At 61.3% G+C, this 57671-nt stretch carries 47 protein-coding genes and 2 pseudogenes (1 of these 49 running past the window's edge); 30 read left to right on the top strand and 19 right to left on the bottom strand.

Going from position 1 to position 57671, the window contains the following annotated elements:
• Nucleotides 1-73, top strand: the final stretch of a protein-coding gene (locus BMZ10_RS08930; protein ID WP_093460335.1) for a GNAT family N-acetyltransferase. The gene continues 494 nt to the left of window position 1, outside the view; the window shows 73 of its 567 coding nt (coding positions 495-567); the start codon falls outside the window, past its left edge; its stop codon occupies nucleotides 71-73.
• Nucleotides 74-127: 54 nt separating this feature from the next.
• Here the strand turns inward: BMZ10_RS08930 and BMZ10_RS08925 are convergent, their stop codons facing one another.
• The gene (locus BMZ10_RS08925; protein ID WP_093462469.1) at nucleotides 128-340 is read right to left on the bottom strand and encodes a hypothetical protein; all 213 of its coding nucleotides are present in this window, start codon (nucleotides 338-340) and stop codon (nucleotides 128-130) included.
• Nucleotides 341-655: 315 nt separating this feature from the next.
• On the opposite strand from BMZ10_RS08925, the gene BMZ10_RS08920 reads away from it, so the two are divergent.
• Nucleotides 656-1222: an NADPH-dependent FMN reductase gene (locus BMZ10_RS08920; RefSeq protein WP_093460333.1), complete on the top strand. Its 567-nt coding sequence runs from the start codon at nucleotides 656-658 to the stop codon at nucleotides 1220-1222.
• Nucleotides 1223-1610: 388 nt separating this feature from the next.
• Nucleotides 1611-6944: a dermonecrotic toxin domain-containing protein gene (locus BMZ10_RS08915; protein WP_093460330.1), complete on the top strand. Its 5334-nt coding sequence runs from the start codon at nucleotides 1611-1613 to the stop codon at nucleotides 6942-6944.
• On the opposite strand, the gene BMZ10_RS08910 is transcribed toward BMZ10_RS08915, so the two are convergent.
• From BMZ10_RS08910 to BMZ10_RS08885, 5 genes are all read right to left on the bottom strand, one after another.
• Nucleotides 6932-8083, bottom strand: a complete 1152-nt coding sequence (locus BMZ10_RS08910) for an acyl-CoA dehydrogenase family protein (protein ID WP_093460328.1) — start codon at nucleotides 8081-8083, stop codon at nucleotides 6932-6934. The genes BMZ10_RS08915 and BMZ10_RS08910 overlap by 13 nt on opposite strands.
• A 3-nt stretch (nucleotides 8084-8086) precedes the next feature.
• On the bottom strand, nucleotides 8087-9181 hold the full coding sequence (locus tag BMZ10_RS08905; RefSeq protein WP_093460325.1) for an enoyl-CoA hydratase/isomerase family protein: 1095 nt from the start codon (nucleotides 9179-9181) through the stop codon (nucleotides 8087-8089).
• A 224-nt stretch (nucleotides 9182-9405) separates the two neighbouring features.
• Nucleotides 9406-9954, bottom strand: a complete 549-nt coding sequence (locus BMZ10_RS08895; protein WP_177182092.1) for a TetR/AcrR family transcriptional regulator — start codon at nucleotides 9952-9954, stop codon at nucleotides 9406-9408.
• 256 nt (nucleotides 9955-10210) lie between these two features.
• Nucleotides 10211-12358: an ergothioneine biosynthesis protein EgtB gene (egtB, locus tag BMZ10_RS08890; protein WP_093460317.1), complete on the bottom strand. Its 2148-nt coding sequence runs from the start codon at nucleotides 12356-12358 to the stop codon at nucleotides 10211-10213.
• A 168-nt stretch (nucleotides 12359-12526) separates the two neighbouring features.
• Nucleotides 12527-12883 (bottom strand): DUF427 domain-containing protein, encoded by a 357-nt coding sequence (locus BMZ10_RS08885; protein ID WP_093460314.1) that lies wholly within the window; start codon nucleotides 12881-12883, stop codon nucleotides 12527-12529.
• Nucleotides 12884-13261: 378 nt separating this feature from the next.
• Between BMZ10_RS08885 and BMZ10_RS08880 the strand changes: the two genes are divergently transcribed.
• From BMZ10_RS08880 to BMZ10_RS08870, 3 genes are all read left to right on the top strand, one after another.
• Nucleotides 13262-14437, top strand: a complete 1176-nt coding sequence (locus BMZ10_RS08880) for an XdhC family protein (protein WP_093460311.1) — start codon at nucleotides 13262-13264, stop codon at nucleotides 14435-14437.
• A 272-nt stretch (nucleotides 14438-14709) separates the two neighbouring features.
• Entirely contained in the window at nucleotides 14710-16389 is a 1680-nt protein-coding gene (locus BMZ10_RS08875) for an MFS transporter (protein WP_177182091.1), read from the top strand.
• A gap of 92 nt (nucleotides 16390-16481) precedes the next feature.
• Nucleotides 16482-17591: an HlyD family secretion protein gene (locus BMZ10_RS08870; protein ID WP_371265963.1), complete on the top strand. Its 1110-nt coding sequence runs from the start codon at nucleotides 16482-16484 to the stop codon at nucleotides 17589-17591.
• Between the two features lie 18 nt (nucleotides 17592-17609).
• Here the strand turns inward: BMZ10_RS08870 and BMZ10_RS08865 are convergent, their stop codons facing one another.
• A complete protein-coding gene (locus BMZ10_RS08865; RefSeq protein ID WP_371265962.1) occupies nucleotides 17610-18092 on the bottom strand; it encodes a cytochrome b in 483 nt (160 codons plus the stop codon).
• A 731-nt stretch (nucleotides 18093-18823) separates the two neighbouring features.
• Here BMZ10_RS08865 and BMZ10_RS08860 point away from each other — a divergent pair.
• From BMZ10_RS08860 to BMZ10_RS08835, 6 genes are all read left to right on the top strand, one after another.
• Entirely contained in the window at nucleotides 18824-19570 is a 747-nt protein-coding gene (locus BMZ10_RS08860; RefSeq protein WP_177182090.1) for an SDR family oxidoreductase, read from the top strand.
• Between the two features lie 42 nt (nucleotides 19571-19612).
• Nucleotides 19613-20800, top strand: a complete 1188-nt coding sequence (locus BMZ10_RS08855; protein WP_177182089.1) for a hypothetical protein — start codon at nucleotides 19613-19615, stop codon at nucleotides 20798-20800.
• A gap of 139 nt (nucleotides 20801-20939) precedes the next feature.
• Nucleotides 20940-21857, top strand: coding sequence for a DUF72 domain-containing protein (locus BMZ10_RS08850; RefSeq protein ID WP_093460298.1), 918 nt, complete (start codon nucleotides 20940-20942; stop codon nucleotides 21855-21857).
• Entirely contained in the window at nucleotides 21854-22648 is a 795-nt protein-coding gene (locus BMZ10_RS08845; protein WP_371265956.1) for an endonuclease/exonuclease/phosphatase family protein, read from the top strand. Before BMZ10_RS08850 ends, BMZ10_RS08845 begins: the two co-directional genes overlap by 4 nt.
• Complete coding sequence (gene clsB, locus BMZ10_RS08840; protein ID WP_256214450.1) at nucleotides 22645-23895, top strand: cardiolipin synthase ClsB; 1251 nt, start codon at nucleotides 22645-22647, stop codon at nucleotides 23893-23895. The genes BMZ10_RS08845 and clsB overlap by 4 nt, the downstream gene beginning before the upstream one ends.
• A gap of 86 nt (nucleotides 23896-23981) precedes the next feature.
• Entirely contained in the window at nucleotides 23982-24899 is a 918-nt protein-coding gene (locus BMZ10_RS08835; RefSeq protein WP_256214489.1) for a lysylphosphatidylglycerol synthase domain-containing protein, read from the top strand.
• Nucleotides 24900-25109: 210 nt separating this feature from the next.
• Here BMZ10_RS08835 and BMZ10_RS28270 read toward each other — a convergent pair.
• The 3 genes and pseudogenes from BMZ10_RS28270 to BMZ10_RS08825 form a co-directional block, all read right to left on the bottom strand.
• Nucleotides 25110-25541: pseudogene (locus BMZ10_RS28270) on the bottom strand (methyl-accepting chemotaxis protein); the annotation flags it as partial.
• Nucleotides 25542-25646: 105 nt separating this feature from the next.
• A pseudogene (locus tag BMZ10_RS28265) lies at nucleotides 25647-26330 on the bottom strand (PAS domain-containing protein); the annotation flags it as partial.
• 317 nt (nucleotides 26331-26647) lie between these two features.
• A complete protein-coding gene (locus BMZ10_RS08825) occupies nucleotides 26648-27571 on the bottom strand; it encodes a MurR/RpiR family transcriptional regulator (RefSeq protein WP_093460289.1) in 924 nt (307 codons plus the stop codon).
• A gap of 233 nt (nucleotides 27572-27804) precedes the next feature.
• Between BMZ10_RS08825 and iolC the strand changes: the two genes are divergently transcribed.
• From iolC to BMZ10_RS08755, 14 genes are all read left to right on the top strand, one after another.
• Nucleotides 27805-29742, top strand: coding sequence for a bifunctional 5-dehydro-2-deoxygluconokinase/5-dehydro-2-deoxyphosphogluconate aldolase (gene iolC, locus BMZ10_RS08820; RefSeq protein WP_093460286.1), 1938 nt, complete (start codon nucleotides 27805-27807; stop codon nucleotides 29740-29742).
• 52 nt (nucleotides 29743-29794) lie between these two features.
• Nucleotides 29795-30715: a myo-inosose-2 dehydratase gene (gene iolE / locus BMZ10_RS08815; protein WP_093462455.1), complete on the top strand. Its 921-nt coding sequence runs from the start codon at nucleotides 29795-29797 to the stop codon at nucleotides 30713-30715.
• A 2-nt stretch (nucleotides 30716-30717) separates the two neighbouring features.
• Nucleotides 30718-31527, top strand: a complete 810-nt coding sequence (gene iolB / locus BMZ10_RS08810; protein WP_093460283.1) for a 5-deoxy-glucuronate isomerase — start codon at nucleotides 30718-30720, stop codon at nucleotides 31525-31527.
• Between the two features lie 22 nt (nucleotides 31528-31549).
• A complete protein-coding gene (locus tag BMZ10_RS08805) occupies nucleotides 31550-33049 on the top strand; it encodes a CoA-acylating methylmalonate-semialdehyde dehydrogenase (RefSeq protein ID WP_093460280.1) in 1500 nt (499 codons plus the stop codon).
• Between the two features lie 174 nt (nucleotides 33050-33223).
• The gene (gene iolD, locus BMZ10_RS08800; protein WP_093460277.1) at nucleotides 33224-35155 is read left to right on the top strand and encodes a 3D-(3,5/4)-trihydroxycyclohexane-1,2-dione acylhydrolase (decyclizing); all 1932 of its coding nucleotides are present in this window, start codon (nucleotides 33224-33226) and stop codon (nucleotides 35153-35155) included.
• Nucleotides 35156-35316: 161 nt separating this feature from the next.
• Nucleotides 35317-36336, top strand: coding sequence for a Gfo/Idh/MocA family protein (locus BMZ10_RS08795; protein ID WP_093460274.1), 1020 nt, complete (start codon nucleotides 35317-35319; stop codon nucleotides 36334-36336).
• A gap of 254 nt (nucleotides 36337-36590) precedes the next feature.
• Entirely contained in the window at nucleotides 36591-36830 is a 240-nt protein-coding gene (locus BMZ10_RS08790) for a hypothetical protein (RefSeq protein ID WP_093460271.1), read from the top strand.
• A 58-nt stretch (nucleotides 36831-36888) separates the two neighbouring features.
• Entirely contained in the window at nucleotides 36889-37818 is a 930-nt protein-coding gene (locus tag BMZ10_RS08785; protein WP_093460268.1) for a sugar ABC transporter substrate-binding protein, read from the top strand.
• Nucleotides 37819-37900: 82 nt separating this feature from the next.
• A complete protein-coding gene (locus tag BMZ10_RS08780; protein ID WP_093460265.1) occupies nucleotides 37901-39469 on the top strand; it encodes a sugar ABC transporter ATP-binding protein in 1569 nt (522 codons plus the stop codon).
• Nucleotides 39470-39536: 67 nt separating this feature from the next.
• Nucleotides 39537-40559 carry an ABC transporter permease gene (locus BMZ10_RS08775; RefSeq protein ID WP_093462452.1) on the top strand — a complete coding sequence of 341 codons (1023 nt, stop codon included), beginning with the start codon at nucleotides 39537-39539 and terminating at the stop codon, nucleotides 40557-40559.
• 319 nt (nucleotides 40560-40878) lie between these two features.
• Entirely contained in the window at nucleotides 40879-41283 is a 405-nt protein-coding gene (locus BMZ10_RS08770) for a TraR/DksA family transcriptional regulator (protein WP_093460262.1), read from the top strand.
• Nucleotides 41284-41441: 158 nt separating this feature from the next.
• Nucleotides 41442-43064 (top strand): methyl-accepting chemotaxis protein, encoded by a 1623-nt coding sequence (locus BMZ10_RS08765; RefSeq protein ID WP_093460259.1) that lies wholly within the window; start codon nucleotides 41442-41444, stop codon nucleotides 43062-43064.
• 269 nt (nucleotides 43065-43333) lie between these two features.
• Nucleotides 43334-44803: a T6SS phospholipase effector Tle1-like catalytic domain-containing protein gene (locus tag BMZ10_RS08760; RefSeq protein WP_093460256.1), complete on the top strand. Its 1470-nt coding sequence runs from the start codon at nucleotides 43334-43336 to the stop codon at nucleotides 44801-44803.
• A gap of 120 nt (nucleotides 44804-44923) precedes the next feature.
• Nucleotides 44924-45112: a hypothetical protein gene (locus BMZ10_RS08755; protein ID WP_093460253.1), complete on the top strand. Its 189-nt coding sequence runs from the start codon at nucleotides 44924-44926 to the stop codon at nucleotides 45110-45112.
• Between the two features lie 27 nt (nucleotides 45113-45139).
• Here BMZ10_RS08755 and BMZ10_RS08750 read toward each other — a convergent pair whose 3' ends face one another.
• A complete protein-coding gene (locus BMZ10_RS08750) occupies nucleotides 45140-45376 on the bottom strand; it encodes a DUF2789 domain-containing protein (protein ID WP_093462449.1) in 237 nt (78 codons plus the stop codon).
• A 348-nt stretch (nucleotides 45377-45724) separates the two neighbouring features.
• Here BMZ10_RS08750 and BMZ10_RS08745 point away from each other — a divergent pair, with 348 nt between their 5' ends.
• Complete coding sequence (locus BMZ10_RS08745) at nucleotides 45725-46192, top strand: hypothetical protein (protein ID WP_093460250.1); 468 nt, start codon at nucleotides 45725-45727, stop codon at nucleotides 46190-46192.
• 64 nt (nucleotides 46193-46256) lie between these two features.
• On the opposite strand, the gene BMZ10_RS08740 is transcribed toward BMZ10_RS08745, so the two are convergent.
• The 6 genes from BMZ10_RS08740 to BMZ10_RS08715 are packed head-to-tail and all read right to left on the bottom strand — an operon-like array spanning nucleotide 46257 to nucleotide 52344.
• The gene (locus tag BMZ10_RS08740; protein ID WP_093460247.1) at nucleotides 46257-46625 is read right to left on the bottom strand and encodes a Na+/H+ antiporter subunit G; all 369 of its coding nucleotides are present in this window, start codon (nucleotides 46623-46625) and stop codon (nucleotides 46257-46259) included.
• A complete protein-coding gene (locus BMZ10_RS08735; RefSeq protein ID WP_093460244.1) occupies nucleotides 46622-46900 on the bottom strand; it encodes a K+/H+ antiporter subunit F in 279 nt (92 codons plus the stop codon). Before BMZ10_RS08735 ends, BMZ10_RS08740 begins: the two co-directional genes overlap by 4 nt.
• Nucleotides 46897-47385, bottom strand: a complete 489-nt coding sequence (locus BMZ10_RS08730; RefSeq protein WP_093460241.1) for a Na+/H+ antiporter subunit E — start codon at nucleotides 47383-47385, stop codon at nucleotides 46897-46899. Before BMZ10_RS08730 ends, BMZ10_RS08735 begins: the two co-directional genes overlap by 4 nt.
• Entirely contained in the window at nucleotides 47382-49061 is a 1680-nt protein-coding gene (locus BMZ10_RS08725; protein ID WP_093460238.1) for a monovalent cation/H+ antiporter subunit D, read from the bottom strand. Before BMZ10_RS08725 ends, BMZ10_RS08730 begins: the two co-directional genes overlap by 4 nt.
• Complete coding sequence (locus tag BMZ10_RS08720; RefSeq protein WP_081568723.1) at nucleotides 49058-49402, bottom strand: Na+/H+ antiporter subunit C; 345 nt, start codon at nucleotides 49400-49402, stop codon at nucleotides 49058-49060. The genes BMZ10_RS08725 and BMZ10_RS08720 overlap by 4 nt, the downstream gene beginning before the upstream one ends.
• The gene (locus BMZ10_RS08715; RefSeq protein ID WP_093460235.1) at nucleotides 49402-52344 is read right to left on the bottom strand and encodes a monovalent cation/H+ antiporter subunit A; all 2943 of its coding nucleotides are present in this window, start codon (nucleotides 52342-52344) and stop codon (nucleotides 49402-49404) included. The genes BMZ10_RS08720 and BMZ10_RS08715 overlap by 1 nt, the downstream gene beginning before the upstream one ends.
• Before the next feature lie 206 nt (nucleotides 52345-52550).
• Here BMZ10_RS08715 and tusA point away from each other — a divergent pair, with 206 nt between their 5' ends.
• Both tusA and pdxB read left to right on the top strand, forming a co-directional pair.
• Complete coding sequence (gene tusA, locus BMZ10_RS08710; RefSeq protein WP_093460232.1) at nucleotides 52551-52805, top strand: sulfurtransferase TusA; 255 nt, start codon at nucleotides 52551-52553, stop codon at nucleotides 52803-52805.
• A gap of 75 nt (nucleotides 52806-52880) precedes the next feature.
• Nucleotides 52881-54029 carry a 4-phosphoerythronate dehydrogenase PdxB gene (gene pdxB, locus BMZ10_RS08705; protein WP_093460229.1) on the top strand — a complete coding sequence of 383 codons (1149 nt, stop codon included), beginning with the start codon at nucleotides 52881-52883 and terminating at the stop codon, nucleotides 54027-54029.
• Nucleotides 54030-54032: 3 nt separating this feature from the next.
• Here pdxB and BMZ10_RS08700 read toward each other — a convergent pair whose 3' ends face one another.
• Nucleotides 54033-55010, bottom strand: coding sequence for a zeta toxin family protein (locus BMZ10_RS08700; protein WP_093460226.1), 978 nt, complete (start codon nucleotides 55008-55010; stop codon nucleotides 54033-54035).
• A 174-nt stretch (nucleotides 55011-55184) separates the two neighbouring features.
• Nucleotides 55185-55358 (bottom strand): PA1571 family protein, encoded by a 174-nt coding sequence (locus BMZ10_RS27705; protein ID WP_177182088.1) that lies wholly within the window; start codon nucleotides 55356-55358, stop codon nucleotides 55185-55187.
• 323 nt (nucleotides 55359-55681) lie between these two features.
• On the opposite strand from BMZ10_RS27705, the gene BMZ10_RS08695 reads away from it, so the two are divergent.
• Nucleotides 55682-57460 carry an ABC transporter transmembrane domain-containing protein gene (locus tag BMZ10_RS08695; RefSeq protein WP_093460223.1) on the top strand — a complete coding sequence of 593 codons (1779 nt, stop codon included), beginning with the start codon at nucleotides 55682-55684 and terminating at the stop codon, nucleotides 57458-57460.
• Nucleotides 57461-57671 lie beyond the last annotated feature (211 nt).

The raw sequence follows: 57671 nt of genomic DNA, 5'->3' as shown, positions 1-57671 counted from the left end.
TGCCATTGATCCGACGACCGAAGAAGCGGCGATTTTCTGGTACCTGATGCTGGGCGACGAGGTCACCGGTTGAAAGCTGCAAGCCTTACGTCGTGCGCGGCAATGTGTGGCGGCTTGCAGCGGCGGTTCAGCTGACCCGGGTCAGTTTGATTCCTGATTGCAACAGTTCGAATTCATCGCCGCCCAAATGGTTGACGCGGTCGCCAATGGCCAGGCGATAGGTGGAAACGGGCTCCTTGCCGTCAGCCTCATCGGGCTGTGATTCACGGAATTCATGCACCGGGTAGATACGGCCTTCCGCATCTCTGGCATGAAACTGCCCAACTAGAACTGAAGCCATTTGCTTTGTAACCTCTGGAAATAACTGCTCGTTTTCGCTCGCATCGTAACACTGCAAGCCGATGATCCGCGTCCGCTTGTAAGGTAATTCTGTCAGGCGGGTCGGCACCTTCGTCGCTCAAGGCTCTCAGACCGCCGTTTTGAAGGGTAGTTTTCGGCCGCCGAAAAAATAGTCGCGACCAACGGTATGAGGGCCGCAAGCGCCAACAGGGAGAACATCGACTGATTCGATGATTCGCAACTGAAAAACAGCGGGGAATGTTTCGCGTCTTTCATCTATAACTGTGCATTCCTACAACAGAAGAAGGTCAGCTTCATGAGCCAGGTTCATTCGATCGCAGTGATTGTCGGCAGCTTGCGCAAAGACTCCCTCAACCGCAAAGTGGCCCGCTCACTCGCCGAGCTCGCACCGCCCAGCCTGAAACTGAGCATCGTCGAAATCGGCGATTTGCCGCTGTACAACGAAGACATCGACCTTGACTCCCCACCGGCCGCCTACACCGCGTTCCGTCAGGCCCTGCAAAGTGCAGACGGCTTTCTGTTCGTGACTCCCGAATACAACCGTTCAGTGCCAGGCGCGTTGAAGAACGCCATCGACGTGGGCTCGCGCCCGTATGGCAAGAGTTCGTGGGGCAAGGCCAAGCCTGCCGCCGTGGTCAGCGTCTCGCCCGGTGCAATCGGCGGGTTCGGCGCCAACCAGCACCTGCGTCAGAGCTTCGTGTTCCTCGACGTGCTTTGTATGCAGCAGCCCGAGGCGTACCTGGGCAACGCCGGCACGTTCTTCGACGAGCAGGGCAAACTGAGTGAAAAGACCCGGCCGTTCTTGCAAGGCATCATCGACGCTTTTGCCGCGCACGTGGCGCGTACCGTCAAGGCCGAATAACCCGGCTGTGGGCTGTCTGGGGGGCGTGCGATTGGTCGGCTGCGAGCCGGACCCGCACGCTGTCCGGCCAGCGCGCCTGCTCATCAGCCAGCCGGCGGTGACCGGCACGTCAAGGCGCTGGGAGATCATCACCGGATCAGGCTGTTCCAGCGCACGGCGCGTCGAATTGGCCGAAGACGGCACCCGGCGGCGATCAGTCAGGCGTTCTTCGAGCTCACCGTCGTATGAGCGCGCCAAATGGCCGTAACGGCCCTTCCAGTCAAACCTAAATAGCCGTGCTTTTGTGCAGCGTTATGTAACGCAGCCAGCGGTGGATTTCTCCTTACGCTCCTTGCCTTTCTTGCCCCAACCGGTTGCCGGGTGGGGCGTTTGTGCATGAGGAGCTGTAATGTCCACCGCAATTGCCGATTACTTTCACACCACGGCGCTCAGGCAGCGCTTCACCGATGACGTGGAAGCAGCGCTTCTCGCCGGCGCGCTGAATGCTGACGAGCGACAGTGGCTGCTGTCGCTGAGCCACCCCCCATCCCCCAACACGTCTGACCCTGTGCGGGTCGACCGCCTGCTGTTCGATGACGGTCGCGCTGCGCCTTTCGATATGTCCAGCGCAAGGATCTTCAGTCATACGACCCCCACCAAACAGTGCGTATACCTGCACAGCCTGGCGTCCGGTCTGGAATGCTTCACCGATCGTCGTGCGCTGCTGGCCGCCCTGACGGCGCGTTTTGCCGAGGGCGACGCAAACGCTCCGTTCGAATACGAGCGAATCGACGCTGATCCGTTTCAGTCGCAAATGTTCGCCATTCTCGATGCCCAGGCCGAGGCAGTGAGTCGGTTGACCGGGCAACTCAAAGACATGCCGTTTTTGTTCAACGCCACCACCGCCGCACTTGAACGAACCTTGCCCGATACTTTGCCGCGCCTCAAGCAGGCTCCGGCAAAGCTTCTTTTGCAGCTCGTTCAGACTGCGTCCGGCGACAACCCGGAGCAGGTGCTGGCGACGCAGTCTTTGGCCCAGTGCGCATTCGATGAGTACTGCAAGACCGGCCTGATGGAAGGCGTCGAGCGACGTTTTCTGGATGCCGATGGGCGCGTCGCGGATGCAGAAGAGGCGGCGCAGTTGGAGCAGGCAGTGAGCGATGCTGTCGCGAACGTCGCCGAGCGCTTTGGCGAATTGCTCGACTCATTCTGGCATGACCCAAAAGAAGGCGCGCCGAGTCGGCGCGACCTGGCCGTCGCGAACTTCGCCAATAGCTTTGTTCACGCGCTCTACCGGTGTCAGCAGAGCGGCCAACTCAAGCCCGACGAACTCAAGGCGCTGCGACCGCTTTTACAATCACTCGCTGGCACGCTGCCCACCGGGGCTGACGTGCGCTGTCAACGTCTGTCGATCAGCGTGGGCAATGGCGCGCACCAGGCGCTGGCGGGCACTTTCGTTTTGCGCCTCGGGTTGCCGGGCGACAGCGCGGTCTGGTGGTTCACGCCATCGCACAGCCTGCGCCGCTTCAATGACGCCGCGTCTCTGGGTGCGCACCTGAGCAGCGCGCCCGGGCGTGAGCAGCTGCGTGGGGCGCTGGCCCTCGAAAAGCAGGCGCTGCTGACGGGCACCGATGCGTTGAATGTCACCCTGCAAGACATCTCGCGGGCGGTGTCTGGTGACCGTGTCGACTCGATCATCGCCGTGCAGCGAGCGAACCTTGCTTATGCAGCGAGCCTGTCGAGCGCCCCGGATGCGATGTCATCGATGTTCGACGATGCACTTGACGTGCGCGCCTTGCTTGACCCGCGCCTGTTGCAGTTCGGCAGCGGTCGCTGGCGCCAGGTGGCGCCATTCGATTTTTCCGCGATCTGGCAGTTCGATGCCGAGGGCCGGGCGGTGGTCTGCGCCTCGTCGCCGGACGAGGAGGACGGGCTCGCCGACCTGGCAGACGACATCTCGAAAGCTTCTGCGCGGGCGATTTTTACACCTTCCTGGCGTGAGCAAACGCGGATCGCCGATTGGCTGGCCGGCGAACTGCACGAGCAGAGTCAGGGCTTGTACGAGTACGCCGAGCTGGCGCTGCAGCGCCGTCTGTGCGCGCTGACGCCGTCAGCGGTCAGGGCCGGAGAGGTCAGCGTGCAATGGCGGGAAGCAACGGCCGAGGCCGATACGCCGCAGGGCCCGTCCATCGCCACGGCGACGGCAACGCGTAAGTCGGATCTGCTGTCGTTGCTGCTGGAGCGCGTCACCGGACTGCGTCCGACCACGGTTGGCCTGTCGGGCTTGACGTATTCGCCTGCGGCAGCCGCGTGCGCACTGTCCGGCGAAGGTGTGCTTGAGCATGTGCTCGAGCGCGCCGCACAGGACTTCACCGCGTCGTATGTGGATTATTTCAAGCAATGTCGGCTCACAATGGCCCGGACTGACGACAGGCATTGGCAGCCGGTCATCGTGGCGACCAATTTGCGCCACGACACGGCGCGTATCGACCTTGCGCTGGCCCTGCGCCTGGCCAGCGTGGCCGCGACAGGCGCGGACATGGCGCGGCAAGTGCTTGACCTTCCGCTGCGCGCGCAGCGCATCGGCAACGCAGGCCCTGCCACCGAGGTGTTTTCCGTTTCGCTGATGTTCGGCAGTCATGCCGTGGTTCAGCTCAGTGAGGCGATGGTCGTCTCGCAACCGGCACGGCCCGGCGTCGGGCTAATGCTCTGGAGCAGCCTGCACGGATGGCGGCATTATCGTTCCCTCGAACATCTGCAGACCCACCTGCAAGCGCATTTTCACGGCCGCTACAGCGAGTTATGGCTGGCGCTGGTGGGCGAAACCCAGCGTACGTCGCTGCGGGAGCATGTACGCAAGGCGGTCGACAACCAACTGCGCGTGCGCCTCGATCGGGTGGACGGACACGCCTTCGAGGCGTTGCAGGGCGGCGTCCTGCGCAGGCAGCAGCAGAATCTTCAAGCGCTGTGCGAACGTGCGATTCGCTGCCGGTTTGATGCGCCGTTGTTCCTGGGCCTGGCCAGCGCCGCGCAGTTGGACGAACAACTGGACAGCATGCTGGACGGCCTGTCCCTGGCCATCAGCCGCACCTTGTTCGAGGCCATGCTGCCGCCCTGGCTGACCGCTGCCTCGCCCGAGCAGCTGTTTGTTTACGTGGAACTCTGGCGCCGGTTGTATCGGGCGAGCGAAGGCGGGGAGGATTTTCTCTTTGGCATTCCCTCGTTGTCCGAGTACACCCACGAGCGATTGGTCGCCCAGCTCAAACTGGATTTCATCGACCAGACGCTTGATCCCGACCTGATCACGGTGACCGCCCGGCACTTCGTTGCCGCGCCTGCGTTGACGGGGCAAATCCCGTCAGGGGTTCCGGCCGCGACCGTCATTCGCAAAGAATCGCTGACTGATTATGCGGCCAACCGCTTCATTGAACTGCAGGACGCTGTGCTCAGCATCGAATCGGCCGAACAGGGCGAAGCGGTCAAGCTGCTGACCCCGGACTACATCCGCAAGCTGGTCAGAAAGCTGGACGTGGGCGCAGGCTTCATGACCCTGCTGCGTAACGGCCTGAGTCAGGACGGCGCCGATTATGCGCGTCGCAAGCGACTGTTCATCAATCAGTTGCCCACGATGATGCAGGTCGTGGCCTATCAACTGAAACTGGAAAAGTCCCTGAGCGACACCGCGTTTCAATTCATCGCTCAGGTCGGCAACATGCCTGACGGCATCGCCCGGGAACCGGTGGGCGACGCCCGCGTCATCATCAGCCCGTTGCAACTGGTCGCCGACGCGGGGATGAGCCCCGACCGGTGCCTGGGCCTCTACCTCATCGGGCCGGCGAATGCGCAGGCGGGGCCGGTAATTCTGTACGCGTTGCAAAATGCCGGCTTTACCTTTCGCGAATTCGACAGCCGCGATGCCGTCATCCAGGCCATCCGTGCGGAGTCCGCGCTTCAGGCGCTGCTGCTGGCGCGCGTGGATCCCGACGTGCGCAAGCGTTACGACAATGGCGGGTTCAACGAGCCGCATTTGCCGTTCTACGCAGCGAGCATCGGTGATGTGCCGCTGCGTAAACCTGGCCCCGTGACCCTGGCCGTGGAGGAGGTGCGCGGCAATGCGTTGCTGATGCTGTTCACGGACGTGTGTGAGTTGGTCCTGGACATCGGCAAGAGCAATTCGGTGACGACGCTTGAAGCCGACGCGGCGTCCAGACGCTTTCTCATGACGCTGGGCATGGAGCAGGCACTGAGCCTGCTGCCTGGCAAACTCGCGGCCTTGGTGTCGCTATGGCAGAGCCACTCGCTGGTGAAGGCGTCGCTGGACTCGGCGTCCGGAAAGCGTTGGGGCGAAGCACTCTCGGAGTTTTCTGCGGCACTGGGCGTTATGGCGGCTGCCCGCACCCAGGCGCTGGATGAGCAGGTCAGGGAGGATCTGGCCTCCGACCGGCCGCATCCGGTGCGGGTCACCGAAGAGGAAAAGGCGGCGACCGACTTCGGCTGGTCGGGCCCGAACCTTTCCGGCGAGCAATTGCGGCAGTTACAGGCACTGGAGGTGAAAAACGTAGCACTCAGCGATTTCCGGCGCGATGACCTGTTGAGCATCTATCGTGACCCGCAAAGCGATGCCACCTATGCCGCCGTCAACGGACGGATTTATCGGATTGCACGCAATGACAGGGAAGGCGGCTGGCGGATCATCGGCAGCGATGGCTCACCCGGCCCCCGACTGACCCTCGACGACGACCAGCGCTGGCAGATGGATCTGAGCCTCGGCCTCAAGGGAGGCGGAGGCTTCGTCAGCCGGCTTCGCGAACGCTATAACACCGTCGATGCAAGCGACGTGATGGTCGTCGAAGCCGAGGGCATGCCGCAGATTCGCGCACTGTTTCGTGACAGGGCGCGGCGCATCGGTCAGGCCCATTTGCACGCAAAGCGCTACCTTGAAACCTGCCTGGACAATCTCAATGTGCATCAGCGCGCAGAACCGCTGGACCCGCGCGTGGCGGCGATTCTCACTGAGTTCTACGGCACCCGCACGCTCGACCAGCCGTTGCTGGACCGAACCGAGCAGGCCATCAAGGCACTGTTCAACGCCCTCATGGACGCTTCGCTCGCGCCATTCTCGTCGTCGCGTTTCGTCGTGGGCACCAATCGACCCGGTGCCCAGACCACCATCGGTTTTGTCTACAAGACTGACCCGCAGAAGCGAATCTTTCTGACCGAGTGCTTTTTCCAGGTGCCGGCGTATCGGCTCAATGCACGCGCTGCCGCCGAAGGGTTTGACCTGGGACCGCATTACCGCGCAGCGACCTTGCTCCATGAACTGTCCCACCTGGCGCTGAACACTCATGACATCGCCTATCTGGAGAGCTCGTCGCCATACCCTGATCTGATCGTTGAGGACGATGCCAGCAATGTCCGGCTGAAGGCCGATATCGAGCGTTTTCAGACACGCGAACTGTCAGGCCTGAGTGATCGTCGGGCGCTGTTTCTGATGCTCGACGGCGGCCAATGGCGCGACATCGGACCGGGCGACAACCGGGGTTACGATACGATATTGCAGCTGACCGAATCAGGGACTCTGGATGAGGCCCGACAGGTGTTTCTGACGGATGTGGCTAAACGCAGCCAGGTCATGCTCAGCAATGCCGACTCGCTGACGCTGCTGATTTTGCGCCTGGGGCGGCGCAATTTTGCGGTGCCGCCGCCTGGGGCTTCGACACCACAGCCCGGTCAGAGCGCGTAATGGCGCAGCTCGCGGGCGATGAGCAGGCGCTGGATTTCACTGGAGCCTTCGTAGATCTGAGTGATCCGCGCATCCCGGTAGAATTTCTCCACCGGGTAGTCCTCCAGATAGCCGTAGCCGCCGTGAATCTGTACCGCTTTGGAACAGACCCACTCGGCCATTTCCGACGCGAACAGCTTGGCTTGCGACGCCTCCGACAGACAGGGCTTGCCCGCCGTGCGCAGGCGTGCGGCGTGCAGCACCAGCAGACGCGAGGCATTGATGCGCGTGTGCATGTCGGCCAGCAGGTTGGAAATGCTCTGGTGTTCGATGATCGGCTTGTCGAACTGCACTCGCTCGCGAGCATACGCCAGCGCCGCTTCGAACGCGGCGCGCGCGATACCCAGTGCCTGGGCGGCGATGCCGATCCGGCCGCCTTCCAGGTTGGACAGGGCGATTGCCAGGCCTTTGCCGCGTTCGCCCAGCAGATGGTCGGCAGGGATGCGGCATTCGTTCAAGGTCACCGCGCAGGTGTCCGAAGCGCGAATGCCCATCTTGTGTTCCATGCGGTCGACGCTGTAGCCGGGGTTGTCGGTGGGCACCAGAAAAGCCGACAGACCCCGTTTGCCCAGCTGCGGATCAGTCACCGCAAAGACGATGGCAAGCTGCGCCCGCTTGCCGTTACTGACAAATTGCTTGGCGCCGTTGAGCACCCATTCGCCGTCCTTGAGTTCGGCACGGGTGCGCAGGTTATGGGCTTCGGAACCGGCATGGGGTTCGGTCAGGCAAAAACAGCCAATGGCCTTGCCGCTGGCCAGCTTCTCGAGCCACTGCTGCTTTTGTGAGTCGCTGCCGTAATTGAGGATCGGCCCACAGCCCACCGAGCTGTGCACGCTCATCAAGGTGCCGGTCGCAGCGTCGGCGGCGGAAATTTCTTCCACCGCCAGGGCGTAGGCCACGTAGTCGATGTAAGTGCCGCCCCATTGCTCCGGCACGATCATCCCCAGCAGGCCCAGCTCGCCGAGTTTGTCGACCAGATCGTCGTCGATCCAGCCGGCCTCCTCCCAGGCGTGGGCATGGGGAGCGATTTCATTGCGTGCAAATTCCCGCGCCATGTCGCGGATCATTACCTGTTCTTCGGTCAGTTCGAGATCTTGCATAGGTCACGCCTCATGACCGCTGAAAAAACTCGCCACATGCTCGCCTTCAAGGCTCTGCACGCTGGACGGGTTCCATTGCGGTTTCTTGTCTTTATCAACGATCAGGGCACGCACGCCCTCGATCAGGTCGCCCCGTTCAAACCATTGTCGATCAAGGTGCAGCTCCAGATCGAAGCAGGTTTCGAGCGGCAGGTGACGGCCGCGGCGCAGTAACTCCAGCGTGACCGCCATCGCCAGCGGCGAACGGGTGTTCATCAGGTTAGCGGTATCGACGGCCCAGCGGTGGCTGTCGATGACGTTCACCTGCAGCAGCTGTTCGATAATGCTCGGGATATCCGGAAGCGCGAAAAAGTGATCGATGGCCGGGCGCAACTTCTCCAGCGGCGGCTCGGGCAATTGCTGCACCGCCAGTTTCGCCAGTACGCCTTGCAGATCTTTGAGTGGCGTGAGGCTCCATTTCAGCAGGTCAAGCTGGCGATCCAGTTCATCGAGCCGGGCGCTGTCGATGCACCAGTCGGCCAGGCCGCAGTACAGCGCATCCGCCGCCTGGATCTGTACGCCAGTCACACCCAGATAGATGCCCAGTTCGCCCGGCACGCGGGGCAGGAAATAACTGCCGCCGACGTCAGGGAAATAGCCGATGGCCACTTCCGGCATCGCCAGACGGCTGCGCTCGGTGACCACGCGCAGGTCAACGCCTTGCGCCAGTCCCATGCCGCCGCCCAGCACGAACCCGTCCATCAGCGCCATGACCGGTTTGCGGTAGTGATGAAGGGTGAGGTCCAGCGCGTATTCTTCGGCGAAGAAATCCAGATGTTCGGTGTGACCGCCTTTGAAGCTGTCGTATATCGAGCGAATGTCGCCACCGGCGCAAAACGCCTTGTCGCCAGCGCCGCGCAGGACCACGGCATAGACTTTCTCATCCCGCGCCCATGCTTCCAGCTGGTCTTGCAGCTGACGAACCATGTCCAGGTCGATAGCGTTCAAGCCCTGCGGGCGGTTGAGGGTGATGTGACCGATATGATTGCGTACTTCGGACAGAACGGTGTCGCAGGCCGGTTGGCCTGAAGACTGGGCCGATACTACCTGTGCCGTCATCGCTGACTCCCTGTTACTTTTTGTTTTGCTCATTCATCGACCGAAAACGGCCGTGATCCGTGAGGGTGCTCACGAATGCTAACAGCGCAATTTTGCAAATGACAATGAAGAATCCTGCAGCGCCGTTGTGCAGTAATGCATGGCAATTTGCCTGATTCGGCAGGGTGGATGCCGGCTGACTGAGGTTGGCAGCCATGACGCAAGCGGGGAAGGAGGCAGCGACGTCAGTGCAGCAAAGAAGTGACGACGCTGCGCAGGCTTTGCAGGGCCGACGAATGACGCTGCGCCTTGGCCAGCAACATCGCGCCCTGTAACGATGAAACGATGAACAGTGCCATGGCCTGGCAGTCGCGCTCGGCCGACGGATCGCCCGTTCTGACCGCCTGTGTCAGGCACGTCGCGATCAGGTCGGTGAGCGACTGATAGATGGCCACCAGCCGCAGGCGAATCGACTCGCTGTGTTCGCTGCTCTCGGCGGTGAAGTTGCCGTACAGGCAACCCTTGTTCATGCAGCCGTTATCCAGAATCGACTGGTGCGCATCGACGTAGGCGATGACGCGTTGCAGTGGCCCGAGCGCCGTGTTCAACAGCGTGCGGTCGAGCAGCCGTTGCGTCTGCTCGCAGTACAGGTCGAGGATCTCCAGGCCGAACGCTTCCTTGGACACGAAGTGATTGGTGAACGAGCCCTGCGGCACGCCTGCCGCCCGGACGATGTCACGCACGCTGGCGCCTGCGAATCCGCGTTCGTGAACGACCTTCAATCCTTCGGTCAATATTTTTTCCCGGTGCGAGGGCGTGTCCATGGCGAATGTCGATGTCCGTACCTGATGAAAAGACTGATTGTTGTGACATGGACGTTAGCAGGTTGCTCTTCGCAGCGTCGATTAGCGCCCTAAGCGTTGCCTGAGGGCGGAGTCAAAAGCGCCTGGTTTGACGAAAAAAAGGCGACCGGATGGTCGCCTTTTTGATCTTGATGGCCCGTTCTTCACGACCGACCGTGAACGGCGTGGATGGCACGCCATTCACCGGTCATGCCTGCAGGCTGAACAACGCTACCTCGGGCGCATCGCTCACCCAGTGCTCACTGACTGTCCAGCCCGCCCGTGCCGCGAGATCGGTAAAGGACTGCACGGTGAACTTGTGCGAGTTCTCCGTGTGCAAACGCTCACCGGCCGCGAAGCGGAAACTGTGCCCCGCCACGCTCACCACCTGTTCGTGACGGCTGACCAGATGCATTTCCATGCACGCCTGTTGCGCATTCCATACCGCCAGATGGTCAAACGCCTCGACGTTGAAGTCGGCGTCCAGTTCGCGATTGATCCGTGTCAGCAGATTCTTGTTGAAGCGCGCGGTCACGCCTTCGGCATCATCATAGGCCGCCACCAGCGTGTCGGCATCCTTGACCATGTCGACGCCAACGATGAAATGCGCGTTTTCGCCCAGCACGTCGTGGGCGGCGTGAAGGAAATCCACTGCCTGCTGATCGGTGAAGTTGCCGATCGTCGAGCCGGGGAAGAAACCGATGCGCGTGTGGCCGTCGGCTTCCTTGGGCAAGGTCAGGACCCGGGTGAAATCATCCACCTGCGGCGCGACGGTCAATGTCGGGTACTGCTGGCGAAGCGACTGCGCGGCTTTATTCAGCGCTGTGGCGCTGATGTCGATCGGTACGTAGACGGCGATGTGCGGAGCCGCATCCAGCACCAGTCGGGTCTTTTCGCTGGCGCCGCTGCCGAACTCCACCAGCGCCGCGCCTTCGGGAATCGTCGCGGCGATCTGGTCGGCAATACGCCTCAGCAGTCCGGTTTCGGCGCGAGTGGGGTAATACTCGGCGGTTTCACAGATGGCCTCGAACAAGTCGGAGCCCGCCGCATCGTAGAAGTATTTTGGCGACAGGCTTTTCGTCGGCGCCGACAGACCGGCCAGCACGTCGCGGGCGAACTCACTGTCGTGAGGATTGACCACGCCAGGTTGGCGGCTGTCCCGTGCCAGGCGCAGGCCTGCAACCATCCAGCGCTTGTCCGGTTGAAAAAAGTTGCGGTAGGTCAGTCGGCAATGGTTCGGCGAGGTCACGCTGGCGCCGCCACGCAGGACCATCTGGTTGATCATGAACTTGCCGTTGTATTCACCCACAGCGCCTGCGGAAGGTTTGAAGCCCGGGTATGCGCTGTAGGCGCTTTGTGTCCATTGCCAGGCGACGCTGTCCACTTGTTCCAGCAAGCCGGCGCGCGCGGCGGCTTCCCACTCAGCCTCGGTGGGCAGACGTGCATCGGCCCACGTCGCGAACGCCGCCGCTTCGTAATAGCTGATGTGAGTGACTGGGGCAGCCGGATCGATGTCTTCCAGCCCGCGCAGGCTCATGCGCTTCCAGCCGTTGTCGTCGTGGTACCAATACAGCGGCGCGTTCCAGCCGTTTTCCTGTATCAGCGTCCAGCCTTCGGACAGCCACAGCGCGGCCGTGTGATAACCGCCATCGGCAATGAAGCTCAGCCATTCGCCGTTGGTGACCAGGCGATCGCTGATTTCGAAAGACTGCAGATACGTGGTGTGGCGCGGACCTTCGTGATCGAAGGCGAAGCCGTTGCCGTCATGACCGATCTGCGTCAGGCCCGCGCTCAGCGGCTTGAACCGCCCGCGGCGACCGCCTGCGTCTTTCGGCCAGCGCGGGCTGTAGGTCGGCTTGAGCGAGGACAGGCTGAACAAGTGCAGGATGTCCATCAGCAGCAGTTCCTGATGCTGCTCTTCGTGGGCCAGCCCCAGCTCGATCAGGCTCGCCATGTCATCGGACACCTCAGTCATCAACAACGCTGCCATGTGCTCGTCGACATGTTTGCGGTACGCCAGCACCTGATCAACGCTGGGGCGTGTCATCAGGCCGCGCTGCGGACGCGGATGACGGGGGCCGACGGCCTCGTAATAGGAGTTGAAGAGGTAGCCGAAGGTCGGGTCGAACGGGGTGTAATCATCGACGTTCGGTGCCAGCAGGAAGGTCTCGAAAAACCAGGTGGTGTGCGCCATGTGCCACTTGGCCGGACTGGCGTCAGGCATCGACTGCACGACCATGTCTTCGGCGCTGAGCGGCTCGACCAGATGTTCGGTATGGTCGCGAACCGTTTGATAGCGCTGATACAGCGCGTGGGTAACAGGGGTGTCGCGTAGCTGGCGTGAATGGCGCGTCATCGGGCGTTCTCCGGAGTGTGCCGACGCCCGGTGGGCTGATTTCCATGCAGCCAGGCGGTACGGCTTTCCTGCGTTCTTCTCATGACCGGGCCGCAACAGCGCAGTTGCGGCCCGGATTCGTATAGCCAAGCGGTGGAGCGACAGGACGGGGACTGCATCGACATCGAATCAATGAACTTCGAGGGTCACTTTGTCGGGGTAAAACGCGACATGGCCTTCGATTTCCTTGACCGACGGATACGCCTGTTCGTAGGTCCAGACAGCGTTTTCAGCGACCTCGCCATTGGCGTTAAGGCTGAAGTAGCTGGCGTCGCCCTTGTAAGGGCAATGGGTTCGATGCTCGGATCGCGCGTAATGTTCAATCGAAATATCCGAACGCGGTATGTATATAACTGGAGGGTATGAAGCCTCTTTGAGTTCCAGCGCTTTGTCGCTCTGAGCCACGCGCGCGCCGTTGAATTGAACGGTGACGCGCCCCTTGACCGCAGCGATTGTGATGGGGTGATCAGGACCTGGGGTTTTCATGACGATGAATCCTTTTATTCACGGGGAGCGAGTCGACGTTCAGGCACCATACCTGTGGACAGATGGCCGAGGCGAACAGCCAGTGTAGTATTCGCACAACGCCGGGGGACCAGCGTATTACAAACGGGCCTTTAAATGTTAGGGCTCATATTATTGTGTTTGCGGGCGTCTGCACGGCGCTCGCGCCGCTCGGCTGACCAGCGGAGCTCGCGCAACGGACTGTGTTTCTTGGTTTTGACCTGCCGCCGCGACTCTTGAAAAGCCTGAACCTGAGGCGCCACTGACAGTCGCAACAAAGGCGCCGCGGTACACACACGGGGCCTTTTAACGTCAGAACTGGCCATGCCAGAGTGAATGAGTCAGTTTTCGGGGGCATACATGAACGACTTATCCAGCCTGCTCGAGGCGCTCGACGTCGCGCAGTGCGGGCAACAGGAAGCGGTGATCGCCACGGTGGTCAAGGTCGAGGGTTCGGCCTATCGCCGTCCGGGGGCGCGCATGGTCATCATGCCGATGGGCGAGGCCACCGGCACCGTCAGCGGCGGTTGCCTGGAAAGCGATGTCAGCAAAAAAGCCTGGTGGCTGACTGCGACCGGCAAGCCTTCGATGCGCAGCTACACCACCGGCGAAGACGACGATGAGCTCGAGGACGCCGAGCTGAGTTTCGGTCTCGGCTGCAACGGCACGGTGCACATCCTGTTCGAGCGCATCCACCCTCAGGCACCGAGTCTGGTGGTGGATGTCTTGCGTGCGGTCAAGGCCAGCGGACGCGACGCCGCGCTGGCGACCGTGATTGGCTCGGCCAGCGAGCGTCATGTGGCATTGGGTGAGCGAGTGGCCATTTCACCGTCCAGCGGTGTGCAGGTGCAGATGCGCGAGCGCTGGCTGGCAACGGCCATTGCCGAGGATCTGCAAACGGTGCTGGATGTCCGCCGCTCGGCAACGAGCACCTACGAAGGCCCGGACGGTCCGGTCGAAGTCCTGCTCGAATACATCGCCGCGCCTCGCCGTCTGGTGGTATTCGGCGCAGGCCATGACGCCATGCCGCTGGTGAGCATGGCCAGGGTGCAGGGCTGGCACATCACTGTGATCGATGCACGCAGTCACTTTGCCCGCCCGCAGCGTTTTCCCGATGCTGACGAGGTGTTGGCGTTGCCGCTGGAGCCCTTGCCGGCACTGGCGACGATGGTGCAAGACGCGGCGGTCGTGGTGATGACCCATAGCCTGACGCAGGACCGCCACTGGCTAGGACAGGTGTTGCAGCATGCACCGCGCTACATCGGGCAATTGGGCCCGCGCAGCCGCAGCGAGCGGCTGTTGGACGAGTTGCCGCCATCGCTGCGCGAGGCCGATGCGTTCGCCCGCCTGCATTATCCGGTCGGGCTGGATCTGGGCGGCGATGCGCCCCACAGCGTGGCGCTGTCGATCCTTTCCGAGGTCAATGCGGTGTTCAACGGCCGCGCCGGCGGCATGCTCAAACACCGTCAGGCCAGTATTCACGCCGTGGACGTGGCGCTCGACGCACAGGAACATCGCGTGAAGATGATCGGATAGTCCCGACGCGACACTCTCAGCCCGATGCGCCACGCTGCGTCGGGCTGTACACGCCTTTTTCAGGAACATGCCTGCAAGCACGGCCATGGGCAAAGTCTGACGAAGTGGCGCCCGCCACAAAGTCGCTAGAATCAATTGCGTTGGCCACGACCGTTTGAAGCCTGATGGGGCCCTAAGCGCGATGAGGTCCGTTGACGCTGCGTGAGCCGACCGTCTCGTGAGTAATATTGTTCTGCCCATGGTCTCAGCACGGAATCCACCAGGTCCGCTCGATGAACGACAAGTACACACCCCGCGACTGGGCGCCTCATGAGCGACCGACGATGCCCGGTTCTCCCTCCACGCCCCTGCATCCGGTGCCCAAGCGTTGGGCGTTTGCGATTGTCGGGGTCATCGTCGCGTTGACCGGCGGGCTCGGCAATGCGCTGGTAGTCGCCAACCTTCAGTACCTGCAGGGCGCGCTGGGCGCTACGCAGGCGGAAATTGCCTGGCTGCCCGCCGCGTACGTCATGACCAACGTTTCGATGAACCTGCTGCTGGTCAAATTCCGTCAGCAGTTTGGCTTGCGTGCCTTCACCGAAGTGTTCCTGGTGTTGTATGCCCTGGTCACGTTCGGTCATCTGTTCGTCAATGACATCGAATCGGCCATCGCCGTGCGCGCCGCTCACGGCATGGTGGGGGCGGCGCTCAGCTCGCTGGGCCTGTACTACATGATTCAGGCCTTTCCGCAGAAATGGCGGATGAAGGCGCTGGTACTCGGCCTTGGCACGGCGCAACTGGCAACGCCGCTGGCGCGCCTGATTTCGGAAGACTTGCTGCAGATCGCCGAGTGGCGTGGCTTGTACCTGTTCGAGCTGGGCATGTGTCTGCTTTCCCTGGGCTGCGTCCTGATCCTCAAGCTGCCGCCGGGCGATCGCTTCAAAGCGTTCGAAAAACTCGACTTCCTGACCTTCGCGTTACTCGCCTCAGGCTTCGCCGCGTTGTGCGCGGCGCTGTCGCTGGGGCGCATCGAATGGTGGCTGGAAGAGCCGTGGATCGGCATTGCGCTGGCGTCGTCGATCGTACTGATTCTTGCCGGGCTGGCAATCGAACATAACCGCACCCGCCCGCTGCTCATCACACGGTGGCTGGGCAGCGGACGAATGATCCGCTTCGCCATGGGCGTGTTGCTGACGCGCATTGTGCTGTCGGAGCAATCCACCGGCGCCGTCGGTTTTCTTCAGGGCATGAACCAGGGCACTGAGCAGTTGCACACCTTGTACCTTTTCATGCTGCTGGGCAGCGTCGCCGGGCTGTTGGTCAGCGCCATGACGATCAACCCGCAGCATCTGTTCAAGCCGCTGATCATCTCGCTGGCGCTGATGGCGATCGGTTCGACGATGGACAGTTTTTCCACCAGCCTGACCCGCGGCCCGCAGATGTATTTCAGTCAGTTTCTGCTGGCGTTCGGGGGGACGTTCTTTCTCGGCCCGACGCTGGTGCTGGGCATCAGCGGGGTGATCAGCAACCCGCGCAACATGGTCAGCTTCTCCGTGCTGTTCGGGATCACCCAGAACGTCGGCAGCCTGATCGGCTCGGCGTTGCTGGGCACTTTTCAGGTCTGGCGCGAGAAGTTTCACTCGGCGCACATCGTCGAGCACGTCACGCTCCTCGACGCGCAGGTCCAGTCGCGCCTGCAAAGCGCCAGCGGCGCGTACATCTCCGCCATTGCCGATCCGTCGGCACGCACTAATCAGGGCATTCGCTCGCTGGCCACGGCGGCCACGCGCGAGGCCAATACGCTGGCCTACAACGACGTCTTCATGCTCATTGCGCTGATCGCCGTGCTGACAGCGATCTGGATCACCAGCCGGGCAACCTGGCTGTGGATCACCACCGAGCCGGTCGCGCCTTTTACACCGGCGACGTCAGGCGCATCTTCCGTTCAACCTTCCGGTACTCCTTCTTCATGACTGAACCTGGCAATCCTTCTGGCAGCACTTCCGGCGCTTCGTCGGCGCCCAATCAGGCAGCGTCGGCAGGGCCGGCCCCGGCACCGGCGGTCATGCCGGCCACGACCCAGCCTCGGTCGGCGCGCATCAGGCTGGTGTCATCGATTCTGTTCGGCGGCGTTGCGCTGGCCGGCGTGCTGGTTGTGCTTTACGCCTGGCAGCTGCCGCCGTTCAGCAGCCCTATCGAAAGCACAGAAAATGCAATGGTGCGCGGTCAGACCACCCTCATCGGTCCGCAACTGAGCGGTTACGTCTACGAGGTGCCGGTTCAGGATTTTCAGTGGGTGAAGGAGGGCGACCTGCTGGTGCGGATCGACGACCGGATCTATCAGCAGCATCTGGACCAGGGCCTGGCGCAGCTGGGCATTCAGAAAGCTGCGCTGGACAATAACCTGCAGCAACGGCGCAGCGCCGAAGCGACCATCGTCCAGCGACAGGCCGCGGTCGCCAACGCGCTGGCGCAGAGCGAAAAGGCCGCGGCGGATCTGCGTCGCAGCTCGGCGCTGGTCACCGACGGTTCGGTGTCGAAAAGCGAACTGGACGTCACTCGCGCCGCCGACGCTCAGGCCCGAGCGGCGCTGGCGGAAGCGCGCGCGTCGCTGGAAATTTCCCGGCAAGACTTGCAGACCGTGATCGTCAATCGCGGCTCGCTGGAGGCGTCGGTGAAGAATGCCGAAGCGGCGATCGAGCTGGCGCGTATCGACCTCAGCAACACGCGGATCACGGCGCCGCGCGACGGTCAGTTGGGGCAGATTGGCGTGCGTCTGGGCGCGTACGTCAACTCCGGTGCGCAGTTGATGGCACTGGTGCCGCGTCCCCGCTGGATCATCGCCAACATGAAAGAAACCCAGATGGCGAATGTGCGCCTTGGTCAGCCAGTGAGCTTTACGGTCGATGCGCTCGAAAATCGCAAGATGCGAGGGCGGGTGCAACGAATCTCGCCTGCGGCAGGCTCCGAATTCAGCCTGTTGCCGGCCGACAACGCCACCGGCAACTTCGTCAAGATCGCCCAGCGCATTCCGGTGCGCATCACGATCGACAACGATCAGGAAGATGTCGATCGGTTGCGCCCGGGGATGTCGGTGGTGGTCAGCATTGACACCAGCCAGGACGGCCCGGTGCCGCCGGACCCGGTCGACGGCACGGTGGATTCGCCGCGCTGATCGTCCGGCACGGTCGGGCTAGACCATGCGTCGCACCGTGTTGTCTTTGCGCACGAAGTGGTGCCAGATCGCGGCGATCACGTGCAGGCCGATCACGTAGTAGAAGATCGTCCCCAGCAGCACGTGGTAGTGCTCCAGGTTTTCGGCGGTCTCTTTGGAGATGTCGAACGGCGCCGGGATCGCCAGCGAAGTGAGCGGGACCGGCAACGCGCCGCGCTCCAGCAGGACGGTAAAAAGCCCCAGCAAAGGCTGCGCGAACAGAAAGGCATAGAGCAGATAGTGCGACAGCGTCGCTGCCAGCCGCAGCGCACCTTCCAGAGGCGGGGTGATGCCCGGAGGTGTGTGGCGGTGGCGCTCGGCCACGCGGAAAAACGCCATGATCAGCACCACGATGCCCACCCAGAAATGCGTCTGCACGACGAACGTGCGCGGGTCGCTGCCGCGGGCAAACTGGCTGCGGCTGAGGATCAGGGCATAGGCCAGCACGATCAGGATCGCCATGACCCAATGAAACCAGCGGGCTTTATAACTGTAGCGTTCTAGGTTGGAAGGTGTACTCACGGTCAGGCCTCTCGTTTTGATTTTTCTGGTTCTGCTGTGCCGTTGATAACCCAATGCCATGGCGCTGTCGAGCCGGCGGGGCTCAGGAACGGCTGTGCGAACTGCCGCTGACACGAATTATTCAAAATATTACATGAGTTATATCCACCAACTAAGCAGGTAACATTCAGCGCCTACGGATAACTCAGTCCTTTGCGCATTTGTTCAATAATTTAATGAGCGCCCTAACTTTCACCCGTTTGAAGTTATCCGAAAAACTGCTGTTAATGCTTTAAAGGACCTTTATCGAGAGGACATTGAACCGTTAGGCAGACCGCGTTATTAATCATCGAAAATCCCTCGATTCGGATTTGACAGCGCATCCACGTGGATCCATCTTTATCCCCCGAAGGCTGGAAAGCACCAGTTTTCCAGTCCAAACGGGCTGGCAGTTTGCCTGCTGTCACGAGAGTCTTTGCTTAAGTTGTCTATTTCAAGAGGCGCTTTAACATGGAAGTTCCGGTATTCGTTCGCCCGCAGGAAAGTAGCTGCCCAAAACGCTTTGCGCGCAGGTTAGTTACCCCGCACGCGCCGCGCGTCTCTCAAACCCCTTACTCGCAGTCTCACTGTTTCTTTGCGCCCGGCCATTGGAAATGTCGGTACATACACCCGTTCGCCGGGAAACTTTGCATATGAAGAAAGTCGTTATCACGGGCGCCGGGAGTGGAATCGGCATGGCGACGTCGATTGCCTGCGTCAGTGCAGGTTTCTACGTAATCGCGGCCGACAACGACCGGTTGGGGCTCAAAGCGTTACAGGCGCAGCTGCCGATCCATCGGCTGGAAACCCATCTGGTCGACCTGTCCGGCACGCAGCTCAGCCAAGGGTTCATCAGCGATCTCTACGCCACCCACAAACACCGCGCCCTGCACGCGCTGGTCAACAACGTTGGCGCTCACGCTGGTCCGGGTCGTGCGGCGTACAGCGAGAGTGAGAACGCGGCGTTGCATAAGGTGAATTTCGCTTCGCTGATGAGTCTGTCGTCCGATTTCGCTCGACAGGAACCCGATGCCCCGCACACGCGGAGCATTGTCAATATCAACGCTGCGAGCGAGGGCACAGGCGAGGAGGCTTTTTACTATGCGACCGGTGCCCGGATGATCGACTTGACCCGTGCCAATGCATGGAGTTTCGGGCCCAGAGTGCGCGTCAATGCAGTGTCTTGGCTGCAGACCCCAGACCCCTCCGCTGGGAAGCAAAGCGCCGAAAACCGTCCCGCCGCACATCCGCAGAAGCGCGAGCACGAGCGACCGCGACTCGCTACCGCGTCATTCAGACCAGACGCCGTGGCCGATGCGGTCATGTTCTTGCTGTCTGAACATAGCCACCCACTGACGGGAAAAGTCATTGTCGCGGGCAACGCCACTCATCTTTTTTAGCGATCAGGAACCCGAGGCCCCTCGGATTTCAGGGAGAACACCATGCAACGCAAAAAACTGCTTATTGTTGGAGCGGGCAGGCTGTGCCTGCAGATCCTGCAGGTCCTGGCCCCCCGCAACCAGTTCGAATTTCATGTCGCGACCCGCGATCTGGAAAAGGCCACCCGGTTGTGCAATCTGGTCAGGCAGGCGGCGTTGCAGCTGAATGTGGTGGTTCAGATTCGCGGCTGGGCGATGGACCTGCGTGCCGCATGCATTGGCTGTAACGCCGAAACACTCTCAAAGATCAAGCCGGACATCATCCTGAACTGCGCCTCGCTTCAGTCGACATCCGAGCTGGCGGCGCTGGACAGGGAAAAATCCGACGCGCTTGATCGGGTCGGCTTCGGGCCCTGGCTGCCCTTGCACCTGGCCCCGGCCTACGCCTTGATGCGTGCGGTCAAACAATCCTGCCCCAAGGCACTGGTGGTCAATGCTGCATATCCGGACGCCGTCAACGCAGTACTTTACAAAGTCGGCATGGCCCCGGATGTCGGTATCGGCAACATCGCCAATCTGGTTCCCGCGACCCGTTGCGCCATCGCTCGTCTGTCTGGCTCCGATCCGGTGAACGTGTGCGTCAAGCTTGTGGGGCACCACTATTTCAGCCAGTACGTGCCTCGCTTCGGGCTGCCAGTCGAAGCGTCGGAGCCCGACTGCAGCCTGAGTTACTGGATAGACGGCCATGAATACACGGACGAATGGAGCGAGGAGTTGATCTTCGGCTGCGTGGCCGACGAATTTCGACGACTGGGCGGTGTGGACGCCCATTACTTGACAGCGATGTCGGCCGTCGCGGTTCTGGAGAACCTCTATTCGGACATCGAGGTGCGCGTCCATGCGCCAGGTCCGCACGGTTTGCCGGGCGGCTACCCGATCAAGGTCGGCATGGGCAAAGTGCTGCTGGATCTGCCGTTCGGGGTGCGCCGCGAGGCGGCCATTCAGGTTAACGAAGCCGGGCAGCGACAGGACGGCATCCAGTCGATTCTGGCCGATGGCACGGTGGTCTTCGGCGACAGGCAATGCGAGCTCATGCGCAAGGTGCTGAATTTTCGCATGACAGACATGAAGGTCAGTGATGCTGCCGAGTGGGCGCGAGAACTGGCTTGCAGGTTCCGCGCGTACGCCCAGGATACGCGGCAGCCTTCCACCCACATCGCGGTCGGCGGCTACCCGGCCTCTGCCCGGTGAGCTGTGGACGCCGGATCGTTCGGATCGGCGCGCCGCAGGACGCGTAAAAACCATGGAACCTGGCCCGGTCTCAAGCTTCTTATCTCTTGTTCAGGATGATTGCGGCAGGTGTCGCGGCAGAACATGAGAGAGCCCTTGCATGAGCGATATTCACATCGGCATTTCCGGCTGGCGCTATGAGCCGTGGCGAGGCGACTTTTACCCTGAAGGTCTGGCCCAGAAGAACGAGCTGAAGTTCGCCTCCCGGGCGGTCAACAGCATTGAAATTAACGGCTCGTTCTATTCCCTGCAGTCGCCGGACCTGTACGCGCGCTGGTATGCCGACGCGCCCAAGGGGTTCGTGTTCAGCGTGAAAGCCCCGCGATACATCACCCATGTTCGTCGCCTGAAGGAAATCGAAGAGCCCTTGGCGAACTTCTTTGCATCCGGCATTTTTCGATTGCGCGAGAAACTCGGCCCGATTCTCTGGCAGTTCCCACCGGCCTTCAAATTCGACGCCGATCGTTTCGAGACTTTCCTCAGCCTGCTGCCCCATGACGGCAAGTCCGCCAAGGCCCTCGCCAAAAAGTGTGCAGCGCGGATGGAAAAACCGGGGTATCTGGACATCCCCGGCAAAGCCAGGCTGCGCCACGCGGTAGAAATCCGGCACGAGAGTTTTGCAGTGCCTGCGTTCATCGAGCTGCTGCGTAAGTACAAGGTCGCGCTGGTGGTCGCCGACACCGCTGGCAAGTGGCCGTACCTGGAAGACCTGACCAGTGATTTCGTTTACCTGCGCTTGCATGGGGACAAAGAGTTGTATGCCAGCGGCTATACCCCTGCGGCGTTGAAACGCTGGGGCGACCGGATCGACGCGTGGCGCCAGGGCGCCCAGCCCAAGGACGCGCACCTGGCGCTGGACAAAGCGCCAAGGGCGCGCAAATCCCGGGACATCTACTGCTACTTCGATAACGACATCAAAGTCCGTGCGCCTTACGACGCGCGCACCTTGCTGGAGCGTTTCGAGCTGGCAGATGCATTGGAAGTCTCGCCTGGCGATCTACGAGGAGTGAGCTTTTGACCAGTGCCCTGATTCCTGACGAAATCGGCGGTCGACGTCAAAGCGCAACGACCGTCGTCACGCTCAATATCCTGACCATGAACATGCACATGGGCTTCGGCTTTCTCAATCGGCGTTTCATCCTGCCGGAGCTGCGCGACGCCGTGCGCAGCGTGTCGGCCGACGTTGTGTTCCTTCAGGAGGTCCATGGCGAGCACCAGGATCACGCGCAGAACGTGAAAAACTGGCCAACCACTTCACAGTATGAATTCCTCGCCGACAGCATGTGGAAGGATTTCGCCTACGGGCGCAACGCTGTTTACCCACACGGGCATCACGGCAATGCGTTGCTGTCCAAGTACCCGATCGTGCGCCATGAAAACCTCGACATCTCTATTCTCGGCACCGAAGAACGCGGCCTTCTGCATTGTGTCCTGCAGGTGCCGCACTTCGGCGAGGTGCACGCGGTCTGCGTGCATCTGGGGCTCAAGGAAAATCATCGCCAGCAGCAGCTCACCCTGCTTGCCGAACTGGTCGGTCGCCTGCCGCCAGAGGCGCCGGTGATCATCGCCGGCGACTTCAACGATTGGCGCAAGAAGGCCGATGCCGTGTTGACGCCCACGGGGCTGCGCGAAGTGTTCGTCGAGGCGTTCGGCGCGCCGGCGAAAAGTTTTCCGGCGCGCTTCCCCTTACTGCGCCTGGACCGTATCTACGTGCGTAACGCGCGAATCAGGACGCCCAGGGTTCTGTCGAACCGGCCCTGGTCGCATCTTTCCGATCATGCGCCTTTGGCGGTGGAGGTGACGCTATGAAGGCTTTCAGTGACATGTGTGGCGTATGGCAGGACGGCAATTCGGTGGAACTGCTGATCAACGGCGAGGACTTCTTTGCCAGGGTCTTCGACAGCATTCGTGCTGCCCGGCAGGAGGTCTTGCTGGAAACCTTCATCATTTTCGAAGACCGGGTTGGCGAGGGCCTGCAACAGGCGGTCATCGAGGCGGCTCGTCGTGGCGTGCGGGTGGTCATTACCGTCGATGACTACGGCACCAGCGACCTGAGCTCTGAATTCGTCGCGCAGATGATCGAGGCGGGCGTCCAGATCCAGCTGTTCGACCCGCGCCCCAAGTTCATGGGCATGCGCACGAACCTGTTCCGCCGCCTGCACCGCAAGGTCGTGGTCATCGATGCCGAACTGGCGTTCATGGGCGGCATCAATTATAGCGTCGACCACATGGCCGACACCGGCATCACCGCCAAGCAGGATTATGCCGTGCTCGTGCGCGGGCCGATTGTTGCCGACATTTACCGCTCAACGTTGAACATGCTCGGCCCGGCCGTGCGCAAGACGTTCACGCCGCTCAAGCCGGTGACCCGTCAGGCGGGCAGCGCGCGGATGCTGATGGCCGAGCGTGACAATCGCCGACACACCACCGACATCGAAGAGCAGTATTTACTGGCGATGCGCAACGCGACCCAGCGCATCACCATCGCCAATGCGTATTTTTTCCCCAGTTATCGTTTTCTGCGGGAGCTGCGCAACGCCGCGCGGCGCGGCGTGAAAGTCACGTTGATTCTGCAGGGCCAGCCCGACATGCCGTTCGTGCGCATGTGCTCCAGGCTGACTTACACGTGGCTGCTGCGCGAAGGCGTGGTGATCCACGAGTACAAGCAACGCGCGTTGCACGGCAAGGTCGCACTGATCGATCACGAGTGGTCGACGGTGGGCTCCAGCAATCTTGACCCTTTGAGCCTGGCGTTGAACCTGGAAGCCAATCTGTTCATTCGCGACCACGCACTCAATCAGCGCCTGCACGAGCATCTGCGGGATCTGGCCCTTGCGCACAGCAAGCAAGTCAATCTCAAAGGCCTGGCCAAGGGACAGTGGTGGCGCGCGCCGATGATTTTTTTCAGCTTCCACTTTCTGCGCCACTTTCCTGCTATTGCCGGCTTGTTTCCGGTGCATGGCCCACGCCTGAAACCGGTGCGAGCGCCGGAGGTGATTCCAGAAGCGGCGGAATTGAAAAATGAGCTGTCGACCGATCGGGAGAAGTCGCTATGAATGGAGTCTCACAAGCCCCGACCCGGGAGCAGAATCAAGAACACAATGGCAAGAACCGGCCATGGCTGACGTGGGCCAAGCGCGGCATGACGCTGTTTTTCTTCATTGCAGTGCCGGTTTTGCTGTTCACCCTGATGAAGAATCTGGACTGGAAAGAGGTCAGCCATGCGCTTCAGTCCTATAAAGCGAGCACGCTGGTGCTGGGATTCCTGATCGCAGCGGGCAGTTACCTGACCTATTGCGGTTTCGACGTGCTCGCCCGGCGTTACACCGAGCACAAATTGTCGGTCTCTCAGATCATTCCGGTGACGTTCGTCTGCTACGCCTTCAACCTCAACCTCAGTTCATGGGTAGGCGGCATCGCGTTGCGTTATCGGCTGTATTCGCGGCTTGGGCTCGACGTGCCGACCATTACCCGCATTCTCAGCCTGAGCCTGATCACCAACTGGCTCGGTTACATGCTGCTGGCAGGCTTTGTGTTTGCCGGTGATTTCATCGATCTGCCCGACGGCTGGAAGATAGGCGACACGACGTTGCAACTGATCGGCTTCGTGCTGCTGGCGGTGTGTTTCAGCTATTTTCTCGCCTGCCGTTTTTCGAAGCGCAGGACCTGGACCATTCGCAAGCAGCAACTGGTCCTGCCGTCGCTCAATCAGGCGCTGCGTCAGGCTTTGCTCGGGGCATTGAACTGGGGACTGATGGCGCTGCTGATCTACGTGCTTCTGCCGGAAAAGGCGTTCTATCCCGCTGTGTTAGGGATTTTGCTGATCAGTAGCATCGCTGGAGTCATCGCTCACATTCCCGCGGGCCTTGGCGTGCTTGAAACCGTATTCATCACGCTGATGCAGCATCAGTTCAGTAAAGGGCAGCTGCTCGCCGCATTGATCGGCTATCGAGTGATCTATTTCCTGATTCCATTGATGCTGGCGGTGGTGGTGTATCTGGTGTTGGAGAAGCGTGCCAAAGCCATGCGCAGCAAAAACGAAGCGCGCAGGGAGGGATGATTGCGACACACCTGACACGCTGCGGTCAGACCTGTGGGCCAGCTAGCTTGCAATGACTATATTCCGGTCAATGCAGGTGCACCGAATGTACCGGCCAGTTCGCGAGCAAGCTCACTCTTACAGGGATCTGCGGCCATCCCCGAATTCTCCGGCCAGACACAAATCCGTGAAGCCAGCTTGCTGGCTTCACAATGGACCGGGTCACTGCGATCAGTCCTTGCCCGCAAACATCCTTACTGCATCCACCGCGTCATTGGTTCCGGCGCTGATCTGCACGATCGCGCTGCCGGCCTGATCCGCGAGGTCCACGCCCTTGGCTGCGTTGGTCCGGGTGTTGTCCATGCTGACAATGGCCTGGCGCGTCTCGTTCTGGATGACCTGGATCATTTCGGAGATTTCTTGCGTGGAGCGACTGGTGCGGCCTGCCAGTTGGCGCACCTCATCGGCCACCACGGCGAATCCGCGGCCTTGATCGCCCGCCCGCGCTGCTTCAATCGCCGCGTTGAGGGCGAGCAGGTTGGTCTGGTCGGCAATGCTGTGAATGGTATTGACGATGGCCGTGATTTGCTCCGAACGCTCGCCCAGTTGGCCGATGATCCGCGACGAGTCATCGATATTCTGCGAAATCTGGCGCATTTCGCTGGCGGCCTGCTGGATCACTTGCGTACCTTGCTCGGCGTATTTCCGGGTCTGCACCGAAATGTGATACGCCTGCGCCGCGCTGTGCGAGTCCTGCTCATGCTTCTCGATACGTGCCGTGACATCAGAGGCGTATTTGACCACTTTGCACAGCTTTCCGCAGGCGTCATACACAGGGTTGTAAGACGCTTCCAGCCAAAGCGTCTGGCCATGCTTGCCAATGCGTTTGAACTGGCCACTGAAAAATTCGCCTTTGTTCAGCCGACGCCAGAAATCCAGGTATTCGCCGCTGTTGACCAGGTCGGCCGGGCACAGAATTCGGTGGTTTTTGCCCAGCAGTTCCTGACGGCTGTAGCCCATCAACCGCAGCAGATTTTCGTTGGCTGCGATGATCTGACCGTCGAGGCCGAACTCGATGACCGCCATGGCGCGGTCGATGGCCTGGAGTTTGTTCTGGGACTCGCGCTCGTTCTGAAGTTTCTCCGTCACGTCCACGGCGTATTTGACGATCTTGACCACCTTGCCTTCGGCGTCCTTGATCGGGTTGTAGCTGGCCTCGAGCCAGACCGCGCGCCCGTCGCCTGCCACCCGCTGAAAGGTTGCCGACACGAATTCGCCAGTGCGCAGCCGCGCCCAGAGCTGCGAATACTCGCTGCTGCGTACGTACTCGTCGGTGCAGAAGATACGGTGTTCCTTGCCGATCACTTGCTCGGGGCGGTAGTGCATGGCGCGATAAAAGTTGTCGTTGGCGCTGAGCACAACCCCGTGCAGGTCAAACTCGATGCTGGCCATCGAGCGGTTGATCGCTTCCAGCAGGCTGGTTTGATAGGAGACAGTGTGTTGCAGGGTCTGGATGAGTCTATTCTTGGACGAGTCGAAAAACATGATGGCGGCTCTCGCGGGTGGAACGACGAAACGGTCGTGTTCCTTGACCCTGTGAGCGCGTTTGAGGCTCAGCTGCGGTGTCCGTCTGCAGTGAGTAGATCATTACAAACGTGATATCAAAAAGCTACACAAATCTTGTACAGCTCGTCGGTTTTGTACAAGGCGACCTGACTGCGCAGAATTCTGCGCGCCACAGCCATCGCGGCGGCTGGACGCGCGGCCGTTCAGTCCTCGAATCCCACCTGTTCCGACATCTCGTCCACCTTTAACTCCAGCCGATACGCGACCGCGATGAACAGCGCCTGGCACAGGCACAGCGTGGCGCTCAGGGAACGGAAGGCGAACGAGCTGCCTTCGTTGACCAACAGCACCGAGTTGGCGCGCTTGGCCAGCGGCGACAGGTTGCTGTCGGTAATGATCAGCGTCTTGGCCTGATGGTGTTGAGCGATACGCAGGCAGTGCTGGGTTTCCTTGCCGTATGGCGTGAAGCTGATGGCGATGACCAGATCATTGGCGCGCACGCTGCGCATCTGCTCGCGGTAGCTGCCGCCCAGTCCGGAAATCAGGTGAATGCGCTTGTTGGTGTGCTGCAGGTTGTAAACCAGATAATCGGCCACGGCGAAGGAGCGGCGCACGCCGACCACGTAGATATTGTCAGCATTGACGACCAGATCCACGGCTTTCTCGAACGCTTCGTCGTCCAGTTCCAGTGCCAGCCGCTCAAGCCCGGACAGCGTGGCGTTTACGCATTCGCGCGCCAGGTCGCCGCCGCTGGCTTTCTGCGATTTGTTGGCGATCATGCTGCGAATGCGCTGCTGGTAGTTCTGCACGGGCGTCGCCTTGTGCGTATACGCCTCGCGAAACAACGACTGCATTTCGCTGAATCCGCTGAAGCCGAAGCGCTGGGAAAACCGCACGATGGCTGACGGATGCACTTCGCATTCACGGGCAATGTCGCTGATGCGGTCGACCATGATCCGGTCACTCTGCTGGCTCATGTAACTGGCGATCCGCTTGAGCTGCCGAGGCAGACTTTCATACTCGGCGGTGATCAGCTTGAGCAAGGCGTCAGCCGTGTCCGGCGCGATGATGGGCGACGCAGCGCTGTCGTCGGTCTCGGGCAGGGAGGGCTGATCGGTGCTTGGCATACGGATGGATCCTTTGGCTTGTTCTTGTAAACGCGGCTGGCAGTTTAGCGTGGCTTGCCTGCGACCTGCCTCTGTTTAGCACGAAGAGCGGGCATTTGCGCAAAGTGGAAAAAATATTCTACTTGAAAAAAATATAGAAAAAATCATTGCTCCTTGTCTTGCAGCGTTCTAGTCTGCATTCACGAACAGGGCTTCTCGCAAGCCCGGGCTAAATAAAAATAAAAGGAGCCAGCATGGGCCAGACTCGTTTTGCCAGCGCACGCCAACTGGACGTGATTTGCCTCGGACGTCTGGGCGTCGATCTTTATGCGCAGCAGATCGGCGCGCGTCTGGAAGATGTCGGCAGCTTCGCCAAATACCTGGGTGGATCGTCGGCCAACATCGCGTTCGGTACCGCACGGCTGGGCGTAAGGTCGGCCATGCTGACCCGCGTCGGCAACGACCACATGGGCCGTTTCCTCGTCGAATCCCTGGCCCGCGAAGGCTGTGACGTCAGCGGCATCAAGGTCGACTCCGAGCGCCTGACCGCGATGGTGCTGCTCGGTATCAAGGATCGCGAGACCTTTCCCCTGGTGTTCTACCGGGAAAACTGCGCTGACATGGCGCTGCAGGCCGAGGACATCGACGAGGCGCAGATTGCCTCGAGCAAAGCGTTGTTGATCACCGGCACGCATTTCTCCACCGATCAGGTGTTCAAGGCCAGCAGTCAGGCGCTCGATTATGCCGAGAAGCACGACGTCAGGCGTGTGCTGGACATCGACTATCGGCCGGTGCTGTGGGGCCTGACCGGCAAGGCCGATGGTGAGACCCGGTTCGTGGCCGACCAGAAGGTCAGTCAGCACGTGCAACGTATCCTGCCGCGCTTCGACCTGATCGTCGGCACCGAGGAAGAATTCCTCATCGCTGGTGCAGCCACCGATCTGCTGACCGCGTTGCGCACGGTGCGCGGGCTGACCGACGCGACGCTGGTGGTCAAGCTGGGGCCGCAAGGCTGCACGGTGATCCATGGCGCCATTCCCTCACGACTGGAAGACGGCGCGATTTATCCCGGCGTGCGGGTGGAGGTCCTCAATGTGCTTGGCGCCGGCGATGCTTTTATGTCCGGGTTTCTCAAGGGCTGGCTCAACGAAGACAGCGACGAGCGCTGTTGCCAGTTGGCCAATGCCTGTGGCGGCCTGGTCGTGTCGCGCCATGCCTGTGCGCCGGCGATGCCGACCCTGGCCGAGCTGGATTACCTGTTCAGCAGTCCGGTGCCGATCACCCGGCCTGATCAGGACGCGGTGCTGCAGCGTCTGCACCGGGTCAGCGTGCCACGCAAGCAATGGCAGCAGCTGTTCATTTTTGCGTTCGATCATCGTGGGCAACTGGTCGAACTCGCCCAGAAAGCCGGGCGCGACCTGGCCTGCATCGGTCAACTCAAACAATTGTTCATTCAGGCGGTCGAGCGCGTCGAGGCGGATCTGCGCAAGCGCGGCATCGCCGCCGATGTCGGTCTGCTTGCGGACCAGCGCTTTGGTCAGGACTCACTCAACGTTGCCACCGGCCGTGGCTGGTGGATCGCCAGGCCGGTGGAGGTGCAGGGCTCGCGGCCACTGGCGTTCGAACATGGCCGCTCAATCGGCAGCAACCTGCAGAGCTGGCCCCAGGAGCAGATCATCAAATGCCTGGTGCAATACCACCCGGACGACGAACCGATGTTGCGTCTGGAGCAGGAAGCGCAGTTGATGGGGCTGTATCAGGCGTCTCAGGCCAGCGGTCATGAATTGCTTTTGGAAGTCATCCCGCCCAAGGATCACCCTTCACCGCACCCGGATGTGATCTATCGCGCGATCAAGCGCCTGTACAACCTCGGCATTTACCCGGCGTGGTGGAAGATCGAATCCCAGCCCGCGCACGTGTGGGAGCAACTCGACGCGCTGATTCAGGCGCGTGATCCGTACTGCCGCGGCGTGGTGCTGCTGGGACTCAATGCGCCGGCGGAAACCCTGGCGGCGGGTTTTCGTGAAGCCAGCCAAAGTACCACGTGTCGGGGATTTGCCGTGGGCCGGACGATTTTTCACGAGCCCAGCCGTGCGTGGCTGGAAGGCGAAATCGACGACGCCGGGCTCATCAGTCGGGTGCAGAGCACGTTCGGTTTCCTGATCGAGTCCTGGCGTGATGCGCGGGCGTGAGCCGGGCGCAGTCGGTATTTTCAACACGCGATCACAACAAAAAGGTGCAGCCATGCCCGCTTCCGCAATCCGAATTGGCATCAACCCGATTTCCTGGAGCAACGACGACCTGCCCGCGCTGGGAGGAGAGACGCCGTTGAGCACGGCGCTGAGCGAAGGCAAGGAAATCGGCTATGCAGGCTTCGAGCTCAACGGCAAGTTCCCCAAGGACGCCAAGGGCGTGGCCGATGTGCTTCGGCCTTACGGTCTGGCGCTGGTCTCGGGCTGGTATTCGAGCCGGCTCGCCAGCCGCTCGGTGGCCGAAGAAATCGAAGCCATCGCCAGCCATGTTGAGCTGTTGAAGCACAATGGCGCCAACGTGCTGGTGTATGGCGAGGTCGCCGACTCGATCCAGGGGCAACGCATCCGGCTGGTCGAGCGCCCGCGCTTTCACACTGACACCGCTTGGCAAGCGTACGCCGACAAGCTGACCGAGCTTGCGCGCTTCACGCTGTCGCAAGGCGTGCGTCTGGCCTATCACCACCACATGGGCGCTTACGTCGAGTCACCCGATGACATCGATCAACTGATGGCCCGCACCGGCAGTGAAGTCGGGCTGTTGTTCGATTCGGGCCATTGCTACATGGGCGGTGGCGATCCGCTGCAGGTGTTGCGCAAGCACATCGACCGGGTCTGTCACGTGCATTTCAAGGACGTGCGCAAACCGGTGGTGCAACTGGCGCGCAACAACCTCTGGAGTTTCCCGGACTGCATCGTCAACGGCACGTTCACCGTGCCCGGCGATGGCGACATCGATTTCGCCGCGTTGCTCGAGGTGTTGATGCAGGCCCGTTACGAAGGCTGGCTGGTGGTTGAGGCCGAGCAGGATCCAGCCGTCGCGCCCAGTTATGTGTACGCGAAAAAAGGCTTCGAGACACTGCGCAATCTGTTGGCCACGGCACACGAACACAACCCTGCACAAAGGAGCCTGTGAGCATGAATCTTCTGGTCAAGAGCAAGGCCGAAGGCCGCGATGTCGTAGCGCTGGCCGAGGGCGTGCTGGAATACGTCGGTTTTTCTGCCCATCGCCTGACGGTGGGCGAACGGCTGCCGGTCAGCTGCGGTGACAGAGAAATCTGCCTGGTGTTGCTCAGCGGACGTGTCAGCGTCAGCGGCGAATCGCCGGGGCAGGGCAGTTTCAGCTGGGAGAACATCGGTGATCGGCAGTCGGTGTTCGAGGAAAAATCGCCCTTTGCCGTTTATCTGCCGCCTGACAGCCAGGCGCAGGTCACGGCCCTCAGTGCCGTTCAGATTGCGGTGTGCGCAGCGCCTGGCGATCGTTCCAGGGGTTTGCCAGCGCGGCTGATCCGGCCTGAAACCATGAAGCGCAGTGTGCGCGGCAAATCGGCGAACACCCGCTACGTCTGCGACATCCTGCCCGACAGCGAGCCTGCGCATTCGCTGCTGGTGGTGGAAGTGCGCACCCCGTCGGGGCACTCCTCCAGCTACCCGCCGCACAAGCACGACAAGGACGATCTGCCCCACGAAAGTTTTCTGGAGGAAACCTACTACCACCAGATCAGCCCGCCGCAGGGCTTCATTTTTCAGCGCGTGTACACCGACGATCGCAGCATCGATCAGGCCATGGCGGTGGAAAACAATGATCTGGTCACGGTGCCGAAGGGTTATCACCCGGTCAGCGTGCCTTATGGCTACGAGTCGTATTACCTGAATGTGATGGCGGGGCCCAAACGCGCCTGGCAATTTCACAACGATCCCGAGCATCAGTGGTTGCTGGATCTTTAACGCCATTTCTCAAGGAGCCACCATGAGCAACGCCCCGATTATCGGCCACTACATCAACGGCCAGGTGCACGACACCAGCGAGCGTTTCAGCGATGTGTTCAACCCGGCCACGGGCGCAGTCCAGGCGCGGGTGGCGCTGGCCGAGCCGACCACCATCGATCAGGCCGTGGCGGCGGCGCAGGCAGCGTTTCCCGCGTGGGCCGATCAGTCGTCGTTGCGGCGCGCGCGGGTCATGTTCAAATTCAAGGAACTGCTCGATCAGCACCACGACGAGCTGGCTGAGATCATCTGTCGCGAGCACGGCAAGGTGTTTTCCGATGCCAAGGGCGAGGTGGTGCGCGGCATTGAAATCGTCGAGTTCGCCTGCGGCGCGCCGAGTCTGTTGAAAAGCGATTTCAGCGACAACATCGGCGGCGGCATCGATAACTGGAACCTGCGTCAGCCGCTGGGCGTGTGCGCAGGCGTCACACCGTTCAATTTTCCGGTCATGGTGCCGCTGTGGATGATCCCCATGGCCTTGGTCACCGGTAACTGCTTCATCCTCAAGCCGTCCGAGCGCGACCCGTCGGCGTCGTTGCTGATGGCGCGCCTGCTCCAGCAGGCCGGGTTGCCAGACGGCGTGTTCAACGTCGTTCAGGGTGACAAGGTGGCGGTGGACGCCTTGCTGCAGCACAAGGGCATCGAAGCGATTTCTTTCGTCGGCTCCACGCCGATCGCCGAGTACATCCACCAGCAAGGCACCGCTCAGGGTAAGCGCGTGCAGGCGCTGGGCGGAGCGAAAAATCACATGATCGTGATGCCCGATGCCGATCTGGATCAGGCGGCGGATGCGCTGATCGGTGCCGCCTATGGTTCGGCCGGCGAGCGCTGCATGGCGATTTCCATTGCCGTGGTGGTGGGCGATGTCGGGCAGAAACTGATCGACGCGCTGCTGCCCCGCATCGATTCGCTCAAGGTCGGCAACGGCATGAACGCCGATTCCGACATGGGCCCGCTGGTCACGGCGGCGCACAAGGCCAAGGTGCAGGACTACATTGATCAGGGCGTCAAAGAGGGCGCGAAGCTGATCGTCGACGGCCGCCAGTTCAACGTGCCGGGCGCCGAGAGCGGCTTTTTCGTCGGCCCGACGTTGTTCGATGACGTGACCCCGGACATGACTGTTTATAAGGAAGAAATTTTCGGACCCGTGCTGGGGATCGTCCATGTGGCGGATTTCGCCGCTGCGGTCGAATTGATCAACGCTCACGAGTTCGGCAATGGGGTGTCGTGTTTCACCCGCGACGGCGGCATCGCCCGGGCCTTCGCCCGCAACATCAAGGTGGGCATGGTGGGCATCAACGTACCGATTCCGGTGCCCATGGCCTGGCATTCGTTCGGCGGCTGGAAACGCTCGCTGTTCGGCGACCACCACGCCTACGGGGAAGAAGGCCTGCGCTTCTACAGCCGTTACAAGAGCGTCATGCAGCGCTGGCCGGACAGCATCGCCAAAGGCCCTGAGTTCAGCATGCCGACGGCGAAGTAAGCCGGGGCCAAGTGCCCTCAATGATCGTTCTCACGTTCCGGGTGGTAACGCCGCCACTGACGCTCCGGGTCAGACGATGGACGCGGAGCGTTCCATAATGCGATCCCACGCAGAACGTGAGAACGATCAATATGTACGTCGCCTCATCACCTCCAATAAAAACAAGGTGCAAGCATGACCACGACACGACTGACCATGGCCCAGGCTTTGGTGAAATTTCTCGATAACCAGTACGTCGAAGTCGACGGCGTGCAGAGCAAATTCGTCGCCGGGGTGTTCACGATTTTCGGCCACGGCAACGTGCTGGGTCTGGGCCAGGCGCTGGAGCAGGACAGCGGCGATCTGGTCGTGCATCAGGGCCGCAATGAACAAGGCATGTGCCACGCCGCCATGGGTTTCGCCAAGCAGCACCTGCGGCGCAAAATTTACGCATGCACCTCGTCCGTGGGTCCGGGAGCCGCGAACATGCTCACCGCTGCGGCCACGGCGTCGGCCAACCGCATTCCGTTGCTGTTGCTGCCCGGCGATGTGTACGCCAGTCGTCAACCGGATCCTGTATTGCAGCAGATCGAGCAATTCCACGACCTGAGCATCAGCACCAACGATGCGTTCAAGGCGGTCAGCAAATTCTGGGACCGCATCAACCGGCCCGAGCAATTGATGAGCGCCGCCCTCAATGCCATGCGCGTGCTCACCGACCCTGCCGAGACCGGTGCGGTTACCCTCGCGCTGCCGCAGGACGTGCAAGGCGAAGCCTATGATTACCCCGACTCGTTTCTGCAAAAACGCGTGCACCGCATCGATCGCCGTCCAGCCACGGAGGCGATGCTCGCCGAAGCTGTTTCGCTGCTCAGGGGCAAACGCAAGCCATTGTTGATTTGCGGGGGCGGCGTCCGTTACTCCGGCGCGGCGGCCGAGTTGCAGGCGTTCGCGGAGCGCTTTGATGTTCCGTTCACTGAAACCCAGGCGGGCAAGAGTGCGATTGTTTCCGCGCACCCGCTCAACATGGGCGGCATTGGCGAAACCGGTTCGCTGGCGGCCAACACGCTGGCGCGCGAGGCTGACCTGATCATCGGTGTCGGCACCCGTTACAGCGATTTCACCACCGGCTCGAAGTCACTGTTCCAGAATCCCGATGTGCAGTTTCTCAACCTCAATGTCGGCGCGTTCGACGTGCAGAAGCTCGACGGCGTGCAGGTGCTGGCCGACGCGCGCCTGGCGCTGCGCTCGATTGCCGGGCACATGGGCGATTATCGTGCGCAGTGGGGCGATCAACCTGCGCGGGCGAGGGCGGCGCTGGATGCAGAAGTCGACCGTTTATACGCCGTGGACTATCAGACCGAAGGTTTTGAGCCTGAAGTCGGCGGCCATCTGGACCCGCAAGTGCTGCGCGATTTCATCGAGATGACCGGGTCGTGCCTGACCCAGAGCCGCGTGCTTGGCGTGCTCAACCAGCAGTTGCCGGACGATGCAGTGATCGTCGCGGCGGCCGGAAGCCTGCCCGGCGATCTGCAGCGAGCGTGGCGCAGCATGAGCGTGGACAGCTATCACGTCGAATACGGTTACTCATGCATGGGTTACGAGGTCAACGCCGCGCTCGGCGCCAAGATGGCTGCGCCCGAGCGCGAGGTGTACGCGCTGGTCGGCGACGGCTCCTACATGATGCTGCACTCCGAGCTTGCGACGTCGATTCAGGAGCGGCGCAAGATCAATGTGGTGCTGCTGGATAATATGGCGTTCGGCTGCATCAACAACCTGCAGATGGGCAACGGCATGGGCAGCTATGGCACTGAATTTCGCTATCGCAATCCGGAGACCGGGCAACTCGACGGCGACTTCGTGCCGGTGGACTTCGCCATGAGTGCAGCGGCGTACGGTTGCAAGACCTACTCGGTCAAGACCGTCGAGGCGCTGGAGGCGGCGCTGGCCGATGCGCGCAAGCAGACGGTGTCGACGCTGATCGACATCAAGGTCCTGCCCAAGACGATGATCCATGGTTATTTGTCATGGTGGCGCGTGGGTGTGGCCGAGGTGTCGACCAGCGACAAGACCGCTGAAGCGCACGAGCGGCAGAAAGCGATGCTGGCAAAAGCCCGCAAATATTGATGAATGGTCGGTCGCGGGTAAGGCTCAACAGTGTTTGCCGACTGACTCGGCCTCTTCCCGGCTGAAGCCGGTCCTACGAAAAGCGTGCAGCGTCTGTAGGACCGGCTTCAGCCGGGAAAAGGCCGGTGCATGGCGCAGATGCAATGTACAAAGGAGATCTCATGAAAATCGGACTCATCGGCTACGGTAAGGGCGGGCGCTATTTTCACGCGCCCTTGCTGGCCAGCATGAACGGCGCAACGTTCGCGGGCGTGGTCACTCGCTCGCCCGAGCGTCGGCAGGACCTGCACAAGGACCATCCCAAAGTGCCGGCCTTCGACAGCCTGGCCGACATGGTGGCGGCCGGCATTGATGCGGTGGTGATTTCCACACCGCTGGCTTCCCGGCGTGCGTTGATTCTGGAAGCCATCGAACTGGGCGTGCCCGTGGTCAGCGACAAGCCCTTTGCCCCGGATGCCCGGCAAGCACAGGAGCTGGTGGACGCTGCCGAACAGCGCGGCGTGTTGCTGAGCGTCTACCAGAACCGCCGCTGGGACTCGGACTTTCTCACCGTACGCAAACTGATCGATCAGGGCGTGCTGGGCCGGATCAGTCGATTTGAATCCCGGGTCGAGCGTTATTCGCCAGGCTCGGTGGGCAAAGAGAGCGGCGGTGGCATTCTGCGCGACCTGGGCAGTCACCTCGTCGATCAGGCGCTGCTGCTGTTCGGTCCGTTTACGCGGGTATATGCCGAGCTTGAATTCGCCACCCCGGAGCAGAAGGTCGATCACGGCTTTTTCGTGTCGCTGACCCATGCCAGCGGTGTGATCTCGCATTTATGGGGCAATTGCCTGCAAAACGCCAAAGGTCCGCGTTTTCGGGTCAACGGCTCACAGGGCTGCTATACCGTTGAGGGCCTTGACGGTCAGGAAGAGGCCGCGCTGGCGGGGTTGTCGCCTAAAACCGAAGGCGATCGCTGGGGCGTTGAAGAGCACCGGCGCTGGGGCTGGTTCGAGCAGGGCGAACACCGTGAACGGGTGCCTTCGGAGCGCGGTTGCTGGCCGGAGTTCTATCGGCAATTGCAGGATGCCGTGATGAGCCAGGGCCGCAATCCGGTGGATGCCCGGGATGCCGTGGCGTCGGCCCGCGTCCTTGACGCCGCGCGGACCAGTGCGCTAGAGGGCAGGGCAGTAGTGCTGTAGCGGCGCTCAGCGGTCTGGATTGTCGACCGCAGCGGGCCCGTGCCTGCTGCCGGATCAAGCGACTGCACCTCAGAAAATGGAAATAGAAATAAATTCTAAAATTGGTTGAATTGGAAATTATTTTCCAATAGAGTCATTTCCAGGTTGCCGACTATCGACGTCCAGGCCCGGTGACGGAGCTGTTTAAAAGCCCACTTCATCAGGCTCGACGAGCGACACAAAAACAAGAAAGTCACAGCAGACAGGTACCGTCGATGAACATTTTCAAACATGCCACCCAGGCTTGCCGTTCAATCTCACACGCCGCTTGCGCCATCCTCCGCGCCGCCTCCCGCACCACCGTCATCATTTCCCCTTTGCTCGATCGCGCGCTTGCCGCCGCTGCCCGAGTGCTGTGCGTCGAAAGCCACGGCGTGATGGTTTGCGGCGCGTCCACCGCCTCGGTCGCGCACTTCACCAACCCGCATTTTTCCAGTCCGCAACAGTCGCTCTGAACACCAGCAGTCGTTAGCCAATTCACTACAACAACAAGAATTTGGAGAAAGACCGTTCATGAACATCAAGCTCCGCTTCACCTCTCTCGCACTGGCCCTGATGCTCGGCAGCGGCGTTACGCTGGCGGCCGATCTGAAAATCGGCGTGGCCATGTCGCAGTTCGATGATACCTACCTGACCTATATGCGCGAGGACATGGGCAAAAAAGCCAAGGCCATGGGCGGGGTCGATCTGCAGTTCGTCGACGGCCGCAACGATGTGAACAAACAGCTGGATCAGGTTCAGGAGCTCATCGGCAAGAAAGTCGATGCCCTGATCGTCAACCCTGTCGACACCGCAGCGACTGCCCGCATCACCAAAGCCGCCACCGCAGCCGGTATCCCGCTGGTCTACGTCAATCGCCGTCCTGATGATCCGAAGCTTCCGGCGGGCGTGGCCTCGGTCACCTCCGACGACAAAGAGGCCGGTCGCATGCAGATGGAGTACCTGGCCAAGAAGCTGAACGGCAAGGGCAGCATCGTGATTTTGCTGGGCGAGCTGTCGAACAACTCGACTCGCGACCGCACCGAAGGCGTGAAGGAAGTGCTGAAAAAATACCCCGACATCAAAGTGGCTGAAGAGCAGGAAGGCGCATGGGGTCGGCAGAAAGGCATGGACATCACCAATAACTGGCTGACCCAGGGCCGTGATTTCAGCGCCGTCGTCTCCAACAACGATGAAATGGCCATCGGCGCATCCATGGCCTTGAAGCAGGCGGGCAAGAAACCCGGTGATGTGCTGGTCGCGGGAGTGGACGGCACGCCGGACGGGTTAAGTGCGGTGAAAAAAGGCGACCTGACGATTTCGGTGTTCCAGGACGGCAAAGGCCAGGGTGAAGGCTCCATCGATGCCGCCGTGAAACTGGCCAGAAAAGAGACGCTGCCCGAGCAGGCGATCGTGATCCCGTTCCGTCTGATCACCCCGGAAAACGTCAACACGTTCAAGTAACGCTCACCCGACGACGACTGACAGGATGCAGAGGGCGGCGCGCCGTCGCTCTGCTGCCGATGTCACCTGAGGAGCCTGGACCATGTTCGCTTCCGTTACTGCTTCGACCGCTCCGCGCAGCGATGCCCCGATGGAGTCGACGATCGTCGACGCCGAGCATCCGTATCTGCTGGAAATCACCAATATCAGCAAAGGATTTCCTGGGGTGGTGGCGCTGGACAACGTGCAATTGCGCGTGCGGCCCGGCAGCGTATTGGCGCTGATGGGCGAGAACGGGGCGGGCAAGTCCACCCTGATGAAAATCATTGCCGGCATCTACCAGCCGGACGCGGGCGAGATCTTCCTGCGCGGCAAGCCGGTGGTGTTCGACACGCCGCTGACGGCGCTGCAGTCGGGCATCGCGATGATTCACCAGGAACTCAACCTGATGCCGCACATGACCATCGCCGAGAACATCTGGATTGGTCGCGAGCAGCTCAACGGCCTGCACATGGTCGACCATCGCGCCATGCACCGCTGCACCGCGCAACTCTTGGAGCGCCTGCGCATCAACCTGGACCCGGAGGAGCAGGTCGGCAATCTGAGCATTGCCGAGCGGCAAATGGTCGAGATCGCCAAGGCGGTGTCCTACGATTCCGACGTGCTGATCATGGACGAGCCGACCTCGGCCATCACCGAAAAAGAAGTCGCTCACCTGTTTTCGATCATTGCCGACCTGCGTGCGCAAGGTAAGGGCATCATCTATATCACCCATAAAATGAACGAAGTGTTCGCCATTGCCGATGAAGTGGCGGTGTTTCGCGACGGCGCTTACATCGGCTTGCAGCGCGCCGACAGCATGAACGGCGACAGCCTGATCTCGATGATGGTGGGCCGCGAATTGACCCAGCTGTTCCCCGAACGCGAAGCGCCGATCGGTGACCTGTTGCTGTCCGTGCGCGACCTGTCACTGGAAGGCGTGTTCGAAGGGGTGTCGTTTGACCTGCACGCGGGCGAAGTGCTTGGCATCGCCGGCCTGATGGGCTCGGGGCGCACCAATGTCGCCGAGACCCTGTTCGGCATTACGCCCAGCACGGCAGGGGAAATCATCCTTGACGGCGCGCCGGTCAGGATCGGCGACCCGCACCTGGCGATTGAAAAGGGCTTTGCGCTGCTGACCGAGGACCGCAAGCTCAGTGGTCTGTTTCCCTGTCTCTCAGTGCTGGAAAACATGGAAATGGCCGTGCTGCCGCACTACGTCGGCAACGGTTTCGTGCATCAGAAGGCGCTGCGTGTGCTGTGCGAAGACATGTGCAAGAAGCTTCGGGTCAAGACACCGTCGCTCGAGCAATGCATCGACACCTTGTCAGGCGGCAATCAACAGAAAGCGTTGCTGGCACGCTGGCTGATGACCAACCCTCGCGTGCTGATTCTCGACGAGCCGACCCGTGGGATCGACGTGGGCGCCAAGGCCGAGATCTACCGGCTGATTTCCCTGCTCGCCAGCGAAGGCATGGCGGTGATTATGATTTCTTCGGAATTGCCGGAAGTGCTCGGCATGAGTGACCGGGTGATGGTCATGCACGAGGGCGAAATGATGGGCACCCTGGACCGCGCCGAGGCGACTCAAGAGCGCGTCATGCACCTGGCGTCCGGTAACGCTCTCCACTGAGCGGCGCAACCACCGAGTGCCAACGGCCCGTTCCGGGTCCGAACAAGAACAAGAGGCATGAATGAAGATGAACGCGATCCTGGAAAACAAACCCGCGCTGGCGCCCAATCGACATAAACGCCGGTGGCCGACCGAACTGAGTATTTTCCTGGTGCTGATCGGCATCGGCCTGATCTTCGAGGTTTTCGGCTGGGTGGTGCGCGACCAGAGCTTTTTGCTCAACTCTCAGCGTCTGGTGCTGATGATTCTGCAGGTGTCGATCATCGGCATGATCGCCATCGGCGTCACGCAAGTGATCATCACCACCGGCATCGACCTGTCATCGGGCTCGGTGCTGGCACTCACGGCCATGATCGCGGCGAGCCTCGCACAGTCCTCCGATTACAGCCGCGCGGTGTTTCCGTCGCTGACCGACCTGCCGGTCTGGATACCGGTGATCGCCGGCCTGGGCGTCGGCTTGCTGGCCGGCGCGATCAACGGCAGCATCATTGCCATCACCGGCATTCCGCCGTTCATCGCCACGCTGGGCATGATGGTGTCGGCGCGCGGTCTGGCGCGCTTCTATACCGGCGGTCAGCCGGTGAGCATGCTCAACGATTCCTACACTGCCATTGGTCAGGGGGCCATGCCGGTGATCATTTTCCTGGTGGTGGCGGTGATCTTTCACATCGCCCTGCGCTACACCAAGTACGGCAAATACACCTACGCGATCGGCGGCAACATGCAGGCGGCGCGCACGTCGGGGATCAACGTCAAGCGTCATCTGGTGATCGTGTACAGCATCGCCGGGCTGCTGGCGGGCCTGGCCGGTGTGGTCGCTTCGGCACGCGCGGCCACGGGGCAGGCCGGGATGGGCGTGTCCTACGAACTCGACGCCATCGCCGCTGCGGTGATCGGCGGCACCAGCCTGTCAGGTGGGGTCGGCCGGATCACCGGAACAGTGATCGGTGCGCTGATTCTGGGCGTGATGGCCAGCGGATTTACCTTCGTAGGCGTCGATGCCTATGTACAAGACATCATCAAAGGGTTGATCATCGTCGTCGCGGTGGTCATCGACCAATACCGCAACAAGCGCAAACTCAAGCGCTGATGCCGAGATGAAGCGAAAAAAGGGCCTGGTTTCAGGCCCTTTTTGTTTTGCTGCGAATTTGAACCGACGGTGACGCGACAGGTCAGAGACCGTCGATGCGAAAATGCCCCGGACACCGGTTTCACTCAATGCCACCGGGGATTTCAGGGCTTGTTGAGCGAATCCTGATCAATTATGTTGCCGAGTACGGTACCCGGCCTTAGACTGCCGCCCCTCGTAAATTGAGTGCCAGGTGGCGCTTGGAGACTATGGCGCTTTCGTCGTTACGCTGAGGCGCTCCTTAATTCGCCTTAATGCACGTTTTTTTATAGAGAAATCAATGACCAAGGAAAAGTTGCTGGCGATGCCGGCCGATGACTACATGAACGCCGAGCAGCACGCTTTCTTCACAGCGTTGCTACAAGACATGAAAGTGGAAATCCATGAGCGCATCGAGCAAAGCCGTATTGCGATTGAAAGCCTGGACACGCCGGCCGACCCTGCCGATGCCGCTTCTGTGGAAGAAGAGCGCCACTGGCTGGTGAACGTGATCGATCGCGATCAGCGCATGCTGCCACAGCTGGAAATGGCCCTGACGCGCATTGCCGAAGACACCTTTGGCTGGTGCGACGACAGCGGCGAGCCCATTGGCCTCAAGCGCCTTCTGATCAGCCCGACCACCAAATACTGCATCGAAGCTCAAGAGCGTCACGAGCAGATCGATCGCCATCAGCGTCAGGCCTGACGATCCGGGTTCGGCTGCCATCCCCCGGCAGTCGAACCGCGTGAACTGCCGCTCGCTGACTGAATAAATCCGACCGACTACCACCAACGGTTGATAGCGCATGGCCGCTATCTGGCGTTTAATGCTTTCAAAATAATGAAAAGCAGGGTGGGTCAGTTATGGCTGCTAATGGAAGTACGGACACGTTCGCCCCGCAACCGGCCGTTGGCCGGCACATCGCCAGAATGTGGCTGACCCCGACGCTGCAAAGTGTGGCTGTCAGCCTGTCATTTGCGGCCATGATCCAGATTGACGCCCCTGTTTACCTCGCACTGCCTTTCGCGCTGCTGGCAATCTGGCTGCCGCGTTTTTTCACGCCGCGGGCGCCCGTCGTCGAACATGGCGATGGCGAAGAGGCGATCAGCCTCCTGACCCGCGATCTCTCCCGCAGCACCAGCCACAATGCCCTGTCGGCGGCCGCCGTGGCGTTTTCCGTCAGGCAACTGGCGGGCAAGTTGCAATCTCAGGTGGACGCGGCCGAACAGATCGTCAGCAGCGCCGATGTGATGATCGCCACTGAACGTGCAACCTCCGCGTTAAGCCAGCAGGCGCTGGGCGCCGCCAGTCAGGCCCGGGAAAGCAGCGACGCCGGACTGGCCGTGCTCAACCAGTCGATCGACCTGATGCATCAGCTCAGCCAGCGTGCCGATGACAGCCGCGAGTCGATCGAGGCGCTCAGCCAACGCAGCGAGGACATTCAGCGGGTGACAGCCGTTATTCAGTCCATTGCCAGCCAGACCAACCTGCTGGCGCTGAACGCCGCCATCGAAGCCGCCCGAGCGGGCGAACACGGTCGCGGTTTTGCAGTGGTCGCCGACGAGGTGCGGGGGCTGGCGGGACGCACCGCTACGGCCACTGGAGAGGTCGGCGCGATGGTTGCCGATATCCAGCAGCGTACCGCTCAGGTGGTGGAGCAGATTCGTCAGTTGTCCGGCGATCTCGATGGCGGCGTCGCGCAGGTCGAAACCACCGGCCAGCAACTGGGCAGCATTGCCCGGCTGGCCGTGGACGTGGAAAGTCAGGTCGGCGAAATCGCCCGCGGTGCCCAGACCAATCAGGAGCAATTGAGCAGCCTGTTCGTGGCGGTCGAGCAGATGCGCAGCGACCTTGCCATCAGCGACGACCAGACCCGGCGCCTGGCGCAGTCGGCGGTGCAGATGGAAGGGCAGGCCGAGACTATCAGCGAACGGCTCGCCCAGGTCGGTCTGGATGATTACCACCAGCGCATTTACGATCTGGCCCGTGAGGGCGCCGGTCAGATCGCGCACAAATTCGAACAGGACATCGATCAGGGGCGCGTGGCCCTCGCGGATCTGTTCGATCGCAGCTATCAACCCATCGCCAACACCTCGCCGGCCAAGTACCAGACCCGCTTCGACCGTTACACCGACCAGGTGCTGCCCGCCATTCAAGAGCCTTTGCTGTCTCGACACGAAGGATTGGTGTTTGCCATTGCCTGCACGCAGCAAGGGTATGTGCCTACGCACAATCAGGCGTTCAGCCGCCCGCTGACTGGCGACGCTGCCGTCGATACGGTGCAGAACCGTACCAAGCGTAAATTCGACGATCGCACGGGAATCCGCTGTGGCAGCCACCAACAGCCGGTGCTCCTGCAAACCTACACCCGCGACACCGGCGAACTGATGCACGATCTGTCCGTGCCGATCATGGTCAAGGGACGCCACTGGGGCGGTTTGCGCCTGGGGTATCGACCGGAGGCCGGCGTCGCTGGCAAGGGGTAGGTTTACGGCGTTTTGTAAGGTGGCGAAACCTGGGCGGGCTCAACGTGAGTCCGTGGCGTTCAATTTCTGTTCCGAATGTTTAACGCGGTGGATAAAGCGCTGGGGTTTGTAGGTTGAACAGCCTATGAGCGCTTTATCGGTCTGAGATTCAAGTGGGAAGTTTCTGAAGCGTTGTCTGGCCAATTGACGATGTTTCGAGTGCGAGCATTCTGTGGGTATGTGTCCGGATATGTAGACCGGGCGGGATCCAGTACTCAAGGATGACTCTCATGAAAACCACCCCTTTGAAGCCGCACGCTGACGCTACCTTGCTCAACGCTCTGGAGGTCACCGTGCGGATCGGCCTGTTCTTCGATGGAACCGGCAATAACCGCGTCAACAGTCAGATCGGCGCCGATTGTCAGGCGATGTCTGAAGTGTATGCCAATGCCCACATCAAGGAATGCGGCGGGCGCCACAGCGACCCCGACAGCAGTTATGCAAACGATCTCACCAATATCGCCAGGCTGGCGGCGCTTTACCGTGATCAACCTCGCGCCCATAACGCGGGCGATGGGCTGAAAGTCTATCGGTCGATTTATATCAGCGGCGTCGGCACGACGTCGGGCGGCAGAGACTCAAGACTCTCCGGTCAAGGGTTCGGTCGCGGAACGACCGGCGTCGTCGCAAAGGTGTCCAGAAGCATCAAGAAGATCGCCGATGTGCTTGCCACCTTTCGCGGCGATAACCCCGGCTGCGTCATCGCCGCGCTCGAGTTCGACGTCTTTGGATTCAGCCGAGGGGCGGCGTCGGCGCGTCACTTTGCCAATGAAGTGCTCAAGCAGGCCAAAGGCGCGCTGGATGGGGTGCTCGATGCCCGCAACCTGCCGTTTGTGCCTGATTTCTCCTGGTCCGGCGGCCATGTGCGGCTCAACGTCATCGGGCTGTTTGACACCGTCGCCGCGGTGGGCGGGTTGTCCGATCTGGGCAATGTCCGGGACAGTGTGAATAACCGGGTCAATCTGTTCCTCCCCCCCGGATGCGCACAACAGGTATTGCATCTGGTGGCGGGGGATGAGCATCGGCGGAATTTCGCCCTCAACAGCGTCAGGCCGCACTGGGAAAAGGAGATCGTTCTGCCCGGCAGCCATTCGGATGTGGGGGGCGGCTATCAGCCTCAGGCGCTTGAGCGGGTTGCTCTCAGCCGGCCACTGCGCAGTCTGGTGAGCGCCGATACACCATTCGACAGCACCGAGGCGTGGCTGCAGGCTCATGCGCAACTGTCCGGGCTCAACGCCCAGCGCTGGCTCGACCCCGACGACGACAGTGCCCGCCTGGGCGTCGAGTGCATCGAGCGGGTAGGACCGCGGATGCGCGGCATGAAGACCGTGGTGGCCACGGTCATGCTCGAACGACGGGTGTTCGGCCATCTGTCACGGATTTATCTGAGGCTCATGCACGCGTTGGCGTGTGCGCAAGGCGTGCCCTTCGAGGCGATTGTGGATTCGCCGGCAACCAGCCTGCCGCCCGAACTGCGCGGGATCGCGGACCGCCTGATCGCGTTTGGCCAAGGCGAAGCGCCGCCGCTCGACGAGGAGGATATGACGATCCTGTACCGGCGCTACATCCACTGCTCGGCCCACTGGAACAACTCGTTTGGCAGTCGTGATTCCCTGGTGGGCAATTTGTTCGTGCACGCGCCTGGCGATAATGGTCGACAGGCGTTCATGAATGTCGGGCAGCCCGGTTATCCACATTGAGGGCTGAAAGTGTGTTGCCGATCATGCAAATCACCTATTCCTGGGATAGCTTTTTCCGACGCAGGGCCACCCTTATCATGGCGCCATCGCTGAATGCTCAAGAGATCCCTGGAGGATGGCATGCGAAGCAATATCGATATCGCAGTGATGATCGGTCAGGGCGTACCCGCGTCGTTTCGCCAGCGGGGCCTGCGCGTCTGTTGGGTCGTGCTGATCAACGGAGAGCAGCGCGGCACGGCGTTCGAACGCCGCGTGGAGGCCGAAGAGTGCCGCAGTGCGTGGATGCAACAACTGACAATGGCGGCCTGACCGGGCCGCCATTGTCTTTACGTCGGTTTACTTTTTTGGGTGAAGCCGCTCGTTGAGGTCATCGACGATGGGCGCCCACTCGCCGTCGGCGCGCAGTTCCTCCTTCAGATACCTGGCCTGTTGCGGTGTCCAGAAATCCGCCTCGATCAGCTTCACATCGTCCGGCAATTGATGTGCGGCGACGAATGCGTCGATGCTGGCCTCGTCCGAATCCAGTCCCAACTGGTCGAACAACGCTTCAAGTGTGGGTTGAGTCATGTCCATGTCTTTCTCCTCGATGGGCTCGACGCCCGAAATGTACTGAGTGATTGGCGTCATCGACTCCGTGCATATGTGAGTATCGGGGACCGGCAAGAGTTCTAACGATCTGCCGTATCGATTCAGCTCGAACGGCGCCATGCATGGAACCGACTGCACACAGGGTGCCGGTGACATTCGTGTACAAAATCTGTGAGATTACGGACGAAAGGCATATATCCCGTATAGACTCACTGCCGGTAGAATCCGTGTTCATGCCAGCGCCCGGCTTCAGGGGCGCACTTTTTTTCATGTCGAATTTTCCTTGCCTGGCCCTCGGCCGGGCAAGTTCCTATCAGGTTGGGGGTTGGTACATTGGCAGTAAGTAATCTGGATACCCATGCGTTATTCGTGCTGGGAGATTTGCGCGCGAAGTTGGTGAAGCAGTTCCAGGCACGTTTCGTTTACGTTATCGAGCAGTCCCCCGAAGGCATTTACATGTCTGAAATCGACACCGAGACGGCTCTGGTGGTTGACGACAAGCCACGCCTGGAATTGAAAGTGGGTGACCATTTCCGCGCCTCGGTACTGCCCAGCCGTGAAGGCGGCAAGTTTGAAATCAAGTTTCGCGACATCAAGATGACCATATATGGTCTGGGCGAATACGCGTTCGTTGAAGTGCCGGAAGGCCACGGCATCGTGTTCAAGGAATCCCAGAGCGTGTTCATGGTATTTGCCGCCCATGAGCAGATTCAGACCGGCCTGAGCAAAGTGCTCAAGTCCGCCACCGCCAAGGCCGCCAAGTGGCGCAAGGGCGAGCTGGTGTTCAAGGCCAGCGAGTAAGGCACCCCGGCAGGGCCTGTGATCCTGGCTCGGGTCGGGCAGCGCGCGGCGTCGCCACTGACGATCATTTCCCCTCGTGGCGCCCTTCGGAAACTTCCGGTGGCACGTCGTCGTCACCGGCCATGCGCTTGCGGAACAAACCGGTTCTGGCCAGCAGCAGCGTCGTCACCGGCACCGTGATCGCCAGCAGAATCGGAATCAGCCAGGCGTGCAGCACCAGCGCGCTCTTCGTCGCCGAGAAGTAGATGATCGACGCAAGTGCGACGCACCAGGCGCCGAGCGTCGACGCCAGCGCCGGCGGATGCATGCGCTGGAAAAAATCCTTCATCCGCAACAGCCCGATCGCACCGATCAGGGCGAAAAGGCTGCTCAGCACCAGTAACACTGCCGTCAACACTTCAACCCAGAACGGCAACACGTACAGCGAATTCATTCGATCACCTCGCCACGCAAGAGGAATTTGGCCAGCGCGAACGAGCCGACGAAGCCGAACAGGGCGATCAACAGCGCCGCTTCGAAGTAGGTGTCGCTGGCGTAGCGGATGCCCAGCACCAGCATCATCAGCATCGCCAGGATGTACAGATAGTCCAGCGCCAGTACGCGGTCTTGCGCCGAAGGTCCCTTGAACAGGCGGATCAGAGTGAGGACCATGGCGAACGCGAACACCGACAGGCTGAACAGGATCGCTTGGGTGAGCAGGCCGCTCATTGAAAAATCTCCATCAAAGGGCGTTCGTACGTGGTCTTGAAGTGTTCGATGAACCGGGCTTCGTCATCCAGATCGAAGACGTGCATCAGCAGAACGCTGCGGTCCAGGGCCAGTTCCGACCACACGGTGCCGGGCACCACGGTGCAGATCATCGACAGGGCCGCCAGGCCGTTGGCGTCGCGCAGGTCCAGCGGCACCTTGACGAAGGCCGAGCGTGGCGGCCGGCTGCGCGCGCGCAGGATGCCCCAGGCCACGGCGAGGTTCGACGACACGACGTCGCGGCCCACCTGCACAAACAGCCTGATCGCCACGAACGGCTTGCGAATGCTTACCGGCAACGGCCGCAGCGGGGCGAACATCAACGGCGCGACAAGCCCCAGCAGCAGGCCGAGCAGCAGGTTGCCGGCGCTGAGGGACAGGTTGAGCAACAACCACAGGGCACAAAGTGACAGTGACAGCAGCGGAGCAGGGAACAGGCGCTTCACGGCTGCACCTCCGACGTCGCGGTGATCGGACCCGGCACCGGCTTTGCGGCCATCACCGACAGCACGTATTGCTGTGGATCATGCAGCGCCTGCGCGGTGTCCTCGGTGTAATGCAGCAGCGCTTGAGCCTTGAATGTCAGCACGATCGAGCAGCCAAGCAGAATCGCGATGGGAATGCACTCGTTCAGGCGCAACAGCGGTGACGGGCGTTCCTGCGGGGTCCAGAAGCGCTTGATACCGACGCGCACGAAGGCAAACAGCGACGCCAGACCGGAAACGATCAACAACGCCACCAGCGTCCAGCTGTCGCCTCGGATGGCCTCATCTTTCGCCACGTCCAGGCCCAGCGGGTTGAGCAGGGCGCTGATCAGCGTCAATTTGCCGAGGAAGCCCGACAGCGGCGGCATGCCGATGATCAACAGCGCACAGGCAATGAAACTCAGGCCCAGGAAGGCCATCGTCCAGGGAATCACCTGACCGACCAGCGCTTTCTGTTCGTCGTCCAGATTGGTGCCAGGCACGGGATGCAGCGATTCCAGCGCCTTGGGCAGCTGGTCGGCGTCTTCTTCGAGCGCAATATCGTTGGCCGAGCGAGAACGCTCGATCAGCTCGGCCAGCAGGAACAGCGCGCTCAGTGCCAGGGTCGAGCTGACCAGATAGAACAGCGCGCCGGCCGTGAGGCTTGGCTGGGCGAAGCCGACGGCCGACAGCAGAATCCCTGCCGAAACCAGAATGCTCAGGCTGGCCATGCGCTCCAGGCGCTGGGCGGCCACCACCGAAACGGCCGCCACGGTCAGCGTCGCCATCCCGCCCCAGATCAACCACTGACCGCCGAAGAACGCCGATGCGCCCGCTTGCCCGGAAAACATTAGCGTCCACAGACGCAACAATGTGTAGGCGCCGACTTTGGTCATGATCGCGAAGAGCGCCGCCACCGGCGCGCTGGCGGCAGAATAGGCCGGCACCAGCCAGAAGTTGAGCGGCCACATGCCGGCCTTGGCGAGAAACGCCACCGCCAGGATGGCAGCGCCTGCGTGCAGCAGGCCCAAGTCAGCGTCCGGCACCTGCGGAATCTTCACGGCGAGGTCGGCCAGGTTCAGGGTCCCGGTAACGCCATAGATCAGCGCCGCACCGATCAGAAACAGCGACGAGGCCAGCAGGTTGATGGTGATGTAATGCAGGCCGGCCGACACCCGCGCGCGGCCGGACCCGTGTAGCATCAGGCCGTACGATGCCGCCAGCAGCACCTCGAAAAACACGAACAGGTTGAACAGATCGGCCGTCAGGAACGCGCCGTACAGGCCCATCAGTTGGATCTGGAATAGCGCGTGAAAGCTGGCGCCCGCCCGGTCCCAGCGTGCGAGGGCGAACAGCAGCGCGCAGAAGGCGACGATCCCCGTCAGCACCAGCATCAGTGCCGAGAGATGATCGATCACCAGCACGATCCCGAACGGCGATTCCCAGTTGCCTGGCAGGTACACGCCGATCGATCCGGTGGTGCCGGTTTTTTGCACCCACATCATCAGCGTGATGGCGATTCCCAGGCCCAGCGCAGTCGACAGCAGATTGATGCGCGCCTTCAAGGGTCTGTGTTTCTCCCCCAGCCAGAGCATCAGCGCAGCGGTCAGCACCGGCAACAGGATCGGCGCGACGATCAGTTGATTCATGAGGCTCATTCACTGCTCTCCCGACCGTCCACATGGTCGTTGCCGGTCAGGCCCCGAGAGGCCAGCAGCACCACCAGGAACAGCGCGGTCATGGCGAAACTGATGACGATGGCCGTGAGCACCAGCGCCTGCGGCAGCGGGTCGGTGTAGTTGAGCAGGTCCTGCGGCACGCCGTCCTTGATGATCGGCTCCTTGCCGATGAACAGACTGCCCATGCTGAAGATGAACAGGTTGACGCCGTACGACAGCAGGCACAGGCCCATGACGACTTGAAAGGTCCGCGGGCGCAGGATCAGCCACACCCCGGAAGCGGCGAGCACGCCGATGGCAATGGCAATGACTTCTTCCATCAGATGGCTCCTTGGGAAACGGGACTGGCCGGTTCAGCCGGTTCGATCGGCTGCGGCAGCGAGGTCGGACGATGACTGCGCACCGACTGGTGGGCCAGCGCGGTCAGAATCAGCAGCGTCGAGCCGACCACCACGGCGTAGACGCCGATGTCGAAAAACAGCGCACTGGCGACGTGAACATCGCCCAGCAGCGGCAGATGCAGGTGCGCGGTGTGGGTGGTCATGAACGGATAACCCAGCGCCATCGAACCCAGCCCGGTCGCCAGGGCGAAAAACAGCCCGGTTCCCATCCAGCGCAGCGGGCGCAGGCTCATGTTCGCCTCGACCCACTGAGTGCCGGCGACCATGTACTGGAGAATGAACGCCACCGACATCACCAGCCCGGCGACAAAGCCACCGCCCGGCTGGTTGTGGCCGCGCATGAACAGGTACATCGACACCACGAACGCGACCGGCAGCAACAGGCGTACCAGCACCGCGGGCACCATCATGAATCCCAGCGCAGTGTCTTTGGCGTTTCGCGGGTTCACCAGATCGGTGACCACATCGCGGGCCAGCAAGCGTTGTTGCGCGGGCAGGGCGATGCTTTCCCGGGGCGGGCGGAAACGTCGCAACAGGGCGAAGACCGTCAGCGCCACCACGGCCAGTACGGTGATTTCGCCGAAGGTATCGAAGCCGCGGAAATCCACCAGCATGACGTTCACGGCATTGGTGCCGCCGCCCTGTGACAACGCGCGACTCAGGTAGTACTCGGAAATCACGTTGGGCGTCGGGCGCGTGAGCATGGCGTAGGACAGCAGCGCCATGCCGCCGCCGACCGCCACGGCCAGGACGAAGTCACGCACGCGTCGTGCCCGGGCGCGGTTGCGCGAGCGAGTCTTTGGCGCGACGTTTTCATTGCGTCGTGGCAGCCAGCGCAGACCCAGCAGAATCAGGACGGTGGTCACCACCTCGACCACCAGTTGGGTCAGTGCCAGATCCGGCGCGGAAAACCAGACGAACGTGACGCAGGTCATCAGGCCGCAGACGCTGACCATCGTCACGGCTGCGAGGCGGTGATACTTGGCTTGCCAGGCCGCGCCGAGGGCGCAGGCAATCGCGATCAGCCACAGCATGACGAACACGCCGGAGCCCGGAATCTTCGGTCGCTCACCCCAGGTCAGCCCGCCGTCGAACATCGGCACGAAGCCTGCCACCAGCGCGGCGAGCACCATCAGAAACAGCTGGGCCTGCAGCCGCCGGGTCGTCAGCAGGCGCTCGAACAGGCGCGCGGTGCGCAGCATGTTCACCAGCGAGCGCTCGAACAGGCGCTTGCCGTTGAGTCGCCACATCAGCGGCGGACCCTTGAAACGGTCGCGCTTGAAGCGCGGCCGCAGCAGCAGATACAGGACGATCCCGGCGCCCATGGCGATCAGGCTCATGATCATCGGCGCGTTCCAGCCGTGCCAGATTGCCAGGCTGTATTCGGGCAGCGCGCCGCCGACCACCGGTTGCGCAGCGGCGGCCAGCAGCGGGCCAACCGACTGCGCAGGAAAAATCCCGACGATCAGGCACGCCAGCACCAATAACTCGACCGGCACGCGCATCCAGCGAGCCGGCTCGTGGGGCGTGTGCGGCAGGTCGGTGGCTTTCGGGCCGAAGAACACGTCGACCGTGAAACGCAGTGAATAAGCGACGCTGAAGGTGCCGGCGATGGTGGCAATGATCGGCAATGCTGTCTCCACCCAGGCAGTGGAAGTGATGAAAACGGTCTCCGCGAAGAACATTTCCTTGGACAGGAAGCCATTGAGCAGCGGGACGCCGGCCATTGCCGCACTGGCCACCATGGCCAGGGTCGCGGTGTAGGGCATCAGCCTGATCAGGCCACTGAGTTTGCGGATGTCCCGCGTGCCGCTTTCGTGATCGATGATCCCCGCCGCCATGAACAGCGAGGCTTTGAATGTGGCGTGGTTGAGAATGTGAAACACGGCAGCGACAGCCGCCAGCGGGCTGTTCAACCCCAGCAGCAAGGTGATCAGACCCAGATGGCTGATGGTCGAATACGCCAGCAAGCCTTTAAGGTCGGTCTGGAAGATCGCCGAATAGGCGCCGATCACCAGCGTGCAGGCGCCCGCGCCACTGACGATCCAGAACCACTGTTCACTGCCGGACAGTGCAGGCCATAGCCGCGCCAGCAGAAACACTCCGGCTTTGACCATGGTCGCCGAATGCAGGTACGCGGAGACTGGGGTCGGCGCGGCCATGGCGTGAGGCAGCCAGAAATGGAACGGGAACTGGGCGCTCTTACTCAGCGCGCCAATCAGAATAAGAGTCAGCAGAACGGGATAGAGCGCGTGGGCGCGAATCGCATCGCCGGACGCCAGCACGCGGTCCAGATCGTAGCTGCCGACGACGTGGCCCAGCAGCATCACGCCGACCAGCAGCGCCAGACCGCCCGCGCCGGTGACCATCAGTGCCATGTACGCGCCGCGTCGGGCGTCGGCGCGGTGGTGCCAGTAGCCGATCAGCAAGAACGAGAAGACGCTGGTCAGCTCCCAGAAAAACACGATCTGAATCAGGTGCCCGGACATTACAAGGCCAAGCATTGCGCCCATGAACGCCAGGAAAAACGAGAAGAAACGCGGTACGGGGTCGTCCGGAGACATGTAATAGCGGGCGTACAGCGACACCAGCGTGCCGATGCCCAGCACCAGCATGGAAAACAGCCAGGCAAAACCGTCCAGACGCAACACGAAGTTCAGCCCAAGGCTGGGCAACCAGAAAAACTCCTCGCGGATGACCCCGCCGTGCGCAATCTGCGGATACCACAACGCCACCTGCACGGCGCCGATCAAGGCGATCAGGCCGGCAAGGAGGGATTCAGCATTGCGTGCGTTGTGCGGCAAAAGCGCCGCCAGACAGCTGCCGATGAAAGGCAGAAGCAGTAGAACTATCAGAGACATAGGTTTCTAATCTGCGCAAAAATGTCAAGGATCATACGTGCCGGGTGATGCATCACCAACCACCAAGATGTCGCAGAATCCTACAAAGTCAGTAGGCAGCAGCGTAGTTGACCTGTGTGAACCGGCGTCAGGCGCGCTCAAGACCAGTAAGGATTGGCTCATTAATTCATTTAAGCGACAATGCCCGCCAGTTTCCGGAGCACCTCATGTCTGAATCCATCGAAAGCCTTTGCGCTGACGCCGTCCTTGACGCCACAGGTCTCAATTGCCCTGAGCCGGTCATGATGCTGCATCAGAAAGTGCGCGACCTGCCGGCCGGTGGCTTGCTCAAGGTCATCGCCACCGATCCGTCGACCCAGCGCGACATTCCAAAGTTCTGTGTTTTTCTCGGTCATGACCTGATCGAGAAGCAGGCCGGCGACGGCGTTTTCCTCTACTGGATCCGCAAGAAGCAGGATTGAGTCCCGTCTCTGACGCATCAGACTGGCTGCGCGGTGCTCTAGCGCCTACACTGCCGCGACTCCAGGAGCCCTCACATGCGCATAGTTGCCGACGAAAACATTCCACTGCTCGACGCCTTTTTTTCCGGCTTCGGTGATATCCACCGTTATCCGGGGCGCACCCTGGATCGCGCCGCGGTTGCCGATGCCGATATCCTGCTGGTGCGCTCGGTGACCAGAGTCACCCGCGAACTGCTCGAAGGCACGCCGGTTCGCTTCGTGGGCACCTGCACCATCGGCACTGATCATCTCGATCTCGATTATTTCCATCAGGCCGGCATTCAGTGGTCCAGCGCCCCCGGCTGCAATGCCCGCGGGGTGGTGGATTACGTGCTGGGCAGCCTGTTGACCCTGGCGGAAATCGAGGGCGTGGCGCTTGCCTCCCGCACATACGGCATCGTCGGCGCGGGGCAGGTCGGCGGTCGGCTGATCAAGGTGCTGCGCGGCCTGGGCTGGAATGTGCTGGTGTGCGACCCGCCGCGTCAGGCCACCGAGGGTGGCGACTACGTCAGCCTTGACGAGATCATCGCGCGCTGTGACGTCATCAGTCTGCACACACCGCTGAACAAAACCGGCGATCAGCCGACGTGGCATCTGTTCGACCGGGCACGTTTGCAGCAGCTGCAACACGGCGCCTGGCTGATCAACGCCGCGCGCGGCCCGATCGTGGATAACAGCGCCCTGCGCGAGGTGCTGCTTGAGCGCGAAGACCTTCAGGCCGTACTCGACGTCTGGGAAAAGGAGCCGGTCGTGGATGTCGAACTGGCCGAGCTGTGCGTCATCGGTACGCCGCACATCGCCGGTTACAGCCTCGACGGCCGCCAGCGCGGCACCGCGCAGATCTACCAGGCGCTGTGCGCGCACCTCGGACAACCGGCGACGATCGAGCTCGCCGATCTGCTGCCCCGGCCCTGGCTGGCAAACGTCACGCTCGATGCGGCCACCGATCCGGCCTGGGCGCTTAACATGCTCTGCCGCGGCGTCTACGACCCGCGCCGCGACGACGCCGACTTGCGCCGCAGTCTGGTGGGCGACGCCAACAGCCAGCGCCTGGCGTTCGATGCACTGCGCAAGCATTACCCGCCGCGTCGGGAAATCGATGCGCTGCGCGTGAGTATCAATGGTGAGTCAGCCGCACTGAGCCAGATCGTTCAGGCGCTGGGGGCGGTCTGGGTACACGAGTGAAACTTACTCGGCGTATCGGGTGATGTAGCCCCAGAGCGAATCCGGAAGGCGAGGCGGGATCTGCTTCCAGAATCTGCGCAGGCGGGCCAGTGCGGCATAAGCTTCTTCCCAGGCGTGCGTTCGATCTTCGCCTGTCACCGGTGCTTCCACCAATGCAATAAAGGTCGCGTAGCTGCAAGGCTGCGCGAACGCCTCACTGCGTTCGATGCGATGGGTCTGTTCCTTCACGGTGATGGTTGCGCCGCTTTCATCGGTGAACACAACAGGCGTCAGCGTGTTGATCCGCTCGCAGCAGCTGCTGCACAGCATTCTGCGATTTTTCAACGCGCCAAAACCGCGCTCATACATGCTGATGGTTGAGCCGCTGACACGCATACAGGCGGTTTCGAAAGCGTTGAGAATGACCTCGGCGTTCTCAATACTGGCTTCGATGGTGGCGATATCGACGAAGCGCTCCAGGCTGCCGCTTTCCAGCGCGTTGAAGGCGCGCTTGACGGTCGACAGATGCACGAAGTCCTTCTTGCAGGCGATCAGGTGCACGTCAAATTGATAATCCGCCAGTTCCGGCCCGGTGATGAGGGTGGCGAAAGCCTTGGTGTCCAGCGCCGTTTCCAGAATGATGTTGTATTTGTTCTGATGAGCATGGGCAAATATCAGGCTGCACAACTCCCAGATAAATGACTCCGTGTGCATATACCGCCGGGTGACGTCCTGATTGGCGAATTCCACATAGCGCGGGTGCAGTTCGCGCAGGTCTTCGGAGTAGAGGCGTACGAAGTTGGCGTAGCGCGCATCTTTGAGCAAGTGGTTGTTCAGCATGTAAGTCTTGCCTGAACCCTGAACGCCGGCCACGACAAGAATTTTGGGTGCGGGCTGGCCGTCGGCGTCGATGTCACGGCGCACGTTGAACAGCTTATTTTCAAGTTTTGAGTAAACGGCGTTCAGCTCTGCGGGGGTGTAGCTAAAACGTGAAGCAGACATGTGTTCTTCCTTGGGTAACGTCGATCAATAATGAAGCCAAGGACGTAATCTGAGGTTTGAGAGAGAAGCAACCCGACAGGGCGAGGCGTTTATTACTGCATGTAACGCTGCTGCGATAAGCGTGCAGGCATAAAAAACCCGGCTGATGGGCCGGGTTTCAAGTGAGGCTGATCATCACTCTTGTTTTTCGGGTTTGACCCAGTATTTTTCGCATTCCTGACATGCGGCCTGAACCATTTCTTCAGTAATCAGGACTTCTTTCCCGTCCTTGTCGAGAATGGCGCCACCCAGCTGAAGCTTGGGTTGGGCCCGGACGACGGGTTCTTGACTGCTGCTGTGCAAGCTCATGGCCTGTCTCCTCATCAGGTTGTGCGCTTCATTTACCCACGCTTGCATGGTCGCGCCACGACATCCTTGAGCGCCGAAAGCGTTGACTCAGTGCACCAGAATCCGCCTCGGATCTCCAGCCTTCGGTTAGATCGATTGCTTATACCGATTGATTGGACAGATCCACTCTCACACGCTGGCTTTCGTCACGACGCGGCTCAAGTGGCAGCGTGGGCACCCAGTGAAAGACTGGATCGGGCACGTTGAGTTCAGCGAAACACGACGAGCGTAGCAAGGGTGGGCGGTGTAGGCTTGGCGGCTGGCTCGTCTTATGGGTGCATCAAATGGCTTCAGTATTTTCCGGGCGTCAGCGCCATGCCATCCGTCTGGCGATGCGCATGCTCGCGCCGTACCGCAAGCAGGCCATTGCCGCGCTGGTGGCGCTGATCGTCACTGCGGGCATCACGTTGTCGATGGGCCAGGGCATTCGACTCATGGTCGATCAGGGGTTCATGACCCGCTCGCCGACGCTGCTCAACGAAACCATCGCACTGTTCATGGTGCTGGTGCTGGCCCTTGCGGTGGGGACGTTCACCCGTTTCTATCTGGTGTCCTGGATCGGTGAGCGAGTGGTTGCCGATCTGCGCAAGCAGGTGTTCGACCATCTAGTCAGCCTCCATCCGGGCTTTTACGAGAACAACCGCAGCTCGGAAATCCAGTCGCGGCTGACCGCGGACACGACGTTGCTGCAATCGGTGATCGGATCGTCGCTGTCGATGTTCCTGCGCAACGCGCTCATGGTGATCGGCGGCGTGATGCTGCTGTTTTTCACCAATCCGAAACTGACCAGCATCGTGGTGATCGCCCTGCCGCTGGTGGTCGCGCCCATCCTGATCTTCGGGCGACGGGTGCGCAGTCTGTCGCGAGAAAGCCAGGATCGGGTGGCCGACGTTGGCAGTTACGTCTCCGAAGCGCTCGGGCAGATCAAGACGGTGCAGGCCTACAACCATCAGCAACAGGACCGCGAGCGATTTTCGCGGACCGCCGAAGACGCATTCGACACGGCACGCAAACGCATTCTGCAACGTTCCTGGCTGATCACGCTGGTGATCGTGCTGGTGCTTGGCGCGGTTGGCGTGATGCTGTGGGTCGGGGGCATGGACGTCATTGCGGGGCGAATTTCCGGCGGTGAGCTGGCAGCTTTTGTGTTCTACAGCCTGATTGTCGGCAGCGCGTTCGGCACCCTCAGCGAGGTGATCGGCGAAATGCAGCGAGCGGCCGGTGCGGCGGAACGGATCACCGAGCTGTTGCAGGCGCGCAGCGAAATTACCGCGCCCGCCGCTGACCTGCTGACGCTGCCCACACGCATCAGCGGGCAACTGGCGCTGGAGAACGTCAGTTTCGCCTATCCTTCGCGCCCAGAACGCAACGCCGTCGACGCCTTGACCCTGACCATTCAGGCGGGTGAAACGCTGGCGCTGGTCGGACCGTCCGGGGCGGGTAAATCCACGCTGTTCGATTTATTGCTGCGTTTCTACGATCCGCAGCACGGGCAGGTTCTGATCGAGGGCTTGCCTGCGCAGCGTCTGGACCCGCTCGACCTGCGTCGCTGCTTTGCCTGGGTTTCGCAAACGCCCGCGCTGTTCTTTGGCAGCGTCGAAGACAATATTCGGTACGGCAACCCCGCCGCCAGCGTCGAGCAGGTCGAGGCGGCGGCCCGTACCGCCCACGCCCACGAATTCATTCAGCTGCTGCCGCAGGGCTATCAGACCCATCTGGGCGATGGCGGGATGGGCCTGTCCGGCGGGCAGCGTCAGCGCCTGGCAATCGCTCGCGCGCTGCTGGCAGACGCACCGGTTCTGTTGCTCGACGAAGCCACCAGCGCTCTGGATGCGCAAAGCGAACACCTGATTCAACAGGCGCTGCCGACCCTCATGCAAGGTCGCACCACGCTGGTGATCGCCCACCGTCTGGCGACGGTACAGAACGCTGACCGGATTGCCGTGATGGACCAGGGAAGGCTGGTGGCGGTGGGGACCCACCAGGAGTTGATTGCCAGCAATCCGCTGTATGCGCGGTTAGCGGCGTTGCAGTTCAATGCGGGAGCGGAGCGGGTGGGGTGATGCTGTTTTGCCTGTGGCAGTGAGATTGCTCGGCGCCGCCATACGACGAAGACTGATTTCAACCGCTGCCTCTCAACAGCCTGCACCGGCCTTTTCCCGGCTGAAGCCGGTCCTACAGACGCTGCAGGCCTTTCGTAGGTCCGGCTTTAGCTGGGAAGGCCGGTCATACGGAAATTGCAGGCCTTTCGTAGGACCGGCTTTAGCCGGGAAG

Origin of the sequence: Pseudomonas sp. NFR16, from assembly GCF_900108875.1 — a bacterium.
Taxonomy (GTDB): domain Bacteria; phylum Pseudomonadota; class Gammaproteobacteria; order Pseudomonadales; family Pseudomonadaceae; genus Aquipseudomonas.
This window is presented reverse-complemented; position numbering and strand designations above follow the sequence as displayed.

Excerpts from the sequence above, each read along its gene's own strand:
- BMZ10_RS08925 (WP_093462469.1), bottom strand. The coding sequence starts at position 340 with ATGGCTTCAGTTCTAGTTGGGCAGTTTCATGCCAGAGATGCGGAAGGC.
- BMZ10_RS08920 (WP_093460333.1), top strand. The coding sequence starts at position 656 with ATGAGCCAGGTTCATTCGATCGCAGTGATTGTCGGCAGCTTGCGCAAA.
- BMZ10_RS08915 (WP_093460330.1), top strand. The coding sequence starts at position 1,611 with ATGTCCACCGCAATTGCCGATTACTTTCACACCACGGCGCTCAGGCAG.
- BMZ10_RS08910 (WP_093460328.1), bottom strand. The coding sequence starts at position 8,083 with ATGCAAGATCTCGAACTGACCGAAGAACAGGTAATGATCCGCGACATG.
- BMZ10_RS08905 (WP_093460325.1), bottom strand. The coding sequence starts at position 9,181 with ATGACGGCACAGGTAGTATCGGCCCAGTCTTCAGGCCAACCGGCCTGC.
- egtB (WP_093460317.1), bottom strand. The coding sequence starts at position 12,358 with ATGACGCGCCATTCACGCCAGCTACGCGACACCCCTGTTACCCACGCG.
- BMZ10_RS08885 (WP_093460314.1), bottom strand. The coding sequence starts at position 12,883 with ATGAAAACCCCAGGTCCTGATCACCCCATCACAATCGCTGCGGTCAAG.
- BMZ10_RS08880 (WP_093460311.1), top strand. The coding sequence starts at position 13,262 with ATGAACGACTTATCCAGCCTGCTCGAGGCGCTCGACGTCGCGCAGTGC.
- BMZ10_RS08875 (WP_177182091.1), top strand. The coding sequence starts at position 14,710 with ATGAACGACAAGTACACACCCCGCGACTGGGCGCCTCATGAGCGACCG.
- BMZ10_RS08870 (WP_371265963.1), top strand. The coding sequence starts at position 16,482 with ATGCCGGCCACGACCCAGCCTCGGTCGGCGCGCATCAGGCTGGTGTCA.
- BMZ10_RS08865 (WP_371265962.1), bottom strand. The coding sequence starts at position 18,092 with ATGGCGATCCTGATCGTGCTGGCCTATGCCCTGATCCTCAGCCGCAGC.
- BMZ10_RS08860 (WP_177182090.1), top strand. The coding sequence starts at position 18,824 with ATGAAGAAAGTCGTTATCACGGGCGCCGGGAGTGGAATCGGCATGGCG.
- BMZ10_RS08855 (WP_177182089.1), top strand. The coding sequence starts at position 19,613 with ATGCAACGCAAAAAACTGCTTATTGTTGGAGCGGGCAGGCTGTGCCTG.
- BMZ10_RS08850 (WP_093460298.1), top strand. The coding sequence starts at position 20,940 with ATGAGCGATATTCACATCGGCATTTCCGGCTGGCGCTATGAGCCGTGG.
- clsB (WP_256214450.1), top strand. The coding sequence starts at position 22,645 with ATGAAGGCTTTCAGTGACATGTGTGGCGTATGGCAGGACGGCAATTCG.
- BMZ10_RS08835 (WP_256214489.1), top strand. The coding sequence starts at position 23,982 with ATGACGCTGTTTTTCTTCATTGCAGTGCCGGTTTTGCTGTTCACCCTG.
- BMZ10_RS08825 (WP_093460289.1), bottom strand. The coding sequence starts at position 27,571 with ATGCCAAGCACCGATCAGCCCTCCCTGCCCGAGACCGACGACAGCGCT.
- iolC (WP_093460286.1), top strand. The coding sequence starts at position 27,805 with ATGGGCCAGACTCGTTTTGCCAGCGCACGCCAACTGGACGTGATTTGC.
- iolE (WP_093462455.1), top strand. The coding sequence starts at position 29,795 with ATGCCCGCTTCCGCAATCCGAATTGGCATCAACCCGATTTCCTGGAGC.
- iolB (WP_093460283.1), top strand. The coding sequence starts at position 30,718 with ATGAATCTTCTGGTCAAGAGCAAGGCCGAAGGCCGCGATGTCGTAGCG.
- BMZ10_RS08805 (WP_093460280.1), top strand. The coding sequence starts at position 31,550 with ATGAGCAACGCCCCGATTATCGGCCACTACATCAACGGCCAGGTGCAC.
- iolD (WP_093460277.1), top strand. The coding sequence starts at position 33,224 with ATGACCACGACACGACTGACCATGGCCCAGGCTTTGGTGAAATTTCTC.
- BMZ10_RS08795 (WP_093460274.1), top strand. The coding sequence starts at position 35,317 with ATGAAAATCGGACTCATCGGCTACGGTAAGGGCGGGCGCTATTTTCAC.
- BMZ10_RS08790 (WP_093460271.1), top strand. The coding sequence starts at position 36,591 with ATGAACATTTTCAAACATGCCACCCAGGCTTGCCGTTCAATCTCACAC.
- BMZ10_RS08785 (WP_093460268.1), top strand. The coding sequence starts at position 36,889 with ATGAACATCAAGCTCCGCTTCACCTCTCTCGCACTGGCCCTGATGCTC.
- BMZ10_RS08780 (WP_093460265.1), top strand. The coding sequence starts at position 37,901 with ATGTTCGCTTCCGTTACTGCTTCGACCGCTCCGCGCAGCGATGCCCCG.
- BMZ10_RS08775 (WP_093462452.1), top strand. The coding sequence starts at position 39,537 with ATGAACGCGATCCTGGAAAACAAACCCGCGCTGGCGCCCAATCGACAT.
- BMZ10_RS08770 (WP_093460262.1), top strand. The coding sequence starts at position 40,879 with ATGACCAAGGAAAAGTTGCTGGCGATGCCGGCCGATGACTACATGAAC.
- BMZ10_RS08765 (WP_093460259.1), top strand. The coding sequence starts at position 41,442 with ATGGCTGCTAATGGAAGTACGGACACGTTCGCCCCGCAACCGGCCGTT.
- BMZ10_RS08760 (WP_093460256.1), top strand. The coding sequence starts at position 43,334 with ATGAAAACCACCCCTTTGAAGCCGCACGCTGACGCTACCTTGCTCAAC.
- BMZ10_RS08755 (WP_093460253.1), top strand. The coding sequence starts at position 44,924 with ATGCGAAGCAATATCGATATCGCAGTGATGATCGGTCAGGGCGTACCC.
- BMZ10_RS08750 (WP_093462449.1), bottom strand. The coding sequence starts at position 45,376 with ATGGACATGACTCAACCCACACTTGAAGCGTTGTTCGACCAGTTGGGA.
- BMZ10_RS08740 (WP_093460247.1), bottom strand. The coding sequence starts at position 46,625 with ATGAATTCGCTGTACGTGTTGCCGTTCTGGGTTGAAGTGTTGACGGCA.
- BMZ10_RS08735 (WP_093460244.1), bottom strand. The coding sequence starts at position 46,900 with ATGAGCGGCCTGCTCACCCAAGCGATCCTGTTCAGCCTGTCGGTGTTC.
- BMZ10_RS08725 (WP_093460238.1), bottom strand. The coding sequence starts at position 49,061 with ATGAGCCTCATGAATCAACTGATCGTCGCGCCGATCCTGTTGCCGGTG.
- BMZ10_RS08720 (WP_081568723.1), bottom strand. The coding sequence starts at position 49,402 with ATGGAAGAAGTCATTGCCATTGCCATCGGCGTGCTCGCCGCTTCCGGG.
- BMZ10_RS08715 (WP_093460235.1), bottom strand. The coding sequence starts at position 52,344 with ATGTCTCTGATAGTTCTACTGCTTCTGCCTTTCATCGGCAGCTGTCTG.
- tusA (WP_093460232.1), top strand. The coding sequence starts at position 52,551 with ATGTCTGAATCCATCGAAAGCCTTTGCGCTGACGCCGTCCTTGACGCC.
- pdxB (WP_093460229.1), top strand. The coding sequence starts at position 52,881 with ATGCGCATAGTTGCCGACGAAAACATTCCACTGCTCGACGCCTTTTTT.
- BMZ10_RS08700 (WP_093460226.1), bottom strand. The coding sequence starts at position 55,010 with ATGTCTGCTTCACGTTTTAGCTACACCCCCGCAGAGCTGAACGCCGTT.
- BMZ10_RS27705 (WP_177182088.1), bottom strand. The coding sequence starts at position 55,358 with ATGAGCTTGCACAGCAGCAGTCAAGAACCCGTCGTCCGGGCCCAACCC.
- BMZ10_RS08695 (WP_093460223.1), top strand. The coding sequence starts at position 55,682 with ATGGCTTCAGTATTTTCCGGGCGTCAGCGCCATGCCATCCGTCTGGCG.